A 50,490-nucleotide genomic window follows, 5' to 3' on the forward strand; every position below is an offset into this window, starting at 1 on the left:
CGACCCCATCCACGTCAGCACCCGCGACGACATGGACGCCCGCACCGAGGAGCTGCGCGCCGCCGGCACCCCGGCGTCGACCGAGCCGCTGACGCCGGCGGCCCACGCCGACCACCCCGACCACGGGCGGCACGCGCCGCACGAGGAGGTCCGGCCCCGTCCTGCCGCCCGTCCCGAGCCGGCCCGCTCGCCGTCCTCACGGCCGCAGCGCACCCGCCCGCGCCGGCTCGACGACGAGATCTTCTCCCTCGGTGGCGACGACGACGACGACCCCTGGGACCCGCGGTGACGGCTGCCGCCGTCGCGTCCGAGGGCGTCTGGTCGCAGGTCGTCGGTCAGCCCGAGGCGGTGGGCCAGCTGCGCACGACCGTGCAGCGGGCGACGCCCTCCGTGGGGGTGGCACCCGCGCACGCGTGGCTGTTCACCGGCCCGCCCGGCTCCGGCCGGTCGACCGCGGCGCGCGCCTTCGCCGCCGCGCTGCAGTGCGAGCAGCAGGGCTGCGGCACCTGCCACTCCTGCCGCACCGTGCTCGCGGGCTCCCACCCGGACGTGCTCGTCACGGCCACCGAGGCCACGATCATCAACGTCAAGACCGCCCGCGGCCTGATCCAGCAGGCGCAGCGCCGCCCGTCGGTCGGGCGGTGGCGGGTGATGCTGGTCGAGGACGCCGACCGGCTGCAGGAGGACGGCGCCAACGCGCTGCTCAAGGCGATCGAGGAGCCGCCGCCGGCCACGATCTGGCTGCTGTGCGCGCCGAGCCCGGAGGACGTCCTCGTCACCATCCGCTCGCGCTGCCGCCCGGTGCGGCTGCGCGTCCCGGCGCCCGAGGCGGTGGCCGAGCTGCTGGTCGCGCGCGGCGCCGAGCCCGCGCTCGCGGCGTTCGCGGCCAAGGCCGCGCAGAGCCACGTCGGACGAGCGCAGCGGCTCGCCACCGACGAGCAGGCGCGCATCCGCCGGCGCGAGGTGCTCGACCTGGCGTTCTCGGTGCGTGGGGTGGGCGACGCCGTGGTGCGGGCGGGCCAGCTGGTCGAGGTGGCCAACGAGGAGGCCGCCGCTGCCACCACCGACCGCGACGCCCGCGAGAAGGCCTCGCTGCTGCGGGCGCTCGGATACGAGGGCGAGTCGCGGCTGCCGCCGTCGATCCGCACCCAGGTCAGGGCGCTGGAGGCCGACCAGAAGCGCCGGGCGAACCGGGTGAAGCGCGACGCCGTCGACCGCGCGCTGCTCGACCTGCTCACGGTGTACCGCGACGTGCTGGTGGTGCAGCTCGGCGCTGACGTCGGGTTGGTGAACGGGTCCGAGCGCGACCGGGTGCAGCGGCTGGCCCGCGACAGCGACCCGCGCACGACCCTGCACCGCATGGACGCCATCGGCGAGGCGCGGCTGCGCATCGTCACGAATGCCAGCCCGCTCATGGTGGTCGAGGCGATGGCCGTGCAGCTGGTGTCGATCGCGTGAGGTCCGTCGGTCGCCGCCGCGTGGCGGTGGCTGCGGCAGTCGTCCTCGCGGTGTCCGGCTGCAGCCTGTTCGCCGACCCGCTGCCCGAGACCACGCCGGTGCCCGCTCCCACCCTGACGGCGGCGCCCGGTACCGAGCAGGCCAGCGACGACGCGGCCGCGCGGCTCTACGGGCAGGACCCGGGCTGGCGCGACTGCGACGACCCGCCGCTGCAGTGCGGGCGGGTGCAGGTGCCGGTCGACTGGTCGCAGCCGGGCGGTCCGACGCTGGCGATCGCGCTGGTGCGGGTGCCGGCGTCGGGGGAGCGAGAGGGCTCGCTGCTGGTGAACTTCGGCGGGCCCGGGGTGTCCGGGGTCGACGTGCTCACCGAGTACGGCGAGGCGGTCGTGGGCGCGCCGGTCGCCGAGGCGTACGACCTCATCGGCTTCGACCCGCGCGGCGTCGGGGCCTCGCGCGGGGTCGACTGCGTCTCCGACCGCGAGCTCGACGCCTGGCGGGCCTTCGACACGGTGGCGGACGCCGACACCGACCCGGCGGCCGCGCAGGCCGAGCTGCGCGCCGCCGCCGACGCGTTCATCGCCGGGTGCGTGCGGTCGACCGGCGACCTGCTGCCGCACCTCGACACCGTCTCGGCCGCCCGCGACCTCGACGTCGTGCGCGACGCGCTGGGGGAGGAGCGTCTCGACTACCTCGGGTACTCCTACGGGACGCTGCTGGGCGCCACCTACGCCGACCTGTTCCCGCAGCGGGTCGACCGGTTCGTGCTCGACGGCGCGCTCGACCCGGCCAGCTCGTCGGCCGACGTGACGCTCGGCCAGGCGGCCGGCATCGAGCGCGCGCTGCGCGGGTACGTGGCCGCGTGCCTGGCCGGCGACGCCGGCGACTGCCCGCTGTCGGGCAGGGAGGACGACGCCATGCGCCAGGTCGCCGACGTCGTCGAGCGCGCCGACGACGACCCGCTGCCGAGCGACCAGCCGGGACGCGAGGTCACCGCCGGCCTGGCCTTCACCGGGGTCGTCTCGACGCTGTACGACGAGCGGTCGTGGCCCTCGCTGTCGGACGCCCTCACCGAGGCCATCGACGAGCAGCGGGGCACCCGGTTGCTCGAGCTGGCCGACGGCTACGCCGACCGCGAGGACGACGGCACCTACGCGAGCGACCTCGACGAGGCCTTCCTGTCGATCAACTGCGCCGACTACCCGGTCGACGACTCGCCCGAGGCCATGGACCGGACCGCCGCCGCGCTCGAGGAGGCTGCTCCGTTCGTCGGCCGCTTCATGGCGTACGGCGAGACGTTCTGCGGGCAGTGGCCCGTGCCGGCCGCCCGCACGCCCGGCCCGCTGACCGCCGCGGGCTCGCCGCCGGTGCTCGTGATCGGCACCACGGGCGACCCGGCGACGCCCTACGAGTGGGCGGTGGCCCTGGCCGACCAGCTGGAGGCCGGCGTGCTGCTGACGCGCGAGGGGGAGGGGCACACCGGCTACGGTCAGGGCTCGCGCTGCGTCGACGCCTCGGTCGAGGCGTGGCTCGTGCGCGGCGAGATCGTCGCGGACGGCACCACCTGCGAGGCGTGAGGTCGCATCCGGTTCGGCCCGAGGCGACCCGGTTGGTATGCTCGACGACGGTCGAGGCCCAGGCTCCGACCACGCCGCCTTAGCTCAGTCGGCCAGAGCGATTCACTCGTAATGAATAGGTCAAGGGTTCGATTCCCTTAGGCGGCTCCACCACGCGAGGCCCCCGCGACTCCGGTCGCGGGGGCCTCGCCGCTTGGTCTGACGGTCGCTCGACGCGAGCTCCAGCTGCCGCTGGATCGCGTCGGTGCGAGCCGCGAGAGGTGACCCCTTCCGCCCAGTGTGGGCGTGCGTCCATCCGCCCAGTTGCAGCGTGTCTCCTAGGCCGCGACTTAGCCACTCGGTTGGGCAGCGATAGCTGCTATAGCCACCAAAGTTCATGAAGCGTCAGGCGCGTCACGGAGCCAGGTGCGGCGCAGCGATCGGACAACGCGCACCTCGGCCCCGATGCGGCAGCGTCGACACTACGCAACTGAGCTTTGTACCTAGACGCACTCCACGGTGTGTCCCGTTGGGCCCGGTCTGCACGTAGCATCGGCGCACGCCAACGACGGGGAGCGGTGCACATGGCAAACGCAAAGCGCGAGAACATGGTGAAATTGGCGCTATCTCGCTTGATCTTGGCGACATTCAACAAGTCGAAGTGGCTCGAGCTAGGGCTCTTGACGAACACGGACTCCCAATTGAATGCCCATCCCCGACTTTTCAAGGCCCTCAGCTTCGGTGACGACGACTATCAGGCCGCGATCCTTGAGGTGCTACCAATCGTCCTGGGTGAAGTTCGGACCGCAAGCGGGTCCGTCAAGTTCCGCAACCTCACCCAAGTAGAGGACTACGTTGACTTGGCCGGCTGGCTAGCATCGAACGATTTTGAACTCTACGAACGACTGTATGGCGACACGATCCCGATTCACGAGCCTCGTCGGCGACCTGACACAGCGTCTTCGGACGATGAATGGGCTGAGACCAGCCGGTCATCGAGACAATCACCGAAACAGGACGCGAGTCGGCAACGATCGTCCGAAACTCGACCCGTGATGCGCAGCGTCTTCCTCGTTCACGGGCGCGACATGATTGCGCGTGACGCACTCGTGGAGCTGCTGCGCGCTTTTGATCTCCGTGTCGTCGATTGGGACGAAGCCTCACGAGCCACGGGTGTTGCAACTCCCTATACCGGTGACGTGATCTCTGCGGGAATGCGCGACTCGGATGTTGTAATCGTGCTGTTTACACCTGACGACATCGCGCAGGCGCATCCCCGTTACCACCAGCCAAACGATCCGCGCGACGAGCTAGAGCCCACCGGCCAAGCCCGCCTCAACGTGGTATTCGAGGCTGGCATGGCAATGGCCTTGGACCGCGACCGGGTTGTCTTGGTGGAGGTGGGTGCCGTGCGCGCAATGAGCGACACGGCAGGGCTAAACGTACTCCGACTTAAGGATGACACATCCTCGCGCCGCCGGTTGGCGAGTCGCTTAAGGACAGCCGGTCTGGCCGTTCACACAGACCACGACGACTGGCAGGATGCTGGCAACTTCGGTGCTTCACCGTCGCTGGTATCCGCTCTCCCGCTCACGTCGCTCGCCGCTTCCTCAGAGACGGAAGTCGTCCCGGCTGTTCGCCCCCCATCCGACGATCTGCGAACGCTTCTTCAGGACCCAAACAAGGCTCTAGATCTGGAAGAATACGTCCTGGGTCGCGTTCGTGACACCGCAACACGACTCAAAGAGTTCCGGTGGACTCGCGCGATCGACGGGGAGCAGTCTGAGGCGCTGTTTGAGTCGTTGCTCACGCAGACGCAGCCAGCCCTAGACGTGGTCGTGAATGGGGTTCGCTATGACCGGAGGCACGAACACAGCGCCTTGTGGGCACGAGCGATTCAGATACTCATGTCCACTCGGCAACCGCCCGAGGGGGTCTTCTACGATGACCTGGAATCGCTTCGTCATTTGCCTGCACTCTTCGTCCTCCGCGCGGCCGGCGTGACCGCTGTGCATTATGAGTACGATAGCGCTCTGGTATCGATGCTTCGCGAAGCACGTTGGCGCGACTGGCAGAATCCGCAGGTGAAGCTGGCGGCAAGCTCGGCGCTGCACGAGATGCGCGTGATTCGGCCAGAGATGGTGAACCAGTTCCCCCGATGGAACGGTACGCGTTGGCTATATCCAGCCAGTCACTACTTGCGTGAGGTACTTCGGGAGCCGCTCCGCGTCGCAATCCCAGACGATGCCGACTACCGCGACGCGTGCGATGGCTACGAGTATCGAGTAGCGCTTGTTCAATGGCGCTACAGCGACGAACCGTTGGCGTTCCGGAGCGCGCCTGGGGAATTTATCGGTGAGAGGCGCTGGACCAGCGAGGGCGTTCCGATGTCGGAGGCTGAGTTCCTCGACTCACCGCAGCCCATCTGGGGATCGGTACTGGGTGACAACATCATGGGATCCGTCGTGAAGTTGCGGGGTGACTTAGAGAAATTGCAGCGGTGGGGCTAACGCAGCAAACAGCCGGATGGCCCATAATGACTAGGCGCGCCGCAGTTTCTCGACGTGCGTCTTTTCGCCACGGCCATCGCTCGTCTGCGCTGATCTCATGTCGCGTTCACCTGCGTGGCGTGCTTCGACCCCCTGCATTCCCAGTGACCGAGCGCGCCTATGCTCCTGCGCCGGTGACAATTGGAGGGTCAGGAGTTTCGGAACTTTCAACGGTGGTTGCTCCGACGCTCAAGGCCAAGAGCGCCACCACGTCCTCGACGGGAAGATTTCCAGCAGCTGTTGCCTCGTCCAGCAGCGCTGCGCGAATAAGCGACTCAACGATGGTTTGACGTTGCTGCACTGGTGTCATAGATAGTAAACTTTGAATGAACTCAAGGCGCTCACGCCGCACATCGCGATCGAACTCGAAATCCTCGCGCCGAGTCCTCTGACGTGCCTGTCGCAATTCTTCCTCGGCCAAGGCGCGCTCGACTCCTGCTCGCGCTATGCGATCGTCCACTGTTGCTACGGCGACGTCAGCCTCTGCGCGCGCTTGCGCGCGTCTCGGTCCCAGCGTCGCCAGGACCTCTACAGTAGAGACGGCCTTGCCCAATGCTTCTGCACCGGTCCGCGCGGCTACGAGCTCCTCGCCCGCAGGGTTCTCATACCACGCACGACGCACGACAATGTCTGCGGGCATCCCCCCATCAATCTCATGCTGGATGAGTGCTTGATACAGGTCCGAATCCAGATCGTCTAGCCCACGCCCGCTGAGAACATTCGAAGCAGCAAGGTCATGGCGCCCCTGCGGGAGGTACCTTGGGCGCCACAATCCTATTGGTGGAACCCAATCGAACGATTCGTCCCCAACTTGTGCAACAATTCCCCCAAGGCGACGTGGCAGGTTCTCCATACTTGTGCGAAATTCTCGCAGCCGCCGAGTCATCTCGTGGTCACTTGCGGACCACGACTGCTCAATCTGTCTCAGACGGTCCACAGTGGGGAACCTCATCCGCGCTTCAGTCGTGCGGAGAAGGCGGCTCACGGTGGCTGCCTTACCGATATCGGTTGCCACTCGGAAGGCTCGGAACGCTTGTTCAACTTGCGCCGGACTAGCACTGGGGCCGAGATCAAGCGTGATCGTGCACCTCAACATGGCGACACGTTAGCGGGTGCCGCCCAAGTAGGCGCTCGATTGCCGCCACTAGCATCGCGGAACGCCAACGCTCGTCGCGGTGCAGAAGCGCGATTGTTGCTGGGCGCCTGCCGGCCGAGCACGGGAGTGCCTCCCCTGCCGCCGCCGCCGGACAGAAGACACTCGACCGGCGGGTGCCCCACTTCGCCGCGTAGGCGGTCGGCGCCGAGGACGATGTGACAGCGAGGTCAGTGAGGACGACGGCAAGACGACGCCGCGAACTACTCGCAGACGCGTGCATGGACTCCAATCTCACTGCACTGGACCTCGCGTACCGCGTTCCAGCCGATTAGGGCCGGCGTAAGGCATTCGGCGTATGGTCGTCCGGACACCTCGGATCGTCCCATCTGTTGAGTTCGACGACTGGGTGATCCCCAGACCATGCGAAGCCTTCCCAGCCGGTCGAGCGTGACCAGGCCACGGTCAAGCTGGGCACGTACCGAGACGTGATCCACAGGTGCGTGATGTCGTCGACAAGCTCTGGTACAGCAAGGGCCGAAGCGTCGCCGGGCGACGCTACTCGAAGCCAGTCAAACGAATGGTCCTTCTGCTCGTCCACAATCAAGACTGCGTGCCTTTCAGCGCCACCGTACGCGGCCAACTTTCGGGCGACATCCGCGTAGGCGGGCTGTCCGAGCAAATCGCACGCTGCTTTGACAACGTTGGCCGCGCTTGGGAGGGGACGACCGCCGCCAGACCCTGACGTGAGGATGACCTGGCCAGGACGTAGGTAACCCTGGGTAGTGATGAACTCGTACTCGTCCGCTCTGTGGGGAATCAGGTGCCACTGATCAGGGTCTTCAAGCTGATGAAGTAACTGCTCCAACCATCCGAGGTCGTTGACGCGTGCCTTGTGTGTCAGGCACACCCAGTAGCCCTGACTTAGGCCCGCAATCTCGACCCTCCCATTGATTTTGCCTAAGGCATTCAGGAGTTGTACGTCCCCCTTGTGAGGGTCCGAGACAATCTCCAGCGGGACGCCACCCTGTCGGTGGATGATGGCATCTGGCTTGCTGTTGCCGTCGCGGTCGTCGTAGCAGCACACCCGAGCCCCCAAGCTGCGTTCGATGATCAACCTGACCAGCGTCTCGCTCTGCTTTTCGCCGTGGTGGCCGGTTGGCTGCGATGGCACTAATAGACCCCAACAATCATCTATTCGATTCGAGAGCATCCGCAGCCGGACTCAACCGGTCCACGTTCCTGCACTGCGACGGCGCCGCGCTCCGACCTGCTCCGCCGCGTGTCGCGCCGGGGGGCACGCATAGAGCTCGACCGCGAGGCAGGCAGCAGCCCCCAACCAGCACACTTAGTTTGGTAGAGCGGGACGCTGCGGGCCGCTCGACACCTCGTCAGTCAACCGAGTCGGGAGTGCCTGCAATGCCTGGATTAAGTGGCTAGCCCACTCTTCGATGGCTTGCTGATACGCGGCAAGGGCACGCTCGTCCTCCGGACTCTTGGGTCCTTGGCCAGCGCGAGAGATGGAACCGTGACGCACCCAGTTTCTCAACTCCCATACTGCGTCGTAGTAGTTCTGGGTTGCCTGCATGACAGGCAGGTCGCGCAGTGAGTGCGATACATAGAGCTGATGCCGGAGGGGCCATAAATCGTAACGCCCGGTGCGCGCCTTGCTTCTCGAATGCACTGCGGCGTCGCGGACGTTAGCCACCTCGACCAACAGTGCATCCGCTGTCCTCCGAATCTCATCCCGGTGCTTGCGCTTGTCATTCAGCCACTGGGCGACGAGGACACCAACTAGGACCGCGATCGCGCTCAGCAAACCGCCAGCTAGTGATGCCCAGATTCCGTCCCACCCGTTCGCGACATCCATGGCGTCACGTTCCCGGATGCGCCACCGACCGTCAACCGAGCCGCGCAGGCTGTAACGAGGCACCCGATGTGGACGCTAGACGGTATGCGCAGGGTGGCTCGCCCAGATGCGTCACACCGCCGCCAGCCGGCTACTTCTATGCCCGGCGCCGAGTCGTGCTCGACCGGTAGGCTGAGTGCAACCTCACCGGATCGCGCCACGATACGGCGTTCACGATGACTCACTACGAAGCCCGCGGAATCCCGCACCGGCCACGCGCCGCTCGAACCGAGAACGGCCCACGGACAGACCTCCTGCTAGGCGAATGGCGAAAGCTCGTCGAGCGAGCCGAACGGGGCGCGGCGACCCATCAAACAGGGTGCCCACAATGTGACGGCTCGGACGGCCTCGATGCTCGCGACGACCTAGAGAGGCTCGTTCGTCGCGGCGGCAGGCGCCAAGTTCGCATTGGCAAACGCCTCGAGGCGTTGGACGAGCGGTTCCGGCAAGCCACCACGCCCGCACCGTTCTCCCCAGACGGACCTGGCTGGTGGCGGTACCGAAACCTCGGGTAGTGGGCACCGGGCGTACTCCTGCGCTGCAGGCAGGGTATCGAGGCTGCCGTCGAGTCAGGGCCATGCTGCATACCGCCGCCAGTCGACCACCCGACCTGCGGGCCTTGAGGATTCTCCTACGCGGCGGCAGGGAGTCCGCCTGGCCCGACGATCGGTTCGGCGCCCTCAGTCACAGAGGGCGGGGTCAGCGAAAGTCGAGGGCGCCACCTCCTCACCGGCGAGCACCGGGCCACGTGAGAAGTCTGCGGTCTCGGGGTTCCACTCCGCGGCGTAGAAGCTGTATTCAGTCTCAATCTCGACCATGTGCTCGCCGATTGTTGGAAGCTCGCCCCGCACCTGGCTGACGTCCGCCGGCACCTGCACTACACGAGCGAACTGGTCCCGAACCTCAGCCTCCCAGACGACCGCTCCGCGATTGCTCACATTGATGGCGACGATAGGGCTGCTGTCGCAGGTAGGCAGGTAGGCCGTGAACCGGCCCGCGTCCAAGATCTCCATCCCCAGTTCAGGCGTGCCGGGATCAGAGGGCAGGAGCGCGCACCCGCTCGCCATGAGCAAAGTCAGTGCGGCTGCGCCTACGCGCACCGTCATCCGGTTCCGACTCACCCAATGAGTCTCGCCTCTTAGAACGCGATCACCAAACCTCGGCCGTGGGTCCACCCGATCGACGCACCTAGGCGGCAACGCCAAGCCTGGAGAACGACCGCGCCCATCCGCTGCCAGTCGCCTCGGTCGGGTCAACGCCGCAACCGTTCGGGCGTCAGTTCGCAGTATCGGTCGATCTCCACGCGAGGAGACGCCGGCTGACGTCGTCCCAGTCGACCTCTACACCTCGGCCTTCGGCGTCTTCGACCCACTCCGCCAGTCGCTGGAACAGGTCCTCCGGAGTTACGCCCCTCCGCCGGCCTGGGTGGTCGTAGGGATCGTCGCGAAGGTCCCAGAACGCGTCGGCCAGTCTGCGCTCGATGCTGGGCACACTCAGATGCTACGAGCGTGATGGTCCATTGCCGGCAGCTGCGTCTCTCCGCCGCGAGCCGGGTCTAAGTTTCGCTGTAGTCGCGCAGGTGAGTTGACACGGAGATGAGCAGATCAAGTACGTCTCCAGGCCGCATGAACCCAAACAGCACTTGGGTTCCGTCGAGAGCGGGCGTGACCTCGAAGGTGTCCGAGGACTGGCATGCAGCATCTCGCGTGTGCGCGGGCCACCTCTCGAGCTCGCTCGGGTTGCGCAGCGTGAAGCGGTTTCCGTGCGCGATCCCGTTCCTCAGGTGACGCACCATCTCCAACACTGGCGCTCGGTCGTAGTAGCCCTCTGCCGCCAAGCGGTCTCCCAGGAGCACTAGCGAGCTCACGCACCACGCCCTGTCCATCTCGCCGCGAAGTGTCGGCTCCGTGGTGACAAGCTCGAGTGCGTACTGCAGATCGAACGGCCTGCTCGACCCGTCCTGGCACGTCACCGTTCCCAGCGGCCGGCCGGCCTCGTCCTTCAGTCGCGCAAGCGAGAGAACCCGAGGGTCTCGTCCAAGCTCCACTGCGGCCGCATGCGCATACAGCCCGAACCTCAGAAGCGACGCGTATCGGCCCGTGCTATCGGCGCTCACCGTCAGATGCTCCCGCACTTGGGTCTGGCGAAGGTGCGCGATCCAGGAGTGGCGTAGGCCCAGGAAACCGGGAAGGCCTCGCGCAGCCGAGATGCGTCCTGCCGCCGCCCGACGGCGTAGCCCATTCCGCCGCTTGCGGACCGCGCAACTGGTTGGCGCCGTAGACCGGGCTCGAACCTGATCCGAGTCGCTGCTCGTCAACACGCACGGCATGCGCCTTGCCGTCGTGGTCACAGTCACCGCGGACCCACATGTCGTGTCGCTCAGCCGCCCGCAGCGGCCTCGGCGTGCAGCGCGGCCGGCCTGAGCAGGATGGCAGGCCTCGATGGCTTCCCTGCGACCCAGGAGCTGTCGGCCCTGGTGGATCACCACCTAGCCGTTCGCGGCTGCCCATGCTGTCAGGAACTGTGTCAGCTCCGCCTCGGAGAGCTCGAGCTCGGCTGCTGATCGGTTTTCGAAATGGTCGGCTGGCAGTCCGCACGTTCGTGCGAGTTCGACACGCATCTCGGTGGCGGTTACCCCTGCATGGCCGGCGTAGAAGTCCGCCATCGCCCAGACCACGGGTGGGGTGCCTTCGCAACCCTCATAGGCCATGGCAGATGGATCGGTCAGGGCCTCGATGAGGTCGATCGGGTCGGACACCGCCGCGTCTGGCGCCGCCGACGCACCGAGGCCAGCTTCGGTGGCAGGCGGCTCGGTCGACCCGGTGCGGTCGGATGCAGTGGGCGGTGCTGCGTTCGTGCTCGTGCCCACGGCGCCGTTGCCGAGACTCGCCCGGCCATCGGTGGGTGCAGCCGGTCCACATGCAGTGAGTAGCGCTCCCATGACTACTGAAACCAGCGTGAGGCTTCGGACGCGGGACGGCTTCACGTGTGCATCGGTGGTCATGTCGTCCTTACTTCGACTCACGACGAGCGCGGCTTTGGCCTTGCTGGTCGTCGGTAGCGCTGTCGAAACCATCACGTGAACCTGATCTTCCACATCTTTCGCGGTTCGGCACACGCTTCGCACAACCCTTGAATCCGCCGAGCCGCGTCGGAAGTGAACAGAGCATCACCGAACGGGCGCGGAGAAGCGAGCACCTCTTCCGATGCTCACTCGGTCAGAGCCGGCCCGGACCGGTCCCACCCGGTCGATCACCCAATTACGTGCTCCCTGCCCGCCCATTCGGGCGTTGACCGTGGCCGGCGGTAGCCACTACTGGGGCCGCGGTCCTCGCTGGAGGCGCCAGTTATGGCACACCTGGACTAGCTACAGCCATTGGTGGCAGGTCAGGCTCCGTCGGTGTCCAGACCGGAGAGGCCGAGCATGACGAGGGCGATCCATGACAACGCCAGGACCCCCATGAGGAACCACGCCGGGGCGGCGGCCCACTTCCACGACACTCGGGTCCCGCGGGCAGCACTCCGGAAGTACAAGGGTCGGTACATCGAGGTGAAGTCCGCGTCCTCCCGCATCAGGACTCGCCCTGGAATCGACGCGGTCAGCGAGGATGCGATCACTGCGGCCACGCCACCAGCGAAGAACCAGATGTTGGAACCGAGCGCCACGTGCAACGACACGCCGACGACGAAACACAGCGGCGCAGCAACCGAAGCAAGGACGGCTTGAAGCAGCGACACCTGGCGCACGCCGCCATCCTTTCAACAATCCCGCTGGTCCCGATGGCAAATGCGACATGTGGCCGACGACAGACCACGACGTGCTTCTGCGGCACGAGCCGGCCATCGCCAAGACATGGGGACCAGCGTCTATCCGCCGCGAGCCGTCCTCGGCGCCCGTGACTGCAACACCGCAAGTCCTTGGCGAATCATCGACCGCGTGGCCTCGCGAACCAGGATCCTCAAGGGGTCGACTCCTATAGCTCAAACGCCACGACGTAGATGAGCACCAGTACCGCGATCGACCCGAACAGGATCGATGTTGCATGCCGAGCCCACCCGCTTCGTGGCCTGGTCATTGCTCAACCGTAGTCGTGGATGGCCACGCAGTCGTGCTCGATACCCGATGCCGTTCGAGGCTCGAATGGGGTCATCGAAGGCCCCTGGTCGACATCGGCGACTGTGTCCGTCCGGACCGATGCGGCCGTTCACTGAAGTGCCCCTTCCGCCGCGAGCCGGCGCGGCAGGAGCTGAGATGCGCATTCACTACGAGGTGAGCCCTCGCTGCCTGAGATGGTTGATGCATGGAGGTCATACACGGCGCCCTGGAGCTAGCGATTGCTCCCGAGATCTGGACGGTCGAACTCCGCGACGGCAGGTCGATCGAAGTACTGACTCACGGTTACAGCATCGAGGGCGACGACTGCGTCTTCTCTCTGCTGTTCCGGGGCGAGCCCAACTTTGAGGTCACGTCGCTTCGATTACCTCTTGCCCTGCTGCCCGCCGACTTCCACGAGGTCGATCCACCGGCCGCCACCTGACACACGACCGGGAGATCACTCAACCGGGAGATCACTCAACCGAGACGACGCCAGTCTCGCCATCCAGCCAGCGCGTCACATCGCCGCGTAGACGTCAAGCATCCGCCCGTCATCTGACGGCACGCTGGCATGCTCATCGTGTGGCGCGCTGGGACCGATTCCCCCTCGACCTTCGGACTCGTGCGCTCGCGGTCGTTTTCCCACTGGCGATCTTCCTCGGGTGGTTTATCCCGGCCGTGCCGAACGGGGCCTGGTGGTGGCCGGCGCTCGCGATGGCTGGATGGCTCGGCTTAGCCTTGGCGCTACTTCTCCGTCCCCGCACGCGTTCGCGTCACGCAAAGGGTCGCGGCGAAGAGCCAGGCTGATGAGTGTCGGCGATCGAGCCGGATGCCTCGGTGGGTCCTCTGCGTCACATCGCCGCCAGTCGACCTCACCTCGGCTACCGAGGGCCGCTGCGGCTAGGCCGTGAGCAGCAGATACTCGGTGGCATGCCCCTCACTCTGACCGAGGATCAGCGCAACGATGTCCTCGCGTTGTGCGAGCAGTTCCCATCCCGAACGGGCATGTACGTCCGACCTATGTCTTGGGCGACCATCGACGCCTTCTTGGCCGGCTACGTCGCAAGTTGGCCTGGTGGCGCGTCGCGAGCCCTGCACCTTTTCGCAACAGAAGGTCTCGAACCAAGCAGCCTGATCTGGACGTCTCGCCTGCATCAGCGGCACGACCCGGGTGTCGGTTGGGCCGAACCGATCGAACGCGAGCACGGCGAACGGGTCGCCAACCTGTTGTGCGCAGTGATCAGAGACTTTGCCGACAGCGTCGGAAAAAGACACTAGCCGCCGGAGAACGACGCAGCCGTCGGAACCACCCGGCGCAGGACGACGCCAGCCGACACGACCCCGGTGCCCCACTACGCCGCCTGTCGACCGGTCTCACCGGAACCGCGCCTCGGGCGCGCCAGCCCCGGGCCCGTGAACGGCAGGACCACGAGGCGCTACTACACCTACGCTTCCCTTTCGCGGTTGCCCAATCGGGGGCCAGGGTCGGCCAAGGGAGGAGTCAAGAGCAAGATGGGCGCCCAGAGGCAACTGCCACTACGTGAGCGGGTGCGCCATGCGGCAACGGCCGACCTGAACGCCGATGAGATGCGCGAGATCGCATCCGATCCGCACCACGACGTGCGCGGGGAGCTGGCGGCAAGGGAGAACCTGCCCGAGGACGTCATCAACAGCTTGGCGAACGACAAGTCCGCTGCCGTCCGTGGGCTGATCGCCCGGCATGCCCGCGCCAGCCATGAACTGGTCGCGCGCCTGAGCCAGGACAAGAGCCCACTCGTGCAGTGGGAGGTCGTCTGGGCCATAGCCGACCGTCCGGACCTGGCGGCAACCGTCCTCCCGGTCGCCAAGCAGCATGTGTTGCTCGTACTGGCCGATCGGTTCGCCTCGATGGACGAGGTCATTCAGCAGGCACTTGGGCGACACGTGGACCCTGAGGTCCGCTGCAAGGTTGCCGAGCAGGCCGAAGACATCCCATTACTCGCTTCCCTGGCAAGCGACACCGAACCGCGAGTCCGAAGAGCCGTGGCAGCCAACCCCCACATCTCGAGGGACCTGCAGCTACAGCTCGCGAGCGACCCCCACCGAATGGTGCGCGCGGGAGTGGCAGACAACTGGGCCCTCGACCCCGACGTGGCGCTGGTCCTGACCTCAGACCGCTCCAAGGACGTCCGGCTGGTGTTGGCAACTCGCCTGCACAGCTACGCCCACGTCCAGGCCCGCCTGCGAGACGACCCGGACGGGATGGTGCGTCACCACGCGACGGAGCTCGGGTACGCGCCACGGCCAGAGTGAGCCGAACACCGCCCACCGCGGCCGCCCCAAGTGCCACACTCCGCCGCCTGTCGATCCGATCGCAGGTGCGGGCGGCGAGCAAGTCCGGCGACCGACGCCAGGACCTCGGTTAGCGTGCTGGCCGTGCCCTCATCTGATAGGCGGACTGATGCCAACACGGCCCCCTTCCGGTGGGATCTGGTGGAGCCCGCCGCGCTGGGCGGTCTCCTCGACGGCGTAGCGACGCCCGCGCTGTGGTTCGCTCGAGAGCTGAGTCACTGCGCGGGCAAAGTCCTGGCCAGGAGCGCGTCAGGTGATCTGGCATTCGTCGGCCGCAGTCTTGATTCAATGTTCGACCTGTTGTCCGGCGCGCTCAGCGACATCGATGAGGTGCCGACGTTGACGCGCATACCGCTGTCTTTCGCGCGGGATTGGGACGGGCCTGAGCGCCGTCGGCTCTCCCTGGCAGAGCGTGACGTTGCCCGGTCGGTTCTTGAGTCCTCTGGCATGACGCCCCACGTGGCGGCTCGCAGATCGACACCCGTCACCTTCGTCGACGTGGCCTACACCGGCGGCACGTTCCGCGACCTGTACTTGCTCATCCGCGAGTGGGTGGAGGACGAACGCGCGCAGTGGGACGTCGTCAGGAAGAAGATCCGTTTCCTGGGCGTGACCTCGAGGACCAAGACCAGCCCGAACACGTTCCGTTGGGCCCAGCACCAGGAGTGGACCAAGGACCTGCCCGGTAAGTCGGTGACCAGCGTGAGTCTGGACGCGTGGGTGTGGAGCTACCTGGGCAACGAGCAACCCAAGCTGACCAGGTCATATGCGCCGCGGACCTGGCTTGCCGAGGCTCAAGGACCGGGCAGAGACGAGCGGACCCGGGCAGCGCTGGCCGAAGCAGTGGCACTGGTCGCATACGGACGCACGGGCGAGGCGCGCCATCTCATCGCGGACGCGATGGCGGATGAACCAGCATTGGCGCAGTCATGGCTGCGAACCCTGCGCTCGCGCCTCGCAAGCCGAATCTGAGTAGTGCGTCCATCCGCCGCCTGACGGCACACCCTCGCCTCCGCAGCGAGACGCGCGACAACACTCTGTCGGCGTTCGATTACGAGAGCCCAGAGAGTCGGTAAGCCACCAGGCTGCCGGCGACAGCGACATTCAGGCTCGAGCCGATCCCCACCATGGGGATCTCCACGCACTCGTCGACGTCCTTGAGGATGTCGTGAGGGACGCCGTTGTGCTCGTGGCCCAGGAGCAGCACCGTGGACCGCCGTGCCGGCGCCAGCCGGGAGAGCGCGATGGCGCCATCAGCGAGCTCGACCGCGACGATCCGTTTGCCCAGGTGGCGCTGGTCAGCGATCCACCGTTCCTTCGACGGTGCGACCCAGTGGATGCACGGGCGTTGGCGGCGCAGGGTGTCGCCGACGCGCATGGCGTCCTGGTAGTGCCTGGTGCGAGGAACTGCCATGCACGCACCTATCGCGTCGCAGGTGCGCAGGAGGGTGCCCAGGTTCGCGTCGTACGCCACCCACAGTGGGGCAACGACGAGATGATCCCAACAACCGTGGCGTCGTTCACGACGTTGAGAGCGAAGGTCTCTGGGCACGGTCTTCGCGCGACTCATGCGCGAGCGGATGCAGCTCCGGCAGTGATCATCACGAGCGCCTTTAGGCGGCGGCGCTGGTCCATCGACGAGGTGGGAGGTGGTCAGCGTACCTGGCCGTGCGTCCATCGATCCGGTGAATCAAGGCCGACGCGTCTCGACCAGCCTGCGTGTGCGGCTAACGTCGGCGCGTTCCTGGTGCCCGGCCGTGACGAGCGGCGAGCGCGGTCTGAGCCCGGCGTCGGTCGCCGCGTGAGGTGACCCGATGTCCCCGACCACTGTGCTGCCCTACGAGCCGACGACGATGTCGACCGCCCAGCTGGCGGCGGTCTCCTACCTCGCCCGGTACTCCGGGCGCACCCACCACCTGTACAGCTGCCAGCTCGCGCGGTGGTTCGCGTGGTGCCAGGCCCACGGGCTCGACCCGCTGGTCGGCGTCCAGCGAGCCCACGTCGAGCTGTACATCCGCCATCTCGGCGACCACGGGCTGATGGACTCCTCCGTCGTCACCACCATGCACGCCGTCCGCGGCTTCTTCCGGTTCGCGCACATCGACGGACTGATCCCCTCCGACCCCGCGGTCTACGCGCGGCTGCCGAAGGTCCACCGCGACGAGTCCCGCACCCAGGGCCTGGACCGGCTGGAGCTGATCCGGTTCCTCCAGGTCGCCCAGACGCTGACCGTGCACCACGGCGCCCTCGCCTACCTGCTCGGCATCAACGCCCTGCGCGCCTCCGAGGCGTGCGCGGTCAGGATCGAGGACTACGCCGACACCCTGCGAGGGCACCGCGTCCTGCACCTGGTCGGCAAGGGCAACAAGCCCGCCACCATGCCGGTCACCGTGCCCGTCCTCCGCGCCCTCGAAGCCTGCCGTGGTCAGCGCGTCACGGGTCCGCTCGTCCTGCGTCCGAACTCGGGCAGACCGATCGACCGCCGCGACGCCTACCGGATGGTCGCTCGCATCGCGAAGGCCGCCGCGATCCCGCGGCACATCAGCCCGCACTCGCTGCGCCACGCCGCCATCACCAACGCCCTGGACGCCGGCGTGCCGCTGCGCGACGCGCAGATCCTCGCCCGTCACGCCGACCCGCGCACGACCGAGCACTACGACCGCGCCCGCGGCAACCTCGACCGGCACGGCGTCCACTTCCTCACCGCCTACGTCGCGGGCGTGTGAAGAGGCGTCCGCACAGCCCGCCCAGCGTGGCGACTCCCAGCCGCGCCGACGCCGGTGGGAGATTGCGTCCGTGAGCGACTCCTACGACGTCCTGGTCATCGGCGGCGGCCCGGCGGGCACGGCTGCCGCGCTGCGCGCCGCCGAGCTCGGGGCCAAGGTGGCAGTCGCGGAGCAGCACCGCACCGGCGGCACCTGCGTCAACAGCGGGTGCGTCCCGACCCGGGTGCTGGCCAAGACCGCGCGGCTGATGCGCGAGGTCCGCACCGCGGGCACCTACGGGATCACGGTCTCCGAGCAGGCGGTCGACTGGCCGGTCACGGTCGCGCGCGTGCGCGCCACGGTCGAGCGGGTGCAGCAGGCGAAGGGCGAACCGGAGAAGCTCGCGGACGCCGGGGTCGACCTGCTGCTCGAGGGCCGGGCCCGGTTCACCGGTCCCCACGAGGTCGAGCTCACGGGCACAGGTCGCCGGGTGCGCGCGGAGTCGGTCGTCGTCTGCGTCGGCGGGCACTCGCGACGGCTGCCGATCCCCGGGGCCGAGCTGGCGACGCTGCCCGAGCAGGTGCTCGACCTGCCGTCGGTGCCGCGCCGGCTGGCCGTCGTGGGCGCCGGCAACACCGGTGCGCAGCTGGTCACCGTCTTCGAGGCGCTCGGCGCCGACGTCACGCTGCTCGAGATCGCGCCGCGCATCCTGGCGCACACCGACGCCGACGTGTCCGCCGCCGTCGCCGAGGCGTTCGTCGAGCAGGGCGTCCGCGTGGAGACCGCGGTCGAGACCGTCGTCTCGCTCGTGAGGACAGACGACGGGATCGAGCTCACCTGGCGTGCCGGTGGCGAGGAGCATCGGGCGACCTTCGACGCCGTGATCACCTCGACCGGATGGCCGGCGTCGATCGAGGGGCTCGACCTCGAGGCGGCCGGGGTGGAGACCTCGCGCGGCGGCGTCCCCGTCGACGAGCACCTGCGGACGAACGTGCACCACATCTACGCCGCGGGCGACGTCAACCAGCAGTCGATGCTGGTGCAGGCCGCCCACTTCGAGGCCGAGGCTGCTGCGCGCAACGCCGTGCTGGGGGCGACGTCCCGCGTCCGTCACCTGCTCCTGCCCGCAGGCGGTTTCACCGATCCCGACTACGCGGGAGTGGGGCTGACCGAGGAGCAGGCGCGCGAGCGCGGCATCACCTACGGCGTGGCCAGGGTCGACTACGCCAGCATGGAGCGGCCCGTCATCGACGACCGCACCCGCGGGTTCCTCAAGCTGATCACCGACGGCCGGCGCGAGGTGCTGCTCGGGGCGCACGCCGTCGGCGAGCAGGCGATCGAGGTCGTGTCGGCGGTGACCGCCTCGATGGCCGCGGGCGTCGACGTCGCCACGCTCGCGCGGGTCGAGTTCGCCTATCCCACCTACAGCGCCGTCATCGGCGTCGCCGCGCGCCGGCTGATGACCGGGTCGCCGTCGAGCTACGAGCACGCGACGCAGTAGGCGGGGTCCTCAGTCCGCTGCCACCGGCACGCAGGCGGGGACCGGCCCTCGCGCGATGGCGAAGTCGACGATCGCGCTGACGCCCGTCCCGTCGTCCAGCGAGGTCGCCGCGGCGGACAGCACGAAGGTCTCGCCGTCACCGACGGCGCCGGGCGGGATGCGCACCTCGAAGAAGTCCGGTCCCACGGACAGCGACAGGTCGGCGCCGGTGTCGTCGTGGCGTCCCGGCTGGCACGCCTGGCCATCGGGCAGGTAGGTGACGTCCGCGCGGATCCCGCGCTCGTCGAGCGCCGCCTCCAACGCCGCGGCGCCCTCCAGGCGCGACACCGTCACCGTCACCTCCTCGCCGTTACCGCCCGAGACGGCGTACGCCGGAGTGGGTCGCGCCACGACCCACGCGGTCGCGACGACCAGCGCGGCAGCGGCGAACCCGGCGACCGACGCCAGGGCCAGCACCGGGCGGCGCGACCGCAGTGCGACCGGCGCGCCCACGCCCCGCACCTCGTCGACCAGCATCGCGCGGACGGCCGCCCGCCGGTCCGGGTCCATGCCCTGCAGGGTGGAGGTCATCGTCGTCCCCTCTCGGTGGGTGCGTCCTGGTCAGCGGTGGTCGTCGGGTCGTCGGCCCGGAGCCGGGCCCGGGCGCGCGACAGACGGGAGCGCACGGTGCCGATGGGGACGCCGAGGGCCACCGACGCCGACGCGTAGTCGAGGCCCTGCCACACGCAGAGCGTGAGCACCTCCTGCTCCGCCGGCCGCAGCCTCGCGAAAGCCGTCCTCAGCTCAGCGAGGTGGCGATGGTCGTCGACGCGGCCTGCGACGTCGTCGGCGGGGTCCGGTTCAGGCTCCCGGCGGGGCAGCCGCGCCAGTGCGGCGCGGTGCCGACGTGCGGTACGCCAGCGGCGCTGCAGCGTCCGACCGGCGACCCCGTACAACCAGGGGAGGACCTTGTCGTCGACCAGCTGCACCTCGGCCCGTCGTCGCCACGCCTCGAGGAACACGATCGAGACCAGGTCGTCGGCCGCGTCGACCGACCCGCAGCGCCGGGCGCAGTAGCGGTGGATCACGTCGCCGTACCGGTCGAACAGCGCGCCGAAGCTGTCGGCGTCGCCGGCCACGGCCTGCTGCCACAGCACGGCGTCGCTGCGATCGCCCACGTCGACCTGGTCGTCCCCGGAGGACGAGCGGGCCGTCGGCCCCGTCACGGTGTCCACACCCCCTCATGCCCGCAGCGGGCACCGAGTTCCCGCCGACGTCCGCCAGCCTGCACCACGCGTGCGCAGGCCGGCCGGACATCGGACGGCGCCTCCTACACGGCAGGCCGGCGGGTCCACCTCCACGCGGTGCGCAGGACGAAGGCGAGGACCAGGAGCTCCAGCCCGATCGAGTAGCCGTAGAAGTACGCGTAGTCGAAGTTCTCCTCGCCGGAGAAGTTGTAGATCGTGACGGGGACGTAGAGCGCCGCGACCGCGAGGTTGACGACCCGGTTCGCGCGGGTGGGCAGCGTCGCGGAGAGCCACGTCATCACGGCCGGGATCGACACGAGCGTCACGGCCAGCGCGACGAAGGTCGGGCCCGTGTCGAACTCGTGCACCCGGCCGCCGAGCACCTCCTCGAGCGATCCCGGCTTGTAGAAGTGCAGGTAGTCGACGTACAGGTACAGGAACATGAAGCTGGTCCAGGCCGCGGCGAGCCTGGCCTGCACGGGCAGCCGCAACCGGTCGGGACGATCGACGGACGCCGAACCGGCTGCGGCGGTGAGGGACTGGGGCGTGCTCATCGGGGGCTCCTCGAGATGGGTCGGGTGGGTACCACCACCGTCTCGGGCCGGCAGCGCCCGGCACATCGGCACCGGGGCCGGACCCGACCTGGCCTCCCGACCAGCGAGCCGCTTGTACTTTCGGCGGATCCGCCCGGCGGACGGCGTCCCTAGGCTGCTCCGGTGGTCCTCGACGCGATCCGTCCGCTCTGGGCGGAGCCACGCCCGGCGGGTGCACCCGGCCCGGTGCCGCGCGACTGGGTGCTCGTCGCGGCGCTCGTCGTGTGGTCGCTGGTCGAGGCGGTCCTGCGCGACGACGTCGTGCCGGTCCCGCTGCTGCTGGTGAGCGCGCTGGCGGTCGTCGTCCCGCTCCCCTGGCGGCGCACCCACCCGCTCGTGGTGACCGCCGTCGTGTTCGGGGCGGTGACGGCGGTCGACCTCGTCAGGGTCGTCACCGGCACCGAAGGCGTGCTGCCGTCGAGCGTCTCGGCGACCGTGCTGATGGCGTACGCGCTCTTCCGGTGGGGATCCGGCCGCGAGGCGGCGGCCGGCCTCGCAGCCGTCCTGGTCTGGCTCGCCGTCACCTGCATCGCCGAGGCGGCCACGCTCGCCGAGACCGTCGCCGGGTACGGGTTCTTCCTGTTCGCCGCCGCGCTGGGTGCCGCGACCCGCTACCGCGCCCGGACCCGCCTGCGCGACCTCGACCAGGCCAGGGCCCGAGAGCGCGAGCAGCTGGCCCGCGAGCTCCACGACACCGTCGCGCACCACGTCTCGGGCATCGCGATCCAGGCCCAGGCCGGACGGGCCGTCGCGGCGTCCCACCCAGAGCGCGCCGTCGAGGCCCTCGCCGTGATCGAGGACGCCGCGACCCGCACCCTCGCCGAGCTGCGTGACGTCGTCGGGGTGCTCCGCGGTGCCCACGACACCGAGTTCGCCCCGCAGCCCGGTGTGGCCGCGGTCGAGCAGCTCGCCACCGACGACCGGTCGCACCCGAGCGTCGCCGTCACGCTGCGCGGCGAGCTCGACGACCTCAGCCCGGCGGTCGGCGCAGCGCTGTTCCGGTTGGCGCAGGAGTCGGTCACCAACGCCCGGCGGCACGCCCGGCACGCGACCCGCGTGACCGTCGACGTCACGGGCGAGGCCGACCGGGTGCTCCTCACCGTCGACGACGACGGCGCTGCCGCAGGCGGTTCCGCGGTATCCGGCTACGGCCTGGTGGGCATGCGCGAACGCGCCTCGCTGCTCGGCGGCACGTTCCGCGCGGGTCCCGCCGAGCGGGGCTGGCGCGTCGAGGCGGTCCTGCCGCGCACCGGGGCACAGCGGTGAGCGTCCGCGTCCTGATCGCCGACGACCAGCCGATCGTCCGGTCCGGACTGACGATGCTGCTCGACGCCCAGCCGGGCATCGAGGTGGTCGGGGCGGCGGCCGACGGCCGTGAGGCCGTGCGGCTCGCCCGCGAGCTGCGGCCGGACGTCGGCCTGTTCGACGTGCGGATGCCGCTGCTGGACGGCATCGAGGCGACTCGGCAGCTGGCCGGGCCCGACGTGGCCGACCCGCTGCCGATCGTGGTCATCACCACCTTCGACCTCGACGAGTACGTCCACGAGGCCCTGCGGGCGGGTGCCCGCGGCTTCCTGCTCAAGGACGCCGGCCCGGCCCTGCTGACCCAGGCGATCCACGCGGCCGCCGCCGGCGACGCGCTGATCGCGCCCAGCGTCACCGTCCGGCTGCTCGCCGCGTTCGCCCGGGCCGGGACACCGGCGCCGCGTCAGCCGGTCGAACCGCTGACCGCCCGCGAGGAGGAGGTGCTCCTCACCGTCGCCCGCGGCCGCACCAACGACGAGATCGCCGGGGAGCTGTTCATCAGCCAGAGCACCGTCAAGGCCCACCTCGCGAGCCTGATGCGCAAGCTCGGGGCGCGGAACCGCGTCGAGGTCGCGCTGTGGGCGCACGAGACCGGTCGCGTCCGGCCCGTCTGAGGTACGGATCCGAGGAGCGCCGCGCCGTGCTGCACCCGTGGCGTCCGACCTCGACCGGGTGGGACGACACAGGGACGGACGTCCGGCTCGTCAGCCCGGCGGTCGGCTAGGTTCGGCGGCCGTGCCCCTCGTCGACCGCGCCGCAGGCCTGCTGGTCACCGCGGCCCCGGGGACCGGCAGCACCGCGCTGCTGGAGGCGTTCCGGGCGCAGCGCGACGTCGTCGCAGTGCCCGGGGCCGGATCCGTCGAGGGAGTCGACCGCAAGCACGCGACGGCAGCCCAGCTGGTCGCGGCCGGACTGCTGCCGGCCGACCACGGCCTGCGCGTCGTCACCACCACCCGCAACCCGTTCGACTTCTACGTCGCCGAGTACGAGCGGACGCGCACCCGCTGGGTGCACGAGGTGCGCGACCGCGGCTCGTGGGTGCACACCGTCCCGGGTGCGCTGGACCGCGTCGTCGACGCGCTCACCCTGGACTTCGGGCCGTGGCTGTCCCGCGCGGTCGGTGACCCCGCTCGGGGCCGTCGGGTGAACGCCGGTCACGTCGACGAGGCCGACGTCGTGCTGCGGATGGAGCACCTCGAGCACGACCTGCGCGAGCTCACCGGCCTCGATCTGCGCGTCCCGGCGACCAACGTCACCGACCGCGACCGCGCGTACTGGCAGGCCTACGGCGTAGCCGAGCGCGCGCTGGTGCAGCAGGCGCACGCCGACGACCTGGAGCGCTTCGGCTACCGCTTCCGACCACGACGCCCGATGGGCGGTCGTCGCCTCGCGGCTCCACGCCCCCACCGGTAGACACGTCGCATGACCCTCGTCGGATTCCACAACTCGCACGAGCAGGTGCACCCACGGGAGCTCCTGCGCGCCGTCCGGCACGCCGAGGAGGTGGGGTTCGACGCCGCGATGTGCTCCGACCACTTCTCGCCGTGGAGCGAGCGGCAGGGCCACTCCGGCTTCGCCTGGTCGTGGCTGGGCGCGGCCCTCGCGACCACCGACCTCACCTTCGGCGTGGTCAACGCGCCGGGCCAGCGGTACCACCCGGCGATCATCGCGCAGGCGATCGCGACGCTGAACGCGATGTTCGACGGACGGCTGTGGGTCGCGCTCGGGTCGGGGGAGTACTCGAACGAGCACATCACCGGCGAGAAGTGGCCGCGCAAGGAGCTGCGCGACCGGCGGCTGCGCGAGTGCGTCGAGGTGATCCGCGCGCTGCTGCGCGGCGAGGAGGTCAGCCACGACGGGCTCGTGCAGGTCGACCGCGCCCGCATCTGGACGCTGCCGGAGCAGCAGCCGCAGCTGATCGGCGCCGCCGTCACGCCGAAGACCGCTGCGGCGCATGCCGACTGGGCCGACGGGCTCGCGACCGTCAACCAGCCGCCGGACGTCCTGCGTGACGTCGTCACGACCTACCGCGACGCCGGGGGACGCGGCGACGTCAGCCTGCAGGTGCACGTGTGCTGGGACCCCGACCAGGAGCGCGCCGAGCGGATCGCCCACGACCAGTGGCGTTCCAACGTGCTCGGCCCGCCCGCCGCGTGGGACATCGACAGCGCCGCCGTCTTCGACCAGGTGAGCGCGCACGTCACGGTCGACGCGGTGAAGGAGGCCGTCGTCGTCGAGTCCGACCTCGGCCGGCTCACCGAGCGGTTGCGCGACCTGGTGGGCGTCGGGTTCGACCGCGTCTACGTGCACCACGTGGGCCAGGAGCAGCTGCCGTTCCTCGACGCGTTCGGCGAGCACGTGCTGCCCGGGCTCAAGGCCGCCTGATGGACCTCACCCGCACCGGCGACCTGTGGTGGAAGACCGCCGTCGTCTACTGCCTCGACGTCGAGACCTTCTACGACTCCGACGGCGACGGCGTCGGCGACCTCGCGGGCCTGGCCCAGCGCATCGACCACCTGGCCGACCTCGGCGTGACGTGCCTGTGGCTCATGCCGTTCTACCCGACGGCCGAGAAGGACGACGGGTACGACATCACCGACTTCTACGCGGTCGACCCGCGGCTCGGCACCCTCGGCGACCTGGTCGAGGTGCTGCGCACCGCCCACGACCGCGGCATGCGGGTCATCGCCGACCTGGTGGTCAACCACACCTCCGACCAGCACCCGTGGTTCCGCTCCGCCAAGCGCAGCAAGGCGTCCCGCTACCGCGACTACTACGTGTGGCGCGCCGACGCGCCGCCGGACACCAGCGACGAGGTCGTGTTCCCGGGCGAGCAGGAGGCCATCTGGACCCTCGACGAGCGCACCGGCGAGTACTACCTGCACCGCTTCTACGCCCACCAGCCCGACCTCGACGTGACGAACCCGGCGGTGCGCGACGAGATCGCCAAGATCGTCGGCTTCTGGCTCGCGCTCGGCCTCGACGGGTTCCGCGTCGACGCCGTGCCGTTCCTCATCGAGAGCAAGGGCGCCGCCCCCGCCGGCGCGAAGGACCTCGGCGACGGCCACCAGCTGCTCAAGGACCTGCGCGCGTTCCTCAACCGCCGCAACGGCGAGGCGATCCTGCTCGGCGAGGTCAACGTCCCGTACAAGGACCAGCTGAAGTTCTTCGGCGGCCCGGACGGCGACGAGCTCACCATGCAGTTCGACTTCGTCGGCATGCAGCAGACCTACCTGTCGTTCGCCCGCAAGGACGCCCGCCCGCTCGCCCGGACGCTGAAGCGCCGCCCGGCCCTGCGCGACACGCAGTGGGCGTCGTTCCTGCGCAACCACGACGAGCTCACCCTCGACAAGCTCACCGACGCCGAGCGGCAGGAGGTGTTCGACGCCTTCGGCCCCGACCCCGAGATGCAGGTCTACGGACGGGGTCTCGTGCGCCGGCTGCCGACGATGCTGGAGGGCGACCCGCGCCGCATCAAGATGGCGTACAGCCTGATGTTCTCGCTGCCCGGCACACCGGTGCTGTTCTACGGCGAGGAGATCGGCATGGGCGAGAACCTCGCCGCCGGCGGACGGCAGGCCGTCCGCACGCCGATGCAGTGGTCGGGCGACCAGCGCAACGGCGGCTTCTCCGACGCCGCACCGTCGCGGCTGCCGAACCCGGTCGTCGAGGGGGCGTACGGGCCGCAGTTCGTCAACGTCGCCGACCAGCGGCGCGACGACGACTCGCTGCTCGCGTTCCTGTCGCTGCTGGTGCGCCGGTACCGCGAGTGCCCCGAGCTCGGCTGGGCCGACGTCGAGGTGCTCGACCAGCCGCACCGCCCGGTGCTCGCGCACCTCGCGCGCTGGGACGACGGCGTGATGGTGGGCCTGCACAACCTCGGCGAGGAGGGGCTGGCCGTACCGCTCGAGCTGCCGTCCGACCTGCGCCGCGGCGGCTCGTGGGACGGCCACGAGCTGGTCGACCTGCTGCAGGACGCCCGCACGCCGCTGGACGGCCGCGGCCGCGCCGAGGTCACCCTCGACGCCTACGGCCACCGCTGGCTGCGGCTCACCCGTCCCGGGGACCGCCGCCTGCTCTGACCACCCGCACAGCACCTCGCGCGTCGCACACCCGTCCCGACGGTTGTGTCGGGACGGAGGCGTTGTGCGGGGCGGCCCCGCCCGTCGGCGCCGTCCCGGCACCCGGCGCGACCCACGTACCCTGGACGCGTGTCGACCGGACAGGCTCTCGGCGCGCAGCTCGCGCGCAGCGTCGCCCTGTCCGCGCTCGCCGGGTCGGCGTCGGTGCTCGCGCACCTGGTCGTCGCCCAGCACCTGCCGCCGCTGCCGGTCGCGCTCGTCGTCGCCGGCACGCTGCTGCTCGCCGACCTGACCGCGGGCACCGTCCTGCGCGGCCGGTGGGGCACCGCGGTGCGGGTGCTCGGCCTGCAGGTCGGCGCCCACGTGCTGCTCGTGACCGGCACCGTCGCCGCGGGTTCCGGGCTGGCGGTCGGCGGCGGCCACCACGGGGCCGTGGTCGATGCCGGCGCGGTCGACTCCGCCGCCGGGCTGCTGCCGACCTGGCCGATGCTCGTCGCCCACGTGGTCGTGGCGCTCGGCGTCGCCGCGCTGCTGACCGGTGCCGAGACCGCGACCCGCACGGCGCTGCAGGTGCCGGCCCTGGTGCGCACCGCCGCGCGCGCGCTCGCCTCGCTGCTGCCCGCCGCCGCCCCGCTGCCCGCCGGGCCCTCCCCCCGGGTGCACCACGCCGCGCACGCCCGGCCCCCCGCACGTCCCCGTCAGGTCCTCTCCCGCGCGGTCCCCGCGCGGCGTGGTCCGCCGGCGCTCGCGGCCGCCTGACCTCCTCCACCGCTGGTCGGGCGTCCTCCCCGCGCCCACGCCCGCCCGCACGCACGTGCGGCCGGGCTCAGACCCGCACCCAGGAAGAGACGTGACGCCATGTCACCCCAGCACGGTTCGCACCCAGCACGACCCACCAAGAAGGAACGCCGCGACGACGCCCGCGAGAAGGCGCGGGTGCTGCGCGAGCAGGCCGAGCGCGACGCCCGCCGCCGCCGCGCCCTCGTCGTCACGATCGCCGCCGTGGTGGTCGTCGGCCTCGTCGTCGGGGGAGGCGTGCTCGTGCAGTCGCTGCGCAGCCAGGCCGCCCGTGACGCGGCCGCCCCCACCGGCACCAGCGAGCACGGCGGCCTGCTCGTCGGTGACGCCGACGCCCCCGTCGTCGTCACCCAGTACGTCGACTTCATGTGCCCGGCGTGCAAGCAGTTCGAGGACGAGAACGCCACCGTCCTCGACGACCTGCGCGAGCAGGGCGAGATCGCCGTCGAGTACGTGCCGGTCGCGATCCTCGACCGGTTCTCGCAGGGGACGCGGTACTCGACCCGCGCCGCCGGCGCCGCCTACTGCGCGGTCGAGGACGACCCGCAGGTGCTGCCCGACCTGACCGCGGCCCTGTTCGCCGCCCAGCCCGCCGAGGGCAGCACCGGGCTCGACGACGACGAGCTCGTCCGCATCGCGGCCGACGCCGGCGCCGGCGAGGCGACCCAGCAGTGCATCACCGACGGCGCCTACACCGGCTACGCCGCCGCCGTCACCGACCGCGCCTCGCAGGACGGCCTGCAGGGCACCCCCACCATCCGCGTCGACGGCGTCGACCTGCAGGACCGGTCGACCGCCGGTCTGCAGGCGGCGATCACCGCCGCCCGAGAGGAGTCCACCCGATGAGTACCGCTGTGCTGCAGCGCTTCCCGTCAGTCCGAGCAGTGGTGCTGGCGGTGGTCGCGGCCGTCGCCGGGCTCGCGCTCGTCGCCGCCCCGGCCCAGGCGCACGACCGGCTGGTCGCGTCGTCGCCGTCGGCCGACCAGGCGGTCGACGTGGCGCCGGCCGACCTGGTGCTGACCTTCAGCGACGAGCCGCTCGACCTCGGGCACAGCGTCGCCGTCCGCGACGCGTCCGGGGCCGACCTCGCGGTCGGGCAGCCGGTGGTCTCGGGGCGCGACGTCTCGGTCGCGCTGCCCGAGGTGCCGGCCGGTGCGTACACGGTGGTGTGGCGGGTGATCTCGGGTGACGGCCACCCGATCGAGGGCACCTACCCCTTCACCGTCACGACCGGCGTGGCACCGAGCCCGACGGCCGAGCCGACCACGACCGAGCCGACCACGACCGAGCCGTCGTCCGACCCCACGACCACCGAGCCGTCGTCCCCGCCGACGAGCACCGACGAGGACGTCACGCCGCCGACCGACCCGGGCTCCGGCGGCGTCCCCGCCTGGGTGCTCGCGCTCGTCGCGGTCGCGGCCGCGGGCGGTGTCGTCGCGCTGCTGCTCACCCGCCGCCGGCAGGGCCCACCCGCGCCCTGACCTTCGACCGCAGAGTGTGAACCTGGCGCACGACACGCCCGGCGTGTCGCGCGCGGGCTTCACACTCGGCGGGGCGGGGGGACGGGCAGGGGATCAGGCGTCCAGCGGGAGCGCGAGCTCGACCCGAGTGCCACCGGCACCCGACCGCACCTCGACCGTCCCGCCCTGGGCGCGCGTGAGGGAGCGGACGACGGCGAGCCCGAGCCCGGACGTGCGCCCCGACCCCTGCGGCCGGGTCGTCACGAACGGCTCGAACACGTCGTCGCGGACGGCGGCGTCGATGCCCGGTCCGTCGTCGTCGACGGCCAGCACGCAGCGGCCGTCGACGACCTCGGCCGACACCACCACGCGCACGTCCGCGCCCCCGTGGGTGAGGGCGTTGTCGACGAGGGCGAGCAGCGCCTGCGCCAGCCGGTCCTCGTCGCCGGTGACCACCACCGGCGGGCCTGGGCGGACGGTCACCGCGTCGGTGCCGAGCCCGGTGACGCGGTCGCGCAGGGCGTCGAGCACGTCGGGCACGAAGACGGGATCGCGGCGCACGTCGGCGTCGAGCTCGCCGCGGCTGAGGGCCGACAGGTCGTCGACCACCCGCGCCAGCCGGTCGAGCTCGCGCCGCACGACGCCGGCCGTCGCACGCGCGTCCTGCCCGGCGTCCGGGCCGAGCTCCTCGAGCAGCTCGAGGTGGCCGCGCGCGACGGCCAGCGGCGTCCGCAGCTCGTGCGAGACGGCCGACAGCGTCCGGTCGCGGTGCTGCGACTCGGTCTGCACCCGGTCGAGCATCCGGTTGAAGTCGTGCGCCAGCAGCCCCACCTCGTCGCGGCGCGACGGCTCCTCGACGCGCGCGTCGAGACCACCGAGGTCGACCGAGCGCGCCGCCCCGGACAGGTCGCGCAGCGGGCGCAGGGCGCGCCGCACGAGCAGCAGCAGGGCGACCCCGCCGACCAGGACGCCGAGCCCGCCGGCGAGCGCCCCGCGGCTGAGGGTGAGCGCCGCCTGCTGCCGTCCGGGGGCGAGCGAGCCGAGCACCTCGACCCGGCCGACCACGCCGTCCGCCCCCTGCACGTCGGCGGTCAGCACGCGCACCGGACCGCGGTCGGTGTCGACCGTCACCACGCGGCCGGGCTCGCCGGGCGGCAGGTCGCCGTCGTCGCGCAGCGCCACCAGCTCGGCCGGGCCCTCGCGCGTCGACAGGCTGCGGGTGCCGAGGGTGACGACGGTGAGATGCCGTGGGCTGCCAGGGTTCACAGCCAGGAATCGCTGCACCGCGAGGTCGGCCTCGGCGGCCGACACCTCCCCGTCGGTGCCCGCGGCGGCGTCGAGCTGGGCGGGTAGGCCGAGTCCGACCGCCTCCGCCTCCTGCCGCAGCGTCGCGTCGAGACCGTCGCGGTCGGCGGCGAGCACGAGCCGGTACGTCGTCAGCCCGACGGCCAGCAGCGTCAGCAGCACCACGGCGGTCGCGAGCGCCCCCACCCGCACGTGCAGCCGGTCGACGAACCGCACCGCCCGCCCGGACGGGTCGCGGGACGTCACCGCCGCACCCGGTACCCCGCGCCGCGCACGGTCTCGACCACGTCGGCGCCGAGCTTGCGGCGCAGGTGCCGCACGTAGGTCTCGACCACGTTCGACGACCCCTCGAACCCGTAGCCCCAGACCTGGTCGAGCAGCTGCGGCTGCGACAGCACGTGCCCCGCGTGCCGCATCAGGGCCTCCAGCAGCGAGAACTCGCGTGACGACAGGGCGACCCGCCGGCCGTCCTGCTCGACCTCGCGGCTGCGCAGGTCGAGCAGCAGGCCGCCGGCCCGCAGCTCGACCGCCGACGGCGCGTCCGGACGGCGCAGCCGCGCCCGCACCCGGGCGAGCAGCTCGCTCAGGCTGAACGGCTTCACCACGTAGTCGTCGGCGCCCGCCTCGAGGTTCGCCACCCGGTCGGCGACGGCGTCCTTGGCGGTGAGCACGATCACCGGCAGGTGCGGACGGTGCACGCGCAGCCGCCGCAGCACCTCCTCGCCGGGCAGGCCCGGCAGGCCGAGGTCGAGCACGACGAGCTCGACCTCCTCGGCCTGGGCGGCGAGCAGGCCGTCGAGGCCGTCGCCCTCCACCCGCACGGCGAAGCCCGCCGCCTCCAGGCCGCGCCGCACGAACGACGCGATCCCCGGCTCGTCCTCCACCACCAGCACCGCCACGCCGCCAGGCTGTCAGGTGCCGTGCTCGGACGGCCAGGTACCTGACGGTTTCGTCAGGTGGGTGTCAGCACCGCGTCATCGGGGTCGCCCAGGCTCGTCGTCAGGCGACCCCGACGGGGACGCAGGACCGACGACGGACGGAGGACGACGTGGTGGCACGACGCACGGCGGTGCTGGCAGGTGGGGCGGCGCTGGCCGCGGTGGTGGTCGCGGGAGGCGTGACCCTCGCGGTGACCGGCGACGACGACCGCGAGGACGGCGTCGGGGCGATCCGCCTCGAGAACGTCTCGGGCAGCGAGGTCGGCAGCGGGCAGGCGTCCGGGAGCGGCCAGGTGGCCGGGCTCGACGAGCTCACCGGGACGATCGAGCGCGACGCCGACGGCGACCTCGTGCTGAACGGGGTCGAGCTCGACTTCGGGCCGGACGAGTGGCTCGCCACCGCGGGCGAGGTCGTCGACCTCGACGGCGACGGCACGACCGCGAGGCTCCAGGACGAGATCGACGCCCTGGTCGGCACCGACCGCACGGTGCTGGTGCGCCTCGACGACGACGGCGACGACGGCGACGTCTACGTCGTCGACGACGTGACCTACCGGGACACGGCGGGCGGCCCGGCCCCGTGGCAGGAGGCGACCGGCGGCGGCACGACCGGCCCGGCCGCGACGGCCGAGGAGGTGTCGGCCACCGCGGTCGACGAGATCGGCGAGGGCGCCCGCGCCACCGACGTCGACCCGGTCACCGAGGTCGCCGGCGTCGCCTGGGAGGTCGAGGTCGTCGACGCCGACGGCAAGGAGCACATCGTGCTGCTGGACGCCGCGGGCGAGGTGCTGAGCGCCGAGCTCGACGACTGACGCCTCCCGCCCCGCAGAGTGTGAACCTCGCGCACGACACGCCCGGCGTGTCGTGCGCGGGGTTCACACTGTGCGGCGTCGGGGGAGGTCGGCAGCCGTCCGGGTGGATCGAATCGGTAGGAGCCGGACGGGCTCGGTGCGCCGACCGGGTGACGGCCCCCGCGAACCCTGCTCCGCGCCCCCGTCCCAGCCGATGTACTCCTGCTATGGCTGCGCGGGCGGACGACTCGGCGTCCGGGAGCCGGTGGGAGGACCGCCGGTTCCTGGCGTGGCTGCTGCGCGCCGCCATCGTGCTGGCCCCGTTCGTCGTGGCCGTCGCCGCGGTGCAGGGCGCGAGCGCCCTGTTCTCCCCGCGCTCGTGGACGCTGTGGCAGGAGCTGGCGCTGATGGTGCCGGTGGCGCTCGCCGCCGGCTTCGTGACCCAGCGGCTCGCCCGGCGGTTCCTGCCGCTGGTGATGCTGCTGCGGATGGCCGCGCTGTTCCCCGGCCGCGCGCCGTCGCGGTTCAAGGTCGCCCGCCAGGCCCGCAGCCGCGACCAGCTGATGGAGCTGCTCGCCGACCGCGACGCCGGCCCGCAGCAGGCGGCCCGCGCGATGATGACCCTCATCGCGGCCCTCGCCGAGCACGACCGGCACACCCGGGGCCACAGCGAGCGGACGCGGGTGCTCGCCGACGTCCTCGGCACCGAGCTCGGGCTCTCCGACTACGACCTCGACCGGCTGCGGTGGGCGGCGCTGCTGCACGACGTCGGCAAGATCGAGATCGCCCGGTCGATCCTGGTGAAGCCCCGCTCCCTCGACCAGCACGAGTGGCGGCGGATGCGCCAGCACCCCGTGCACGGCGCCGAGCTCACCCGCTCGCTGACCGGCTGGCTCGGCCCGTGGGCCGACGGGATCCTGCACCACCACGAGAAGGTCGACGGGTCCGGTTACCCGATGGGGCTGCAGGGCGAGGAGATCTCGCTCGCCGGACGAGTCATCAGCGTGGTCGACGCGTACGAGTCGATGACGGCGGCGCGCCCGTACCAGAAGCCGCGCACCACCCGGGCGGCACGCGAGGAGCTGGTCCGCTGCGCCGGATCGCACTTCGACCCGGACGTCGTGCGCGCCTTCCTGTCGGTGTCGCTGCCGCGGATGCTGTGGGCCACCGGCCCGCTCGCCCTGCTGACGCACCTGCCCTACCTGCGCGACCTGCAGCTCATCGGCTCGCAGGTGACCGCCGGCGTGGCGAGCTCGGCCACCGCGGCCGGTGCCGCGACCGCCGCCGGGGCCACGGTGCTGGCCGTCAGCGCCTCGGCCGTGCCGGCCTGGCACGCCGTCCAGGACGAGCCGGCGGTGCCGGCTCCCACCCAGCAGGTGCAGCCCGTCGGCGACGACGGCACCTCGGCCGCCCCCGTACCGGCGCCCGCCGGCCCCACCGACGTGCCGGTCGCGACGGGAGCGCCTGTGACGGCCGCGCCCGACGCGGGCACCGTCGTGGTGGCGCCCGTGGTCGAGCCGTCGGGCACGGTCGAGGCGACGGACGGCAGCGAGCCACCCGCGTCCGTGCCGCCGGGCCAGGGTGCCGGCAACGGCAACGGCAACGGCAACGGCGAGGGCAACGGCAACGGTCACGGCAACGGCAACGGCAACGGCAACGGTCAGGGCCAGGGCAACGGCCAGGGCAACGGCAACGGTCAGGGCCAGGGCAACGGCGGCGGGCAGGTCGCCGGCAACGGCCAGGGCAACGGCAACGGCCAGGGCAACGGCAACGGTCAGGGCAACGGCGACGGTCAGGGCAACGGCAACGGCAACGGCAACGGCCAGGGCAACGGCAACGGCCAGGGCAACGGCAACGGCAACGGGAACGGCAACGGCAACGGGAACGGCGGCGGTCAGGGCGGCGGAACCACGCCCGTCACGCCCGGCGGCTGAGGCTGGCCGGCGCCGAGCCGGTCAGGCGGGGACGGCGAGCAGCCGCTCGTACCGCGCCCGGGTGAGGAACACCAGCCGCGCGCGCTTCTCGGGCTTGTCGACCAGCGGCCCGAGCTCGAAGCCCGACCGCTCGAGCCGGGCGATCGCGGCGTCGTTGCGGGCGTCCGGCTCGCCGACCACGCGGCGCACGGCCGGGTCGGCGAACATCCAGGACGCGAGCACCGCGCCCACCCGCTCGGTGAACCCGGGGACGCGCTCGCGCGCCGGCGCCAGCAGCAGGTGCATCCCGAGGTCGCCGGGCTCGACCTGGTAGCACTCGGCGACCGGGTCGTGCTCGGGCTGGTAGGTCTGGAAGATGCCGGCCGGCTCGTCGTCGACGTGCAGCAGGAACGCGTGGTGCGTGGCCAGGCCGTCGACGAACCGGTACACCTCGCGCACCTGCTCGACGTCGTGGTCGCCCATGCCCCAGAACCGGGCCCGCTCCTGCGTGACCCAGGTGTGCACCTGCGCGGCGTCGGCGTCGGGGTCGAGGCGGCGGAACCAGGTGCGGCCGATGCCGGGGACGTCGGCGCCGCCGACCTCGTCGGCGCGGGCGGTGCTGGAGGTGGTGGTCACGGGGTGCTCCTCGGGTGGTGGGGTCGGGGGCCAGGTCTCGTCCGGCACGAGGTCGGCGGGGTCGGGGTCGACGGGGACCAGGTCGCCGCGCGCCCAGAGCGGCAGCTGGTCGTGCAGGTGCGGTGAGGCCGCGTGGCCGGACGCGCCGAACGGCACTACCCAGCGGCTGGCGGGGCGGTCGGCCAGGTCGAAGACCCAGCGGGCCACCGGGCCGCGCCAGACGGTGTCGCCGGTGCCGGGCACCGACGCGGTCGCCAGCACGCACTCGGTGTCGCCGCCGAGCGGGACGGCCGGCACCGACGGCGGACGGACGCCCGCCAGCGGCTCGAACGCGTGCACGGGGTCGACCTGGTGCAGCGCCCCCCAGGTCACCTCGCGCGGGTCCGCCGCCACCTCGGCGAGCGCGGCCGCGGCGTGCCGGCGCAGGTCGAGATCGGGCGGGCCGAGTCCGGCGCAGAGCCGCTCGAGGGCGCCGGCGACGCGTTCGTGCACGTGGGTGAACCAGAAGTACAGCAGCGGGAAGCCGTTGGGGCGCAGCAGGTCCGCGAGGACCGGGTCGGTGCAGAGCGACCGGACGAGGGCGCCGCGCCAGCGGGCGAACAGGCCGGCGTCGGTGCTGCCGGCATCCATCCGGGCGTCCCACGCGACCAGCCGGTCGCGGACGGCGCCGAGGGTGACGTCGAGATCGAGGTCGGCGAGCAGGTCCTGCAGCGTGCGGGCCGGCGCCGACCGCGTGTCGACCTGCACCACCGCCAGGTCGTCGACCGCGAGGTCACCGCGGCCGCCGAGCAGCTCGGCGATGCGACGCGCCCGGTGCCTCGGGGCGAAGTGCGCCGAGAACGGGGCGGTCTCGGGCCGTCGGTCGTTCGCTGCGACGTAGACGTCGTCGACGTCGTGCGCCGTCGGCTCCGCCCACCCGCGCCAGGACGTCCGGCCCGACCACGCCTCGCGCGGCCAGGGCGAGTCGCGGTCGGCGCGCTCGGGCACGCGTCCGGCGAGCAGGTGACGCACGCGGCCGTCCGACCCGGCGACGAGCACGCTGTTGACCGGTTCGACCCAGCCGCGCAGCGCGCGCTCGACGTCGTCGACGGTGCGCGCCGTCAGCAGCGCCCGCGCGGCGGCGGTGCCCACGTCCGGCTCGACCCGGGAGGGGGTGCGCACGCTGAGGCACTCCTCCTCGCCGTCGGGCCCGGTGCCGGTGCGGCGCACCACGACCGGGCCGCGCGCGGTCTCGAGCACCTCGACGGGCACGCCGTCGGCGTCGCGGACGTGCACCGTCTCGGTCACGCTGTGCCGCAACGGTTCCCAGCCGTCCGGCCCCAGGCAGCCTGGGACGCCGTCGCGGTCGACCAGGCGCTCGACAAACAGGTCCTGCGCGTCTGCCATCGCGTTCGTGATGCCCCAGGCGACGGTGCCCGCGTGCCCTACGTGGGCGACACCCGGCACGCCCGGGACGGCGAGCCCGGCGACGTCGACGCCGGGGCACACCAGGTGCACCTGCTGGTAGACGCCGGGGAGCTCGAGCACCCGGTGCGGGTCGCCCGCGAGGAGCGGGAGGCCGCTGCGGGTCCGCGAGCCGGCGAGCGCCCACGCGTTGCTCCCGGACGTGGCGGGGTCGTCGGCCGACAGCCACCGCAGCGCCTCGGGTCCGAGCGTGCGGGCGACGTGGAACCGCCAGAGCTTGTGCGGCACCGCCCCGAACAGCGCGTGCTCGACCAGCCAGACGCCGAGCGGCGTCCACGCCTCCCACCGTGCCGGCTCGTCGGCGACGCCGAGCGCGCGGTGCTCGTACGAGCCCCGGACGGACTGCGGCAGCGCGCTGTTCACGCCGTCGACGTACGCCTGCACCCAGCCGCGTGTGGTCGCGTCGAGGCGCGTGAACGCCCGCTGTGCCGTGTCGGCCAGCCGCGACTGCCGGGCGAACACGTCCCACTCCAGCGCGCTCGCCCCGAGCCGGGCCGCCGACGTCCCCTCCACGCGCCAGCGACCGAGCTCGAGCTGCCAGGTGCGCTCGCGCGCCGCCTCGCGTCCCTGCGCGAAGGCGAGCGCGTCGAGCGACCCCGCCGTGAGGTGCGGCACGCCCCAGGGGTCGCGTCGCACCTCGTGCGCGTACCGGTCAGCCACGGCCCGGACGCCACCGCGCGATCGGGTTCGCCAGCGTGCCGGCGTACTGCAGCGACGACGCCTGATCGGCGAGGTCGACCATCTGCAGCGTGTTGCGCAGCTGCAGCCGGTTCAGGCAGGAGTGCGCGAACTCCTCTGCGAACAGGTCGATCCGCTCGTGCAGGTGCGGGTGCTGGTCAGCGTGCTCGGCCACGCAGCCTCCGACGAGGCGCCAGAACGCGTCCTCGGGCAGCAGGCCGTCGTCGTCCAGGATCGCCGCGAGGAACCGCAGGAACCCGTCGAAGACGTCGGTGAACACCGACAGCGCCGCCGTCTGGGGTGGCAGGTCGGCGCGGACCCGGTCGACCGGTCCGGGCAGCGGCTCGGTGCGGATCACGCACACCTCCTCGCCGATGTCCTTGAACAGCACCCGGGTCGGTACGTGGCCGTCGAGGACGAGGATCACGTTCTCGCCGTGCGGCATGAACGCCAGGTCGTGCGCGAGCAGGCAGTGCACGACCGGCCGCAGGTACGCCCGCAGGTAGGTCGCGACCCAGCGCTCCGCGGTCAGCCCCGACGCGCGGACGAGCTCCCCCACGAGGGCGACGCCGTCGCGGTCGCGGTGCAGCAGGCTGGCCATCGTCGCGAGCCGCTCGCCGTCGCGGACGCGGGTGAGCGGGCTCTCGCGCCACAGGGCAGCCACCATCTTCCGGTACGCCGAGGTGCGCGGGGTCGCGGCGTCCGTGCGGTGGTGGACGTCGCCGGTGTACCCGATGGCCGCGACCTCGCGCAGCACGTCGAAACCGCACTCGCGCAACACGTCGTCGTCGCGGACGACGTCGGCCACCCAGTCGTTGATCGCCGGCGTGCCGTCCATGTACCGCGGCGACAGCCCGCGCAGGAACCCCATGTTCTGCACGGCCAGCGCGGTCTTCACGTAGTGGCGACGGGGCTCGTCCAGGTCGAGGAAGGTGCGCAGCGACTGCTGCGCCCGGTACCGCGACGTGCTGAGCGCGAGCGGGACGACGCGCTGCGCCCCGACGTCGGCGGCGAAGGTGATGCCGAGCCGGTGCTCCCACTGCCACGGGTGCGCGGGCAGGTAGCGGTAGTCGGCGGGGTCGTGACCGAGGTCGCGCAGCCGCCCGTCGAGCTCGTCGAGCAGGTCGCCGAGCTGCTCGCGGTAGAGCGACTCCTCGTCGACGCCGGCCCCGACCGAGAGCCGGGACAGGTCGCGGCGCACGGCGAGCCAGACCAGCCGCACCGGTTGCCCGGCCTCGGGCGCGTAGGCCTCGTGGTCGGCGAGCCCGTAGCCGATGCGTCCGTTGCCCGCGACGAAGGCGGGGTGCCCCTCCGTCATCGCCGACTCGATGTCCTGGAAGCCCGCGTGCACCAGGTCGGCCGACGACGGCCGGGGGTGGTGGTGCTTCCAGGCGGCACCGGCGAGCGTCGCGGCGACCTCCTCGAGGTAGGTGCCGAGCAGGTCGTCCGGGATGCCCAGCCGGTCGTGCAGCTCGACGACGAGCTCCTGGGCGTCGAGCGCGACCTCGGCACCGTCCTGCTCGCGGACGAGCGTCGGTGCCTCGACGGCCCAGTGCTCCAGCGCGAGCCGCCGGGCGCGGAAGCGGTAGGTCGAGGGGCCGGCGCGCAGCACCCAGCGGTCCGGACCGGCGCCGGGGTCGGGCTCGGGCACCACCAGGCGCTCGTGCGCGAACTCGGCCAGCGCCTTGCGCACCAGGGCCCGGTGCGCGTGCGCCATCGCGTCCGGGGTGAGGTGCGCGCCGCCCGGGACGTCGGCGGCCGCGCGGACCCGGTAGGCGGTCGCGGTCACGGCGTCCTCCCCAGCTCGCTGCGCTCGAAGTCGTCGCGGGTGGCGACGCTCAGCACGCCGGTCTTGCCGGCGAGCGGTACCGGCCCCACGACGACGAACCCGGCCTGCCGGTTCTTCGCCGCGATGGCGCTGTTCCGCTCGTCCGGCTCGACCACGACGCGGTGGCACGCCGGGTCGGCGAGCACGAACCGCATCACCGCGCCCATCACGGCCGACGTGGTGCCCGACCGCGGGGGTCCGGCCGGCGGAGCGACCAGCAGGTGCATCCCCACGTCGCCGGGCCGGGTCTCGTGGTGCGGCGCCAGCTCGCTGTGCGCCGGGTCGTAGGTCTCGGCGAGGAACGTGGGGACGCCGTCGAGCCGGCCGAGCCACGCGTGGTGGTGCGGGTCGGCGTCGATCGTGACGTAGACGTCGAGGACGTCCCGCTCGCTCGCGCCCTGCATCTGCCAGTACACGGCGTGCGGGCTCGTCACCCACCGGTGCAGCAGCGGCAGGTGCGCGGCGGGGTCGAGCGGCTCGACCGTCGCGGTGCCGACGGGCGTCGCGACCACGAACGGGGTCGTGGTGGTGGTCACCGCGAGACCCCCTGCAGGGCAGCGGCGTCGCGGACGTCGCCGGCGGCCGCGTCGTCGGGCGGCGCGCCGAACTGCTGGAACGCGATCCGCCGCTCGACCGGGTACACCTCGCGGCCGGTCAGGCCGCGCAGGATCACCGAGTTGCGGTACGCACCCATGCCGAGGTCGGGCGCAGTGAGCCCGTGGGTGTGCTCCTCGGCGTTCTGCACCCAGATGCGGGAGCCGGCGTGGTCGACGGTGTAGTCGCGCGCGACGGCGTAGCGTCCGCGGTCGTCCCACCGCACGAGGTGGCGGACGGGGTCGAGGAACGTCGGGACGCGCGGTGCGTAGCCCGTCGCCAGCACCAGACCGGCTGTGGTGGTGGTGAAGTCGCGCTGCTGCTCGACGTGCCGCCAGCCGAGGCCGAACTCGCCGCGGTCGTCGTCCCAGGTGGCCTCGACGAGCTCGCACCCGGTGAGCAGCCGGGTCGGCACGGGACCGCGCACGCTCTTGCGGTAGAGCGTGTCGAAGACGGTGTCGACCAGGTCGCCGCTGATGCCCTTGTAGAGGCTGCGCTGCTCGCGGCCGAGCCGGTCGCGCTGCGCCTGCGCGAGGCCGTGGTAGTAGTCCACGTACTCGGGCGAGGTCAGCTCGAGCGTGAGCTTGGTGTACTCCATCGGGAAGAACCGCGGCGACCGGGTGACCCAGTCGAGCCGGTAGCCGAGCTCGTGCACGTCCTCGAGCAGGTCGAGGTAGATCTCCGCGGCGCTCTGGCCGCTGCCAACCACGGTCACCGAGTCGCGCGACTGCAGCCGGGCCTTGTGCGACAGGTAGCCGGCGCTGTGCACCACCGGGCCGGCGAGGCCGCGGGCGGCGGGCGGCACCACCGGCTCCGTGCCCGTCCCGAGCACCAGGTGGCGGCCCCGCACCTGCACCCGCTCGCCGTCGGCGAGCCGGGCGTGCACCACGAACACGTCGTCGCGCTCGTCGTGCTCGACCCGCTCGACGGTGTGCCCGAACCGCACCGACGGCAGGCGGTGGGCCGCCCACCGGCAGTAGGCGTCGTACTCCTCGCGCAGCGGGTAGAAGCTCTCCCGGATGTAGAACGGGTAGAGCCGGCCGGTCTCCTTGAGGTGGGCCAGGAACGAGAACGACGACGTGGGGTCGGCCATGCTCACCAGGTCGGCGAGGAAGGGCACCTGGATGGTCGCGCCCTCGAGCATCATCCCCGGGTGCCAGGCGAAGTCGTCGCGGCCCTCGAGCACGACCAGGTCGAGGTCGTCGAGCGGGTGCGCGAGCGCGGCGAGCCCGAGGTTGAACGGTCCGGCCCCGATCGCCACCACGTCGTGCACGTGCGTGCTCACCGCTCCACCTCCGTCATCTCAGCGGCCCGCAGGTCGACCGGCTCGAGGTCGCGCAGCTCGCGGGCGATGCGCTCCTGGTCGGCGGCGTCGACCGCCAGCAGCTCGTGCCCGGCGGCCGCGACGGCGTCGAGCACGGCGCGCACGTCGTCCGACGACGCCGTGGGGTTGAGCAGCGTGAGCTTGAGCCAGGCGCGCCGGCCGAGCACGGTCTTGGCGACGAGCGCGCGACCCTCGTCGAACAGCCGCGCCCGCACCGCACCGGTCAGCCGGCTCGAGGTCGCCTCGTCGACGCCCTCGGGCCGGAACGCGAACACGACGGTGCTGAGCGTCGGTCGCGCCGCCACCTCGAGGTCGGGGTGGGCGACCACCTGGTCGTGCGCGTCCGCGGCGAGGTCGACGACGGCGTCGAACAGGTCGCCGATCGCGTCAGGACCCATGCTGCGCAACGTCATCCAGAGCTTGAGCGCGTCGAGGCGTCGCGTCGTCTGCAGGCTCTTGTCGACCTGGTTGGGCAGCACCTCACCGCGCGGGTTGAGGTAGTCGGCGTGGTGCGTGACGTGCCGCAGGGTCGTGCCGCGCCGCACGACGAGGGCACTGGAGCTGACGGGCTGGAAGAAGCTCTTGTGGAAGTCGACGGTCACCGAGTCGGCCCGCTCGACGCCGTCCAGCAGGTGCCGGCGGCGCCGCGAGACGAGCAGGCCGCAGCCGTAGGCGGCGTCGACGTGCAGCCACACCCCGCGGGGAGCGCACACGTCGGCGAGGGCGGCCACCGGGTCGATGCGGCCGAGGTCGGTCGTGCCCGCGGTCGCGACCACCGCCATCGGCAGCAGGTCGTCGCGCTCGAGGGCGCACAGCGTCCGGACGAGTGCCACGGGGTCCATCCGGCGGTCCCCGTCGGTCGGGACGACCACGACGGCGTCGTCGGCGAGACCGAGCAGGCGGGCGGCCTTCTGGACGCTGAAGTGGCTCTGGTCGGTGGCCAGCACCCGCAGCCGCGCCTGGTCGTGGGAGCGGTCGTGCGCGCGGTCGTGGTGCCGGCCGGTGTCGTCGGCCCGGCACCGGGCCAGGGTCTCGTCGCGCGCCAGCAGCAGGGCCTGCAGGTTCGACTGCGTCCCACCGCTGGTGAAGACCCCGTCGGCGCGGTCGTCGAAGCCGATCCGCCCCGCCGTCCAGGCGACCAGGCGGCGCTCGATCAGCGTGCCCGCCGTGCTCTGGTCGTAGGTGTCGACCGAGGAGTTCACCGCCGCCACGAGCACCTCGGCCGCGAGCGCCGGCAGCACCACCGGGCAGTTGAGGTGGGCCATGTACCGCGGCTCGTGGAACCACACCGCGTGGTCGAGGTAGAGCCGCGACACCTCGTCGAGCACGTCGCCGGACGCGGGGGCGTCGAGGTCGACGGCGTGCACCTCGGCCCGCAGCTCCTCCAGGGAGGCGTCCGAGCGCGGGCGGTCGACGGTGCCGACGTAGCCGGCGAGCCGTCGCGCCGCGCCCGTCACCGCGTCGAGGTAGGCCCCGGCGGTGTCGCGGGTGAGCAGGTGGGCGCCCCCGAGGGCGGGACCGGTCACGTCTGGACGCTCCTCACAATAGGTTAGGCTTGCCTAACGCGGCGGCACGCTACACGTCCCCCGCCGAGTGAGTCGAATCGCCCGTCATGTCGGGTACGTCACCTCCGGGAGGAAGCACGCGATGGGTCACGGGTGGGAAGGCGTCGTCCTGAAGGCGTTCCGCGGCAAGGACTTCCGGCTCACGGTGGTCGACGCGCACGACGTCGCGCCGCGGCTGCGCAGCGTGACGGTCGAGGACGGCGGGCTCCTGGCCGCGTGCGGCGTCCACCCCACGATGTGGATCCGGATGTGGTTCGAGCGCGACGGTCGTCCGCACCAGCGCGGCTTCACCCTGGTCGACCCCGATCCGGCGACGGGCCGGTTCCGGCTCGAGTTCGCGCTGCACGACGGGCCGGCGTCGGACTGGGCGCGCGCCGCGACACCGGGGCAGCAGGTCGACGTGACCGTGCAGGGCACCCGGTTCGCCGGGCCCGGAAGTGGGACGGCCGGCGAGGCGGACGACGGCCGGGCCTACCTGGTCGGCGACCTCGCGTCGGTGCCGGCGGTGAACAGCCTGCTCGACCACCTCGGCGACCGGCCCGCGACGATCTGGCTCGAGTACGCCCACGACGACGAGCGGCTCGCTCCGCTGCGCACCGGACCGCAGCACGAGGTCACCTGGGTGCCACGGCGCGACGGCGGTGGTCACCTCGTCACCACCGTCACCGAGGGGGTCGCGGACGCGTCCGGGCGGGACTGGTTCTGGATCGCCTGCGAGGCCTCGAGCACGCGCGCCCTGAGCCGGCACCTGCGCAAGGAGCGGGGGTTCGCCAAGGACCGCGTCGACGCCCTCGCCTACTGGCGCGAGGTCGTCGCGTCCTAGGCTCGTCGTCGTGACGATCGTCCTCGGCATCGAGACGTCCTGCGACGAGACCGGCGTCGGCCTGGTGGCCGACGGCCGGCTGCTCGGCGCGGCGCTGTCGTCGAGCATGGACGAGCACGCCCGCTTCGGTGGTGTCGTGCCGGAGATCGCCGCCCGCGCGCACGCCGACGCCATGACCTCGGTGCTCGACGCCGCGCTGGCCGACGCCGGCGTCGGCCTCGACGACGTCGGGGCGATCGCGGTCACGGCCGGGCCGGGCCTGGCCACGGCGCTGCACGTGGGGGTCGGCGCGGCCAAGGCGCTCGCCCTCGCCCTCGACCGGCCGGTCTACGCGGTGCACCACCTCGCCGGGCACATCGCCGCCGACACCCTCGAGCACGGCCCGCTGCCCGACCCGTGCATGGTGCTGGTCGTCTCCGGCGGGCACACCTCGCTGCTGCTGGTGCGCGACCTCGCGCGCGAGCCGGTGCTGCACCTCGGCGACACCATCGACGACGCGGCGGGCGAGGCCTTCGACAAGGTCGCCCGCATCCTCGGTCTCGGCTACCCCGGCGGCCCGGAGATCTCGCGGGTGTCGGTCGACGGCGATCCGACGGCGCTGCGGTTCCCCCGGGCCCTGCTCGGCGCGGGCGGCGACCGCCGGTACGCCTTCTCGTTCTCGGGGCTGAAGACGGCTGCGGCCCGCGTCGTGGAAGCCGGTCGGGCGGACGGCGGTCCGCCGGTGGCCGACGTGGCCGCCTCGTTCCAGGAGGCCGTGGTCGACGTCCTCACCACCAAGGCGCTCGCCGCCTGCGCCGACCACGGGGTCGGCACGCTCGTGGTCGTCGGGGGAGTCGCCGCGAACCCGCGGCTGCGGGCGGTGGCCGCCGAGCGCTGCGCCGCGGCGGGCGTGGTGCTGCGGGTGCCGCGGCCCGGCCTGTGCACCGACAACGGCGCGATGATCGCGGCGGTGGGCGACCAGCTCGTGCGCGCCGACCGGCCGCCGTCGCCGCTGGACTTCTCGGCCCGGCCCTCGGTCGAGCTGCAGCTCAGCCTGCTGACCTGAGCCGGCGTGTCCGGAGTCAGTGCGGGCGCAGCATCAGCGCCGCGAACACCGCCACGACGCCCAGCGTCGCGCCGCCCACGAGCACCACGGGGCGGGCGAGCAGCCACCGCAGCACCCGGTCGGGCAGCCGGCGGTCGCGCGGGTCGTCGCCCGCCTGCGTGCGCCACCCGCCGTCCAGGCGTCCCGACCGCTCGAGCCAGGCGTCCGCGGCGACCGTGGCGAGCGGGACGACCGACGAGGCGAGCACGACGAGCGAGACCGCGGGCGACCACCGCTGGTTGACCGCGACCAGCAGGGCGGCGACGACGAACGCGAGGAACACCAGCCCGTGCACGGGGCCGGCGAGCACGACGCCGAGGTCGCCCAGGTCCAGCACCCGCTCGGCCACCATGCCCGCGAGCAGCAGCACCCACGTGACCGCCTCGGCCACCGCGACCGACCGGAACACCGCCTTCGGCGGGACGGACGTGGTGCGGGCGGGGTCGGCGAGGGTGCTCGTCATGGTGGGTCCAGGGTAGGTGGCGCGGTCGGTGCGCCGACACGCCGGGGCGACACGCCGCCGACACGCGACACGACATCTGGTGTCGCCGAACGGGTCCGACCACTGGATATGGTGGCCTCGCTGGTCCGGGGCCGACTCCATCGGTCTCGGGGCAAGAGGGAACCCGGTGCGAGTCCGGGACTGCCCCGCAGCGGTGAGCGGGAACGACCGCCGTCATCAGCACTGGGCCCCGACCTGATCGGGGAGGGCCTGGGAAGCGACGGCCAGTAGGTGCACCACGTCCGTGGTGCGTGCCCGCGAGTCCGAAGACCTGCCAGCGCCCGCGCACGCCGTGCGCGGTCGGTCGCCGACCTCGAGGGCAGGTCGTACGGCACCGGGCGGACACCCGCCGGCCTCGTGCCGGCGCGCGTCCGCGTCGCTGTCGTCGTCTCCCGCGCGGTCCGTGACCTCGGACCCGCTCGCGAGGAGAGAGCAGTGACCACCACCCCCACCGACGGGACGCCCCCGGTCGAGGCGCCGGCGCGACGCGCCACGATGCAGGTGCGCAAGCGCAACGGCGACCGCGAGGACGTCGACGTGATGAAGATCGTCCGCGCGGTCGAGCGCTGGTGCGACGACCTGGCCGACGTCGACCCCATGACGATCGCCACCCGCACGATCAGCGGGCTCTACGACGGCGCCACCACCGCCGAGCTCGACCGGCTGTCGATCCAGACCGCCGCGCAGATGACCGCCACCGAGCCCGAGTACTCGCGGCTGGCGGCGCGACTGCTCGCCAACTACGTCGACAAGGAGGTCTCGGGCCACCAGATCGCCTCGTTCTCGCAGGCGGTGCGGCTCGCCCACCTGGAGGGCCTGGTCGGTGACGAGACCGCGGCGTTCGTCGAGGCGAACGCGCGCAAGCTCGACCACGCCATCGACCCTGACGCCGACCGCCGGTTCGAGTACTTCGGGCTGCGCACGGTGTACGACCGGTACCTGCTGCGGCACCCGCACACCCGCGGCGTGATCGAGACGCCGCAGTACTGGCTGCTGCGGGTCGCGTGCGGGCTGTCGCGCACGCCGCAGGAGGCGATCTCGTTCTACCGGCTGATGTCGTCGCTGGCGTACCTGCCGAGCTCGCCGACGCTGTTCAACTCCGGCACGCGGCACACGCAGATGTCGTCGTGCTACCTGGTCGACAGCCCGCGCGACGAGCTCGACTCGATCTACGACCGCTACGCGCAGGTCGCGAAGCTGTCGAAGTTCGCCGGCGGCATCGGGATCGCGTTCTCCCGCGTGCGTTCTCGCGGCGCGCTCATCCGCGGCACCAACGGCCACTCGAACGGGATCGTCCCGTTCCTGCGCACGCTCGACTCCTCGGTCGCTGCGGTCAACCAGGGCGGACGCCGCAAGGGCGCCGCCTGCGTCTACCTGGAGCCGTGGCACCCGGACGTCGAGGAGTTCCTCGAGCTGCGCGACAACACCGGTGAGGACGCCCGCCGCACACACAACCTCAACCTCGCCAACTGGGTACCGGACGAGTTCATGCGCCGGGTCGAGGCCGACGGCACCTGGAGCCTGATCGACCCGGACGAGGTGCCCGAGCTGCCGGACCTGTGGGGCGAGGAGTTCGACCGCGCCTACCGTGCCGCCGAGGCCGAGGGGCGGTTCGTCCGCCAGGTGCCGGCGCGCGAGCTGTACGGCCGGATGATGCGGACGCTCGCGCAGACCGGCAACGGCTGGATGACGTTCAAGGACGCCGCGAACCGCACCTGCAACCAGACCGCGGAGCCCGGCAACGTGGTGCACCTGTCGAACCTGTGCACCGAGATCGTCGAGGTGTCGAGCGACGGCGAGACGGCCGTCTGCAACCTCGGGTCGGTCAACCTGGCCTCGCACCTGACCGCTGCGCGTGACGGGATCAACTGGGAGCGGCTGCGTTCCACCGTCCGCACGGCCGTGACGTATCTCGACCGCGTGATCGACATCAACTACTACCCGAGCGCGGAGTCGGCGGCGAGCAACCCGCGCTGGCGCCCGGTCGGGCTGGGGCTGATGGGCCTGCAGGACGTGTTCTTCGCGCTGCGGCTGCCGTTCGACTCGCCGGAGGCGGTCGAGCTGTCGACGCGCCTCAGCGAGGAGGTCTACCTGTCCGCGCTCGAGCGGTCGGTCGAGCTGGCGCGCGAGAGCGGTCCGCACCCGGCGTTCGCGCAGACGCGAGCCGCGCGCGGGCAGCTCCAGCCCGACCTGTGGGAGGGCGTGGTGCCGACCCAGACCGAGCGGTGGGACGCGCTGCGGGCGGCGGTCGCCGAGCACGGGCTGCGCAACTCGCTGCTGGTGGCGATCGCGCCGACGGCGACGATCGCGTCCATCGCCGGTGTGTACGAGTGCATCGAGCCGCAGGTGTCGAACCTGTTCAAGCGCGAGACGCTCTCCGGCGAGTTCCTGCAGGTGAACTCGGCGCTGGTGCGCGAGCTGAAGGCGCGCGGGCTCTGGACGGCCGAGGTGCGCGAGGTGATCAAGCGCAACGAGGGGTCGGTGCAGGGGCTGACCCAGCTGCCGGAGGAGGTGCGCCGGCTCTTCCGCACCGCGTGGGAGCTGCCGCAGAAGGCGCTGATCGAGATGGCCGCCGCCCGGCAGCCGTACGTCGACCAGGCGCAGTCGCTCAACCTGTTCCTGGCCTCGCCCACGATCGGCAAGCTCAGCTCGATGTACCTGTACGCGTGGAAGGCCGGCCTGAAGACCACGTACTACCTGCGCTCGCGCCCCGCGACGCGCATCCAGCAGGCCACCGTCGCGGTGGCCGCCACCCGTCCGTCCGACACCCGTCCGTCCGCCGGCGACGCCGGCACCGAGGGCGAGGCGGTCGCCTGCTCCCTCGAGAACCCCGAGAGCTGCGAGGCCTGCCAGTGACCACCACCGTCGCCACCGACACCAGCGCCACCCGGATGCTGCTCGACCCGGGGATGAACCTCACCCTGCGGCCGATGCGGTACCCGCACTTCTACGACCGCTACCGCGACGCCATCAAGAACACCTGGACGGTCGAGGAGGTCGACCTGCACTCCGACCTCGCCGACCTGCGGCGGATGACCGAGGCCGAGCGGCACCTGGTGAGCCGGCTCGTCGCGTTCTTCGCCACCGGCGACACGATCGTCGCGAACAACCTGGTGCTCAACCTGTACCAGCACGTCAACAGCCCCGAGGGGAGGCTGTACCTGTCGCGGCAGCTGTTCGAGGAGGCCGTGCACGTGCAGTTCTACCTGACGCTGCTCGACACCTACGTCCCGGACGAGGCCGAGCGGCACGAGGCGTTCGCGGCGGTCGACACGATCCCGTCGATCAAGCACAAGGCCGACTTCTGCTTCCGCTGGATCGACTCGGTGTTCGACCTCGACGCGCTCGAGACCCGCGAGCACCGGCGGGCGTTCCTGCTCAACCTGATCTGCTTCGCCGCGTGCATCGAGGGGCTGTTCTTCTACGGCGCCTTCGCCTACGTGTACTTCCTGCGGAGCAAGGGGCTGCTGAACGGGTTGGCATCCGGCACGAACTGGGTGTTCCGCGACGAGTCGATGCACATGGCGTTCGCGTTCGACGTCGTCGAGACCGTGCGCGAGGAGGAGCCCGACCTGTTCGACGACGAGATGGCGCAGCAGGTGCGCGCCATGCTGCGCGAGGCGGTCGACGCCGAGGCGCAGTTCGCCGAGGACCTGCTCGGCGGCGGCGTCGCCGGGCTGTCGACCACCGACATGCGGGCCTACCTCGAGTCGGTCGCCGACCGTCGCCTCGCCCAGCTCGGCCTCGAGCCCGAGTACGGGACGGCGAACCCGCTGGCGTTCATGGAGCTGCAGGACGTGCAGGAGCTCAGCAACTTCTTCGAGCGCCGCGTCTCGGCCTACCAGGTGGGGGTGGGCGGCACCGTCGGGTTCGACGAGGACTTCTGACGGCGGGCGGGGCGGCCGGTCTCAGAGCAGGCGGAGGTGCAGCGTGACCTCCTGCTCGAGGCCGACCGCCTCGGCCCGGCGCACCGCGGCCTTGAGGGGGAGGACGTAGCAGCCCTTCCCGGTGTCCGGGAAGACCGAGGTGCGCCAGGTCGTGGTGCCGCAGCGCACCTCGACCCGCACCGCGCCCCAGCCGCGCGGGGCGCCGCCGTCCGACACCTCGGCGACCTCGTCCGACACCTCCGCGGGCAGCGAGACGAAGACCCACGCGTCCGAGCGCGCCTCCCAGCGCCAGGTGGTGGCGGTGAAGGTCCAGCCGTCGTCGGTCACGGGACGAGTCTGCACGCCAGGTCTCACAGCCGGCTCCCAGGCGGTGCCCAGCGCCGGGGTAGGTGGCCACCCGATGCTCCTGCCATGACCCGCTTCCGCCGGCGCAGCGCGCCCGCTCCCGAGCTCCGTCCGGAGCACTTCAGCGACAACGACTCCTACGTGCGCGCCGTGCACGACCAGGGCCTGTCCTTCGACCTCGGCACGCTGTCGACCGCGTTCGACCGGCGCCGCGCGCTCATGGTGCTCGGCGGCGGGACGCTCGCCCTGGCCGGGTGCGCGGCGCAGCCGGCGTCGTCGACCACGTCCTCGTCCACCTCGTCGTCGTCGTCCGCGGCCGCGGCCGGCTCGGTCGGCGAGATCCCGGAGGAGACGGCCGGCCCCTACCCCGGCGACGGGTCGAACGGCCCGGACGCGCTGGCCGAGGACGGCATCGTCCGGCAGGACATCCGGTCGAGCTTCGGCTCGAGCACCACGACGGCCGAGGGCGTCCCGCTCACGATCGAGCTCACGGTCGTCGACGTCGCCGGCGGCGGGACGCCGCTCGCGGGTGCCGCGGTGTACCTGTGGCACTGCGACCGCGAGGGCCGGTACTCGATGTACTCCGGCGGCGTCGAGGACGAGAACTACCTGCGCGGCGTGCAGGTCGCCGACGACCAGGGGCGACTGTCGTTCACGACCGTGTTCCCCGCCTGCTACTCGGGACGCTGGCCGCACGCCCACTTCGAGGTCTTCTCCTCGGTCGACGACGCCACCGGCGACGGGCGGCCGCTCGTCACGTCCCAGCTCGCCCTCCCCGAGGACGTCTGCACCACCGTCTTCGCGACCGAGGGGTACGAGGACAGCGTCCGGAACCTCGGCCGGGTCTCGCTGGAGTCGGACATGGTCTTCTCGGACGGCGTGGACGAGCAGATGCCCGAGGTCACCGGCTCGGTCGACGCGGGCTACGCGGCGTCCCTGACGGTCGGGGTCTGACCTCGCGCCCGGGCACGTCCGCCGGGCCACTGGACGAGCCGTCCTGGCGTGTCACACGTGTCGTCGCACCACTTCGGTGTCAGGTCCGTCACTGAACTGGGCAAACGGACAGGGGGCGGGGGTCAGGCGCGGACGGCGCGGGCGAGGGCGCGGACGACCTCGTCGGCGCGGCCGCCGGGGAGGCGCGCGTAGCCGACGACCAGGCCGCGCCGGTGGTCGTCGACGGCGTAGGCCGACAGCGGCTCGACCGCGACGCCGAGCGCCTCCGCGCGGTCGGCGACGGCGAGGTCGTCGACGTCGTCGCCGAGGCGCAGCACCACGTGCAGGCCGGCGTCGATGCCGACCACGTCGAGGTCGGGCAGGTGCCGCGCGAGCGCCTGCTGCAGCGACGCCCGCCGGGCGGCGTAGTGCCGGGACGCGCGGGCGAGGTGGCGGGCCAGGCCGCCGCCCGCCATCAGCTCGGCGAGGGTGCGGGCGCCCACGCCGTCGACCGCGAGGCCGTGCTGCGCCACCCGGCGCCGCAGCTCGTCGCGCAGGTGCGCGGGCGCGACCACCCAGGCGATGCGCAGCTCGGGGGTCAGCACCTTCGAGCTGGTGCCGAGGTAGACCACGTGGTCGGCTGCGCCGGGCATCGACCGCAGCGCGGGCAGCGGGGAGACGTCGTAGCGGAACTCGCCGTCGTAGTCGTCCTCGAGCACGAGACCGCCTGTGCGGGAGGCCCAGTCGAGCACGTCGCAGCGGCGGTCGACGCACATGCGAGCGCCGAGCGGGAACTGGTGCGCCGGCGTCAGGTACACCGCTGCGTCGTCGTCGCGCAGCAGCGACGGGCGCAGGCCGTCGTCGTCGACCGGCACGGGCCGGGCGCGGGCGCCGACGTCGGCCAGCGCGTCGGCGGGGTCGCGGTAGCCGGGGTCCTCGACGGCGACCGTGCGCCCGGCCAGCCCGAGGGCGAGGAACAGCGGGCGCAGCACCGCCGAGACGCCTGGCACGAGCAGCACGTCGTCGGGGTCGGCGACCACGCCGCGGGTGCGGCGCAGGTGGTCGGCGAGGGCCTCGCGCAGCGGCAGCGCCGCCCGGGGCCCCGGGAAGTGCGCACCCACCGGCTCGGACGCCGCCCGCCGCCAGGCCCGGCGCCAGTCGACGTCGTCGAGCAGCGCGGTGTCGGGGCTCGACGGCTCCAGCGACCAGCGCGCCGGGGCC

The 50,490-nt window shown here is 71.9% G+C and carries 45 protein-coding genes, 1 tRNA gene, 1 pseudogene and 1 riboswitch; of the genes and pseudogenes, 26 read left to right on the top strand and 21 right to left on the bottom strand.

Features of this window, described 5'->3' with window-relative positions; genetic code table 11:
- The 5 genes and pseudogenes from ACYVKY_RS06980 to ACYVKY_RS07000 form a co-directional block, all read left to right on the top strand.
- A pseudogene (locus ACYVKY_RS06980) lies at window positions 1-289 on the top strand (hypothetical protein); the annotation flags it as partial.
- A complete protein-coding gene (locus ACYVKY_RS06985) occupies window positions 286-1,458 on the top strand; it encodes a DNA polymerase III subunit delta' (RefSeq protein WP_460434254.1) in 1,173 nt (390 codons plus the stop codon). The pseudogene ACYVKY_RS06980 and the gene ACYVKY_RS06985, both read left to right, overlap by 4 nt.
- On the top strand, window positions 1,455-3,032 hold the full coding sequence (locus ACYVKY_RS06990) for an alpha/beta hydrolase (RefSeq protein WP_460434255.1): 1,578 nt from the start codon (window positions 1,455-1,457) through the stop codon (window positions 3,030-3,032). The genes ACYVKY_RS06985 and ACYVKY_RS06990 overlap by 4 nt, the downstream gene beginning before the upstream one ends.
- Window positions 3,033-3,105: 73 nt before the next feature.
- Window positions 3,106-3,182: transfer RNA gene (locus tag ACYVKY_RS06995), tRNA-Thr, on the top strand.
- A 413-nt stretch (window positions 3,183-3,595) separates the two neighbouring features.
- Window positions 3,596-5,521: a TIR domain-containing protein gene (locus ACYVKY_RS07000; RefSeq protein WP_460434256.1), complete on the top strand. Its 1,926-nt coding sequence runs from the start codon at window positions 3,596-3,598 to the stop codon at window positions 5,519-5,521.
- 157 nt (window positions 5,522-5,678) lie between these two features.
- Here ACYVKY_RS07000 and ACYVKY_RS07005 read toward each other — a convergent pair whose 3' ends face one another.
- The 7 genes from ACYVKY_RS07005 to ACYVKY_RS07035 form a co-directional block, all read right to left on the bottom strand.
- Window positions 5,679-6,497, bottom strand: coding sequence for a hypothetical protein (locus ACYVKY_RS07005; RefSeq protein WP_460434257.1), 819 nt, complete (start codon window positions 6,495-6,497; stop codon window positions 5,679-5,681).
- Between the two features lie 487 nt (window positions 6,498-6,984).
- The gene (locus tag ACYVKY_RS07010) at window positions 6,985-7,827 is read right to left on the bottom strand and encodes a hypothetical protein (RefSeq protein ID WP_460434258.1); all 843 of its coding nucleotides are present in this window, start codon (window positions 7,825-7,827) and stop codon (window positions 6,985-6,987) included.
- A 1,415-nt stretch (window positions 7,828-9,242) separates the two neighbouring features.
- Window positions 9,243-9,683 (bottom strand): hypothetical protein, encoded by a 441-nt coding sequence (locus tag ACYVKY_RS07015; protein WP_460434259.1) that lies wholly within the window; start codon window positions 9,681-9,683, stop codon window positions 9,243-9,245.
- Window positions 9,684-9,837: 154 nt separating this feature from the next.
- Window positions 9,838-10,053, bottom strand: a complete 216-nt coding sequence (locus ACYVKY_RS07020; protein WP_460434260.1) for a hypothetical protein — start codon at window positions 10,051-10,053, stop codon at window positions 9,838-9,840.
- Between the two features lie 64 nt (window positions 10,054-10,117).
- Window positions 10,118-10,678 (bottom strand): hypothetical protein, encoded by a 561-nt coding sequence (locus ACYVKY_RS07025; protein ID WP_460434261.1) that lies wholly within the window; start codon window positions 10,676-10,678, stop codon window positions 10,118-10,120.
- A gap of 372 nt (window positions 10,679-11,050) precedes the next feature.
- Window positions 11,051-11,431, bottom strand: a complete 381-nt coding sequence (locus tag ACYVKY_RS07030) for a hypothetical protein (protein WP_460434262.1) — start codon at window positions 11,429-11,431, stop codon at window positions 11,051-11,053.
- Window positions 11,432-11,949: 518 nt separating this feature from the next.
- Window positions 11,950-12,309, bottom strand: a complete 360-nt coding sequence (locus tag ACYVKY_RS07035) for a hypothetical protein (protein WP_460434263.1) — start codon at window positions 12,307-12,309, stop codon at window positions 11,950-11,952.
- A 554-nt stretch (window positions 12,310-12,863) separates the two neighbouring features.
- Here ACYVKY_RS07035 and ACYVKY_RS07040 point away from each other — a divergent pair.
- The 4 genes from ACYVKY_RS07040 to ACYVKY_RS07055 all read left to right on the top strand — a co-directional run bounded on the left by ACYVKY_RS07040 (window position 12,864) and on the right by ACYVKY_RS07055 (window position 15,961).
- Window positions 12,864-13,100 (top strand): hypothetical protein, encoded by a 237-nt coding sequence (locus ACYVKY_RS07040; protein WP_460434264.1) that lies wholly within the window; start codon window positions 12,864-12,866, stop codon window positions 13,098-13,100.
- Window positions 13,101-13,468: 368 nt separating this feature from the next.
- Window positions 13,469-13,936 (top strand): hypothetical protein, encoded by a 468-nt coding sequence (locus ACYVKY_RS07045; protein WP_460434265.1) that lies wholly within the window; start codon window positions 13,469-13,471, stop codon window positions 13,934-13,936.
- A 234-nt stretch (window positions 13,937-14,170) separates the two neighbouring features.
- A complete protein-coding gene (locus ACYVKY_RS07050) occupies window positions 14,171-14,950 on the top strand; it encodes a hypothetical protein (protein ID WP_460434266.1) in 780 nt (259 codons plus the stop codon).
- 180 nt (window positions 14,951-15,130) lie between these two features.
- Entirely contained in the window at window positions 15,131-15,961 is an 831-nt protein-coding gene (locus ACYVKY_RS07055) for a hypothetical protein (RefSeq protein WP_460434267.1), read from the top strand.
- A gap of 79 nt (window positions 15,962-16,040) precedes the next feature.
- On the opposite strand, the gene ACYVKY_RS07060 is transcribed toward ACYVKY_RS07055, so the two are convergent.
- Entirely contained in the window at window positions 16,041-16,463 is a 423-nt protein-coding gene (locus ACYVKY_RS07060) for an RNA methyltransferase (RefSeq protein WP_460434268.1), read from the bottom strand.
- A gap of 340 nt (window positions 16,464-16,803) precedes the next feature.
- On the opposite strand from ACYVKY_RS07060, the gene ACYVKY_RS07065 reads away from it, so the two are divergent.
- Complete coding sequence (locus ACYVKY_RS07065; RefSeq protein ID WP_460434269.1) at window positions 16,804-17,715, top strand: tyrosine-type recombinase/integrase; 912 nt, start codon at window positions 16,804-16,806, stop codon at window positions 17,713-17,715.
- Between the two features lie 70 nt (window positions 17,716-17,785).
- Entirely contained in the window at window positions 17,786-19,195 is a 1,410-nt protein-coding gene (locus ACYVKY_RS07070) for a dihydrolipoyl dehydrogenase family protein (RefSeq protein ID WP_460434270.1), read from the top strand.
- A 9-nt stretch (window positions 19,196-19,204) separates the two neighbouring features.
- On the opposite strand, the gene ACYVKY_RS07075 is transcribed toward ACYVKY_RS07070, so the two are convergent.
- The 3 genes from ACYVKY_RS07075 to ACYVKY_RS07085 form a co-directional block, all read right to left on the bottom strand.
- Window positions 19,205-19,765, bottom strand: coding sequence for a hypothetical protein (locus ACYVKY_RS07075; protein WP_460434271.1), 561 nt, complete (start codon window positions 19,763-19,765; stop codon window positions 19,205-19,207).
- Window positions 19,762-20,352, bottom strand: coding sequence for an RNA polymerase sigma factor (locus ACYVKY_RS07080; RefSeq protein ID WP_460434272.1), 591 nt, complete (start codon window positions 20,350-20,352; stop codon window positions 19,762-19,764). Before ACYVKY_RS07080 ends, ACYVKY_RS07075 begins: the two co-directional genes overlap by 4 nt.
- A gap of 152 nt (window positions 20,353-20,504) precedes the next feature.
- The gene (locus tag ACYVKY_RS07085) at window positions 20,505-20,975 is read right to left on the bottom strand and encodes a DUF6326 family protein (protein WP_460434273.1); all 471 of its coding nucleotides are present in this window, start codon (window positions 20,973-20,975) and stop codon (window positions 20,505-20,507) included.
- Between the two features lie 162 nt (window positions 20,976-21,137).
- On the opposite strand from ACYVKY_RS07085, the gene ACYVKY_RS07090 reads away from it, so the two are divergent.
- The 8 genes from ACYVKY_RS07090 to ACYVKY_RS07125 all read left to right on the top strand — a co-directional run bounded on the left by ACYVKY_RS07090 (window position 21,138) and on the right by ACYVKY_RS07125 (window position 28,680).
- Window positions 21,138-22,280 carry a sensor histidine kinase gene (locus ACYVKY_RS07090; protein WP_460434274.1) on the top strand — a complete coding sequence of 381 codons (1,143 nt, stop codon included), beginning with the start codon at window positions 21,138-21,140 and terminating at the stop codon, window positions 22,278-22,280.
- Window positions 22,277-22,933, top strand: a complete 657-nt coding sequence (locus ACYVKY_RS07095; protein ID WP_460434275.1) for a transcriptional regulator — start codon at window positions 22,277-22,279, stop codon at window positions 22,931-22,933. Before ACYVKY_RS07090 ends, ACYVKY_RS07095 begins: the two co-directional genes overlap by 4 nt.
- Window positions 22,934-23,054: 121 nt before the next feature.
- Entirely contained in the window at window positions 23,055-23,732 is a 678-nt protein-coding gene (locus ACYVKY_RS07100) for an SGNH/GDSL hydrolase family protein (protein WP_460434276.1), read from the top strand.
- A gap of 9 nt (window positions 23,733-23,741) precedes the next feature.
- The gene (locus ACYVKY_RS07105; RefSeq protein WP_460434277.1) at window positions 23,742-24,704 is read left to right on the top strand and encodes an LLM class oxidoreductase; all 963 of its coding nucleotides are present in this window, start codon (window positions 23,742-23,744) and stop codon (window positions 24,702-24,704) included.
- Window positions 24,704-26,401: an alpha-amylase family protein gene (locus ACYVKY_RS07110; RefSeq protein WP_460434278.1), complete on the top strand. Its 1,698-nt coding sequence runs from the start codon at window positions 24,704-24,706 to the stop codon at window positions 26,399-26,401. The genes ACYVKY_RS07105 and ACYVKY_RS07110 overlap by 1 nt, the downstream gene beginning before the upstream one ends.
- A 129-nt stretch (window positions 26,402-26,530) precedes the next feature.
- On the top strand, window positions 26,531-27,160 hold the full coding sequence (locus ACYVKY_RS07115) for a hypothetical protein (protein ID WP_460434279.1): 630 nt from the start codon (window positions 26,531-26,533) through the stop codon (window positions 27,158-27,160).
- A gap of 99 nt (window positions 27,161-27,259) precedes the next feature.
- Window positions 27,260-28,045 (top strand): DsbA family protein, encoded by a 786-nt coding sequence (locus ACYVKY_RS07120; protein WP_460434280.1) that lies wholly within the window; start codon window positions 27,260-27,262, stop codon window positions 28,043-28,045.
- The gene (locus tag ACYVKY_RS07125) at window positions 28,042-28,680 is read left to right on the top strand and encodes a copper resistance CopC family protein (RefSeq protein WP_460434281.1); all 639 of its coding nucleotides are present in this window, start codon (window positions 28,042-28,044) and stop codon (window positions 28,678-28,680) included. Before ACYVKY_RS07120 ends, ACYVKY_RS07125 begins: the two co-directional genes overlap by 4 nt.
- Window positions 28,681-28,773: 93 nt before the next feature.
- Here ACYVKY_RS07125 and ACYVKY_RS07130 read toward each other — a convergent pair whose 3' ends face one another.
- On the bottom strand, window positions 28,774-30,210 hold the full coding sequence (locus ACYVKY_RS07130) for a sensor histidine kinase (protein ID WP_460434282.1): 1,437 nt from the start codon (window positions 30,208-30,210) through the stop codon (window positions 28,774-28,776).
- The gene (locus tag ACYVKY_RS07135; protein ID WP_460434283.1) at window positions 30,207-30,863 is read right to left on the bottom strand and encodes a response regulator transcription factor; all 657 of its coding nucleotides are present in this window, start codon (window positions 30,861-30,863) and stop codon (window positions 30,207-30,209) included. The genes ACYVKY_RS07130 and ACYVKY_RS07135 overlap by 4 nt, the downstream gene beginning before the upstream one ends.
- Window positions 30,864-31,015: 152 nt before the next feature.
- On the opposite strand from ACYVKY_RS07135, the gene ACYVKY_RS07140 reads away from it, so the two are divergent.
- Complete coding sequence (locus ACYVKY_RS07140) at window positions 31,016-31,714, top strand: PepSY domain-containing protein (RefSeq protein ID WP_460434284.1); 699 nt, start codon at window positions 31,016-31,018, stop codon at window positions 31,712-31,714.
- Between the two features lie 206 nt (window positions 31,715-31,920).
- Window positions 31,921-33,627 (top strand): HD-GYP domain-containing protein, encoded by a 1,707-nt coding sequence (locus ACYVKY_RS07145; RefSeq protein WP_460434285.1) that lies wholly within the window; start codon window positions 31,921-31,923, stop codon window positions 33,625-33,627.
- A gap of 21 nt (window positions 33,628-33,648) precedes the next feature.
- Here ACYVKY_RS07145 and ACYVKY_RS07150 read toward each other — a convergent pair whose 3' ends face one another.
- From ACYVKY_RS07150 to ACYVKY_RS07170, 5 genes are read right to left on the bottom strand one after another with little or no spacing between them, the layout of a single operon-like run.
- The gene (locus ACYVKY_RS07150) at window positions 33,649-36,366 is read right to left on the bottom strand and encodes a GNAT family N-acetyltransferase (protein WP_460434286.1); all 2,718 of its coding nucleotides are present in this window, start codon (window positions 36,364-36,366) and stop codon (window positions 33,649-33,651) included.
- On the bottom strand, window positions 36,359-38,173 hold the full coding sequence (locus tag ACYVKY_RS07155; protein ID WP_460434287.1) for an IucA/IucC family protein: 1,815 nt from the start codon (window positions 38,171-38,173) through the stop codon (window positions 36,359-36,361). Before ACYVKY_RS07155 ends, ACYVKY_RS07150 begins: the two co-directional genes overlap by 8 nt.
- The gene (locus ACYVKY_RS07160; RefSeq protein ID WP_460434288.1) at window positions 38,170-38,748 is read right to left on the bottom strand and encodes a GNAT family N-acetyltransferase; all 579 of its coding nucleotides are present in this window, start codon (window positions 38,746-38,748) and stop codon (window positions 38,170-38,172) included. The genes ACYVKY_RS07155 and ACYVKY_RS07160 overlap by 4 nt, the downstream gene beginning before the upstream one ends.
- A complete protein-coding gene (locus ACYVKY_RS07165; protein ID WP_460434289.1) occupies window positions 38,745-40,091 on the bottom strand; it encodes a lysine N(6)-hydroxylase/L-ornithine N(5)-oxygenase family protein in 1,347 nt (448 codons plus the stop codon). The genes ACYVKY_RS07160 and ACYVKY_RS07165 overlap by 4 nt, the downstream gene beginning before the upstream one ends.
- Window positions 40,088-41,656: a pyridoxal phosphate-dependent decarboxylase family protein gene (locus ACYVKY_RS07170; RefSeq protein ID WP_460434290.1), complete on the bottom strand. Its 1,569-nt coding sequence runs from the start codon at window positions 41,654-41,656 to the stop codon at window positions 40,088-40,090. The genes ACYVKY_RS07165 and ACYVKY_RS07170 overlap by 4 nt, the downstream gene beginning before the upstream one ends.
- A 121-nt stretch (window positions 41,657-41,777) precedes the next feature.
- Between ACYVKY_RS07170 and ACYVKY_RS07175 the strand changes: the two genes are divergently transcribed.
- The gene (locus ACYVKY_RS07175) at window positions 41,778-42,518 is read left to right on the top strand and encodes a siderophore-interacting protein (protein WP_460434291.1); all 741 of its coding nucleotides are present in this window, start codon (window positions 41,778-41,780) and stop codon (window positions 42,516-42,518) included.
- Window positions 42,519-42,534: 16 nt separating this feature from the next.
- The gene (gene tsaD, locus ACYVKY_RS07180; RefSeq protein WP_460434296.1) at window positions 42,535-43,563 is read left to right on the top strand and encodes a tRNA (adenosine(37)-N6)-threonylcarbamoyltransferase complex transferase subunit TsaD; all 1,029 of its coding nucleotides are present in this window, start codon (window positions 42,535-42,537) and stop codon (window positions 43,561-43,563) included.
- A 16-nt stretch (window positions 43,564-43,579) separates the two neighbouring features.
- Here tsaD and ACYVKY_RS07185 read toward each other — a convergent pair whose 3' ends face one another.
- The gene (locus tag ACYVKY_RS07185; RefSeq protein WP_460434292.1) at window positions 43,580-44,065 is read right to left on the bottom strand and encodes a DUF3817 domain-containing protein; all 486 of its coding nucleotides are present in this window, start codon (window positions 44,063-44,065) and stop codon (window positions 43,580-43,582) included.
- A gap of 104 nt (window positions 44,066-44,169) precedes the next feature.
- Window positions 44,170-44,397: riboswitch (cobalamin riboswitch) on the top strand.
- 202 nt (window positions 44,398-44,599) lie between these two features.
- On the opposite strand from ACYVKY_RS07185, the gene ACYVKY_RS07190 reads away from it, so the two are divergent.
- Window positions 44,600-46,960 (top strand): ribonucleoside-diphosphate reductase subunit alpha, encoded by a 2,361-nt coding sequence (locus tag ACYVKY_RS07190; RefSeq protein WP_460434297.1) that lies wholly within the window; start codon window positions 44,600-44,602, stop codon window positions 46,958-46,960.
- A gap of 35 nt (window positions 46,961-46,995) precedes the next feature.
- Window positions 46,996-47,991, top strand: coding sequence for a ribonucleotide-diphosphate reductase subunit beta (locus ACYVKY_RS07195; protein WP_460434298.1), 996 nt, complete (start codon window positions 46,996-46,998; stop codon window positions 47,989-47,991).
- Between the two features lie 21 nt (window positions 47,992-48,012).
- Here ACYVKY_RS07195 and ACYVKY_RS07200 read toward each other — a convergent pair whose 3' ends face one another.
- Window positions 48,013-48,318, bottom strand: a complete 306-nt coding sequence (locus ACYVKY_RS07200; RefSeq protein WP_460434293.1) for a DUF1905 domain-containing protein — start codon at window positions 48,316-48,318, stop codon at window positions 48,013-48,015.
- Window positions 48,319-48,402: 84 nt separating this feature from the next.
- On the opposite strand from ACYVKY_RS07200, the gene ACYVKY_RS07205 reads away from it, so the two are divergent.
- On the top strand, window positions 48,403-49,290 hold the full coding sequence (locus ACYVKY_RS07205; RefSeq protein WP_460434294.1) for an intradiol ring-cleavage dioxygenase: 888 nt from the start codon (window positions 48,403-48,405) through the stop codon (window positions 49,288-49,290).
- Window positions 49,291-49,412: 122 nt separating this feature from the next.
- Here the strand turns inward: ACYVKY_RS07205 and ACYVKY_RS07210 are convergent.
- Window positions 49,413-50,490 (bottom strand): aminotransferase-like domain-containing protein (locus ACYVKY_RS07210; protein ID WP_460434295.1); only part of this gene is annotated, 1,078 nt, incomplete at its 5' end.

It is taken from the genome of Angustibacter speluncae (assembly GCF_054777815.1).

Excerpts from the sequence above, each read along its gene's own strand:
- ACYVKY_RS07000 (WP_460434256.1), top strand. The coding sequence starts at position 3,596 with ATGGCAAACGCAAAGCGCGAGAACATGGTGAAATTGGCGCTATCTCGC.
- ACYVKY_RS07040 (WP_460434264.1), top strand. The coding sequence starts at position 12,864 with ATGGAGGTCATACACGGCGCCCTGGAGCTAGCGATTGCTCCCGAGATC.
- ACYVKY_RS07050 (WP_460434266.1), top strand. The coding sequence starts at position 14,171 with ATGGGCGCCCAGAGGCAACTGCCACTACGTGAGCGGGTGCGCCATGCG.
- ACYVKY_RS07065 (WP_460434269.1), top strand. The coding sequence starts at position 16,804 with ATGTCCCCGACCACTGTGCTGCCCTACGAGCCGACGACGATGTCGACC.
- ACYVKY_RS07075 (WP_460434271.1), bottom strand. The coding sequence starts at position 19,765 with ATGACCTCCACCCTGCAGGGCATGGACCCGGACCGGCGGGCGGCCGTC.
- ACYVKY_RS07085 (WP_460434273.1), bottom strand. The coding sequence starts at position 20,975 with ATGAGCACGCCCCAGTCCCTCACCGCCGCAGCCGGTTCGGCGTCCGTC.
- ACYVKY_RS07105 (WP_460434277.1), top strand. The coding sequence starts at position 23,742 with ATGACCCTCGTCGGATTCCACAACTCGCACGAGCAGGTGCACCCACGG.
- ACYVKY_RS07110 (WP_460434278.1), top strand. The coding sequence starts at position 24,704 with ATGGACCTCACCCGCACCGGCGACCTGTGGTGGAAGACCGCCGTCGTC.
- ACYVKY_RS07120 (WP_460434280.1), top strand. The coding sequence starts at position 27,260 with ATGTCACCCCAGCACGGTTCGCACCCAGCACGACCCACCAAGAAGGAA.
- ACYVKY_RS07125 (WP_460434281.1), top strand. The coding sequence starts at position 28,042 with ATGAGTACCGCTGTGCTGCAGCGCTTCCCGTCAGTCCGAGCAGTGGTG.
- ACYVKY_RS07145 (WP_460434285.1), top strand. The coding sequence starts at position 31,921 with ATGGCTGCGCGGGCGGACGACTCGGCGTCCGGGAGCCGGTGGGAGGAC.
- ACYVKY_RS07175 (WP_460434291.1), top strand. The coding sequence starts at position 41,778 with ATGGGTCACGGGTGGGAAGGCGTCGTCCTGAAGGCGTTCCGCGGCAAG.
- ACYVKY_RS07185 (WP_460434292.1), bottom strand. The coding sequence starts at position 44,065 with ATGACGAGCACCCTCGCCGACCCCGCCCGCACCACGTCCGTCCCGCCG.
- ACYVKY_RS07190 (WP_460434297.1), top strand. The coding sequence starts at position 44,600 with ATGCAGGTGCGCAAGCGCAACGGCGACCGCGAGGACGTCGACGTGATG.
- ACYVKY_RS07195 (WP_460434298.1), top strand. The coding sequence starts at position 46,996 with ATGCTGCTCGACCCGGGGATGAACCTCACCCTGCGGCCGATGCGGTAC.
- ACYVKY_RS07205 (WP_460434294.1), top strand. The coding sequence starts at position 48,403 with ATGACCCGCTTCCGCCGGCGCAGCGCGCCCGCTCCCGAGCTCCGTCCG.